The organism is Sphingomonas sp. GW821-FHT03E12 (assembly GCF_059420685.1).
Genome location: NZ_JBWKUF010000006.1, coordinates 1 through 57671, shown reverse-complemented (window position 1 = coordinate 57671; position 57671 = coordinate 1). Strand labels below are relative to the sequence as shown.

Sequence of the window (57671 nt, the reverse complement as noted above, 5' to 3'; positions counted from 1 at the left end):
CAGCACGTGCGTCATGGCAATGTAAACTCCGGTCCGGCTGTAGAGCAGCGGCAGCGGCGCCTGCGCGAGCCCGAACGCCTGGATCAGCCCGTTCACCACGCCGTTGGTCTGGAGCAGCACGACCCAGGCGGTGGTTCGCACCAGCGTCGAGGTCCAGAAGGGCAGCAGGACGATAATCAGCAGCGGATTGGCCAGCCTGGGCGGGGCGCTCGCGACCAGATAGGCGACGGGATAGCCCAGCACGATGCAGAGCAAGGCCACGATCGCGCTGATCTTGAAGGTGCGCAGCAGGATCCCGGTGAATACCGCCTGTTCGTCCGGGACGGAGACGACATTGCCGTCAGGGTCGACGCGGCGATCGAGTGCGGCCCAGAGGTAGAAGCTGCTCGTTGGCCCGCTGGCATGGCGCAGCGCCGACCAGGTCGCCCGATCGCCCCAGCGCGGATCGATCCGGGCGAGATCGGTGACCGAACCGCCGGCTGCGCCTTGATCGAGCCGGGCAGCGGTCGCGAAGATCAGGCTGCGCGAGCCGACAATGTCATAGTTGAGGCGGTTGGCGATGCGGTTGATCGTCCCGGCGTGACGCGCCGCGCGCATCTCTCCTGCTGCGGTTGCTGCGGCGGCGTCGGGAGGCAGGGCAGCGCCATCCCAGGCGCGCAAGGCCTCAGCGGTGCGCGGCATGACCGCAGGCAATTCCTGCTCGCTCACCCCCCGCGTCAGCATCATCGCGACCGGCGCAGCGAAGGCGACCAACAGCGTGATGAGCAGTGGAGCGAGCAGCGCGAATGGCCAGAAGCGTTTCACCGTGCGACCCAGGCATTGAAGCGCTGCGTGAGCTCATCGCCATATTCGACCCAGAAATCGCCATCGAGCTTGAGCGCGCGCTTCATATTCTCGGGCTCGGTCGCGGTATTCTCACGCCAGCGCGGCTCGATCGCTTCCTGGGCCGCGCGGTTGGTGAGGCCGGTGGGCATGATCCGCGCCAGATTCATCTGGTTTTCGGGCCGGGTCGCGAAGCGAATGAATTGCATCGCTTCGGCCTTGCGCGGGCTGTTCTTGAGGATTGCCCAATAATCAACGGCATAGATGTTGCCGTTCCACTGCAGCTTGAAGTTGCGCTTCTCGTCGCGGTTGGCGACGACGAGGCGGCCGGGGCTGGTGACCGACATCACGACTTCGCCCGACCCGAGCAGGTCGGGCACCTGCGCCACCGACGACCACCACACGACGTGGGGTTTGAGCTCGTCGAGCTTGTGGAAGGCGCGGTCGACTCCGGCGCGGGTGCGTAACAGCGGATAGACCTGGGCAGCGGGTACCCCATCGGCCATCAGCGCGATCTCGAGCGCATATTTGGGGGTCTTGCGGATGCCACGCTTGCCGGGGAAGCGGCGCACGTCCCAGAAATCGCCCCAGCTCTGGGGACCGGCACCGGCAATGCGATCGCCGTCATAGCCGATCAGATACGACCAGAGCTGCGATCCGACCCCGCAGGTGCTGATCGCGGCATCGGTGAAGGTCTCTCGCCCGCCGAGCGCTGCCCAGTCGAGCGGCTCGAAGAGGCCTTCCTCGCAGCCAAGGATGATCTCCTCGGTCTCTGCCTGGACGACGTCCCAGCTGGTATCGCCGCCCAGCACCTTGGTGCGGATCACACCGATGCCGCCGTGCCAGCTGTCCTCGCGCACCGCGATGCCGGTGGTCTTGCTGAACGGTGCGACCAGTGCCTGCCGGTCAGCCGCCTGCGAGCTTCCGCCCCAGCCGACTATGGTGAGTGGCCGCGGTTCCTTGGCGGCATCGCATCCGGCCAATGCCAGCAAGGCGGCAAGACCGGCGAACCCTATTCCAAACCCCCTTGGAATCATCCGTTTGCGCCTCCCACAGCGTCTTTTTGAGCGAAGGCGAACGCGCTGTCGACCGTCCAGCCGAGCGCGATCCGATCGTCGCGAACCGCCCCCGGCGAGCGTGCAGTGATCTGCCCGCCGCCGGGCAGCCTGGCGTAGATGCGCATGTGGTCGCCGAGATACAGGCGATCCTCGATCATCGCGTCGAAATGGTTGGCGAGGGTGCCGGCATCCTGACCGGTCTGTACCGCTTCGGGCCGGACGGTAACGACGGCGCGGTCCCCCGCAGCGAGGCCATTGCTGGCGCGGGCGCGAATCCTGGCGCCCCCCGCGATCTCGACCGTGCAGCGATCGCTGCTGCGCTCGACGACGACGCCGTCGAGCCGGTTGTTCTCGCCGATGAAGCCGGCGACGAAGGCGTTCGTCGGCGTGTCGTAGATCGCGCGCGGTGTATCGACCTGCTGCAGCCGCCCGCCGGCGAATACAGCGATGCGATCGCTCATCGCCAGTGCCTCCGCCTGATCGTGGGTGACGTAGATCACCGTGACGCCGGTGCGGCGCTGAATCTGCTTGATCTCGACCTGAAGCTTCTCGCGCAGTTGGCGGTCGAGCGCGCCGAGCGGCTCGTCCATCAGCACGACATCGGGGTTGAAGATCAGCGCGCGCGCCAGGGCGACGCGCTGCTGCTGCCCGCCGGAGATGGTGTTGATGCGGCGGGCGCCCAATCCTTCGAGATTGACCAGGGCGAGCGCGTCGGCGATCCGCGCCCTTGCCGCGCTACCGCGAATACCGCGCACCGCGAGCGGGAAAGCAAGATTCTGCGCGACCGTCATGTGCGGGAACAGCGCGTAGTTCTGGAACACGACGCCCATGTTGCGGCGATGCGGCGGCTTGTCGGCGAGCGACGCGCCGTCGAGGCGGATGTCGCCCTTGCTGATGCGCTCGAACCCGGCAAGCATCATCAGCGTCGTGGTCTTGCCCGATCCCGACGGCCCGAGCAGCGTCAGGAACTCGCCGCGGCGTACCGACAGGTCGAGGTCGGCGACCGCCCAGTGCGCGCCGTCATAGGTCTTGCCGACGCCGCTGATCTCGACCAGTGCGGGATCGTTGGCGCTGCTCACCGCGCGGTCATCGCACGATAGACCTCGGCCAGGCGGACGATGCCGGCTTCGATCGTGTCGGGGGTGGCGAAACTGTAGGACAGCCGGACATGGTTGCGCGGCGGCGCGCAATTGCCAGTCGTGGCGCCCGCGAAGAAGCGGCTCCCTGCGATCAGGTTGATCCCGGCCACTTCGGCATTGGCGGCAAGCCGGTCGCCGTCGACGTGCGCGGGCAGGGTGAGCCACAGATAATAGCCGCCCTCGGGCACCTGCACGCGGACCTCGGGTAACTCGCGGGTGAGCGCCGCCAGCATCCGGTCGCGGCGCAGGTGGTAGGCGTCGCGCACGCGAGTGATATGCGCCTCGAACGCCGGCGAGCGCCCGAACTCGTAGAGAATGCGCTGGATCAGCGCCGAGGATCCGCCCTCCGCCTTGAGCCGGATCAGCCGCGCGATGATCTCGGGATCGGCGGCGATCCACCCCATCCGCAGCCCCGGCGCGACCAGCTTGGAGAAGGTGCCGACATGCAGGACGACGCCATGAGTATCGAGGGCCTTGAGCGAAGGAACGGCCTCGCCCTCGAACCGCACGCGGCGATAGGGTGTATCCTCGATCACCGCGATGCCATGACGTGCGGCGAGGTCAACCAGTGCGCGGCGCCGGTCGAGCGGCATCGTCACCCCGCTGGGGTTATGGAAATCGGCGACGTTGTAGATCAGCTTGGGCGGCGGCAGGCCTTCTGCCGCGCGGCGGGCAAGGGTGGCTTCGAGTTCGTCGATGCGGATGCCGGCCTCATCCTGGCCGATCTCGATGAACTCGACTCCATAGACGCCGAAGATCGGGATCGCGGTGAAGTACATCGGTGCGGTGACGACGATCGCGTCGCCCTCGTCGAGGAGCAGTCGTGAGATGAGATCGAGGCCGTTCTTGGCGCCGTTGATGATCAGCAGGTTCTGCGCGGTCAGCGCGCAGCCGTCGCGGTTCATGAGATCGGCGATCCATTCGCGCAGCAGCGGCTGGCCCTGACCGGCGGAATATTGCAGCGTTTCCGCGCGATATTCATTGAGCGCGGCCTGTGCGAACGGCGTGAGATCCGGGAGCAGATCGGACGCGGCGAACCCTGAATCGAACGCGATCACGCCATCGTCCAGCTCCGACGGAAAATGCGACCCCGGAAACACGGTCGAAAGCCCCGCCGCGCGGCGTGCAAGACGAAGATCAGCCACCCCTTCTCCCATTTCTTTCGCAACCCGCATTCGTCGCGAGCGGCCCCGCTTGGAAGGATGGATGGCGCCCGCAAATCCGCCATCCGATTGATCGGCTGGGGGATTCGCCTGGCCGGTCCATCGTCGCTTGAAAGGGGGAGAAAAATGCCGGTCGAGGTGAGACGAGGTTGGGCGATCGTGATGCTGTCGCCGCTGCTGGCCGCAGTGGCGGAGCTGCCGCGCGGCCTGGATCCGCAGGCGGTGCCGGACCCGTTTCCGAGCACCTATGTCCCGGCACCGTCGGGGCCGCTCGCGATCGTCGGCGCGACCCTGCTGACCGGGACCGGTGCGGAGATCGCCGACGCGACATTGCTGCTGCGCGATGGGAAGGTCGAGGCGGCCGGGCAGGCGCTGGCGGTGCCGGCGGGCTATGCGGTGATCGACGCGCGCGGCAAATGGGTGACGCCGGGGGTGATCGACGCGCATTCCCACCTCGGCGCATCGGGCTCTCCGTCGATCCCCGCGCATGACGATACCAACGAGGCGACCGCGCCCAACGCCGCTGAGGCATGGATCGAGCATTCGGTGTGGCCGCAGGACCCCAAGTTCCGCCTCGCCCGGGCGGCGGGGGTAACGACGCTTCAGCTGCTGCCGGGATCGGCCAATTTGTTCGGCGGGCGATCGGTGACGGTGCGCAACGTGCCGGCGACGAGCGTTCAGGCGATGAAGCTGCCCGGCGCGCCATACGGCCTCAAGATGGCATGCGGCGAGAATCCCAAGGCGACGTTCGGCGGGCGCGGGCGGGCGCCGGCGACGCGGATGGGCAATGTCGCGGGCTATCGCGCCGCCTGGATCGCCGCCGCCGACTATGCCCGGCGCTGGGACGCGTGGCGTGCCAAGGGGGCGGGGGAGCCGCCGCGTCGCGATCTGCAGCTCGATACGTTGGCGGGGGTGCTCAAGGGCGAGATCCGCGTCCAGAACCATTGCTATCGTGCGGACGAGATGACGGTGATGATCGACGTCGCGCGCGAGTTCGGCTTCCGCATTGCCGCCTTCCATCACGCCAGCGAGGCGTACAAGATCGCACCGCTGCTGACACGCGAAGGCATCTGCATCGCTACCTGGGCCGAGGCATGGGGGGCGAAGATGGAATCGTTCGACGGGATCGAGGAGAATGCCGCGATGATCGAGGCGGCGGGCGGCTGTGCGGTGCTACATTCGGACGATGGCCTGCTCGGCCAGCGGCTTAATCAGGAGGCGGGGATCGCGATGGCTGCGGGCCGGGCATCGGGGCTGGCGGTCGATCGCGGGACGGCGATCAAGTGGATCACGCTCAACCCGGCGAGAGCAATGGGCATCGATCGGCTGACCGGATCGCTGGAGCCGGGCAAGGCGGCCGATGTCGTGATCTGGGGTGCCGATCCGCTCAGCGTCTATGCGCTGGCCGAGCGCGTATGGATCGACGGTGTGCTGGTCTGGGATCGCGCCGATCCGGCGATGCAAGCGCGCCAGCGCAGCGACATGATGCTGGGCCAGCCGGAGATGATGCGATGATCGGCCGCACCAGCGCCTTCCTCGCCTGCTTCATGGCGATGCCCGCGGCGGGGCAAGATATAACGATCGTCAATGCGCGCATCCTCAGCATGGGTCCGGCTGGCGAGATTCCGCGCGGCACGGTGGTGATTCGTGCGGGCCGCGTCGTCGCTATCGGCGCTGGCATCGCCCCGCCCCCGGGCGTGCCTGTGGTTGATGCTGCGGGCAGGGTGGCGACGCCCGGTTTCGTCGCGCCCTACACCACGCTCGGGCTGGTCGAGGCCCGCTCGGTCGCGGCGACCGACGATCGCGCCTCGACCAGCCCGGCGGTCAGCGCCGCCCTCGATGCCGGCGACGGACTCAATCCCGAGTCGGTGCTGATCCCGGTCGCGCGGCTCGGCGGGATCACCCGCTCGATCGTCGTGCCGGGCTATGCCCGAAGCGGCGACCGCGAACTCCTGTTCGCCGGACAGGCAGCGGCGGTGCAACTCGGCACCGGCGGCGCGATGCTCACCCGGCGGGGTGTCGCGATGGTGCTGGCGATGGGCGAGGACGGCGCCGAGCGCGGCGGCGGATCGCGCGGTGCGGCGCTCGCGCTGCTGCGCGCATCGCTGGATGAGGTGCGGACCTATGCGCGGCGGCGCGCGGACTATGATCGCGGCGCGATGTCGCCACTGTCGTTGTCGCGCGCCGATCTCGAGGCTCTGGTGCCGCTGGTCGAGGGACGGATGCCGCTGCTGGTCACCATCAACCGCGCGTCGGACATCCGCGAGATGCTCGACTTTGCCCGTGCGCAGGGTCTTCGCCTGATCCTGGAAGGCGCGGCGGAGGGATGGCGGGTCGCGCCGGAGATCGCCGCGGCGAAGGTGCCGGTGCTGCTGACCCCGATCGAGAATGTCCCGGCGAGCTTCGAGATGCTGGGTGCGACGCTGACCAATGCGCGGCGCCTGCACGCGGCGGGGGTGACGATCGCGTTCGAGCCCAACGGCCCGCAGCGTGAGCGCGAGTTGCGCCAGAATGCGGGGAATGCCGTCGCCGAGGGGCTGCCGCACGCGGCGGCGCTCGCCGCGATCACGATCAACCCGGCGCGGATCTTTGGCCTTGCCGATCGAATCGGCTCGCTGGAGCCGGGCAAGGACGGGGACGTGGTGCTGTGGGACGGCGATCCGCTCGAAACCACCACGCGGCCGGTGGCGATCTATATCCGCGGGGTCGCGCAACCGATGACCTCGCGCCAGACCGAATTGCGAGACCGATATCTACCCAATGTGAGGAGGACCCAATGAAGATCGACCCGACCAAGTTGCTGATGGTCTATTCGGCGGTGCTGACGGTGGGGGCCGTTGGCATGATGAACACTGGTGGCGCGGTCGCGCAGTCGGGCGGTGCCGCCGGCGGCAAGGCATCGTTCGACACGATCGACGTCAAGCGCATCAACGTCCGCGAGGACGACGGCACGCTGCGCATGATCGTGTCCAACACCAGCCGTTCGCCCGGCATCATCTTCCACGGGAAGGAGCGGCCCCACCCCAGCGGCAACCGCGGCGCCGGGATCATCTTCTACAACAATGAGGGGACCGAGAATGGCGGCCTGACGTTCAGCGGCCAGCGCGGGAAGGACGGCAAGACATCCGGCGGCGGGCATCTGAGCTTCGACCAGTTCGAGCAGGACCAGGTGATCCAGCTGACGCAGAACGAATATGACGGGCGGCGCTGGGCGGCGATGATCGTCAACGACCGGCCCGAAGCCCCGCTCGACCTCGACCTGCTCGACCAATATCGCAAGATGCCCGAGGGGGCGGCCAAGACGGAGATGGCGAAGAAGCTGGCCGCCGGCGGGTTCGGGGTGAGCCAGCGGCTCTACGCGGGCAAGACGCGCGATCGCGCATCGACCGTCATCCTGGGCGACGAGAAGGGGCGGCCGCGGATTGCGCTGAAGGTCACCGCCGAGGGCGCCGCCTCGATCGATTTCCTCGACGAAGCCGGCAAGGTGGTGAAGTCGCTCTCGCCGACGTCCTGACGATCAGGGCGCGGGCGGTGCTATCGCGATCAGTTCGATCGCGAAGATCAGCGTCGCCCCGCCCGGGATCGGCCCGCGGCCCTTGAAGCCGTAAGCGAGCACCGCCGGGATCGCGAGTTCGATCGTGTCGCCGACCCCGGCGAACTGGACCCCCTCGGTCCACCCCTTCACCACCCGGCCGAGCGGAAAGCTCACCGGCTCGCCGCGCGCGACCGAGCTGTCGAATTCAGCGCCGTCGACGAAACGCCCGACATAATGGACGGTGACGCGATCGGCGGCGGTCGGGCGGGCGCCCGATCCATCCCCCTTGATCCGCCGCCAGCGCAGGCCCGAGGCGGTCGTCCGCCACCCCTGGGCCGCACCGCGTTCGGCGAGCGCAAGCTGCTGGCGGTTGTGCCAGGCGACGTCCTGCGCGACCTCCGCGACAGGGGCCGCCTGCACGGCCAGAAGCGTTGCGAGGATCATTGCGCCATCAGCCCCGCCGCATCGGACATCTCGATTGCAGGATATTTGGCCTTGAGCGCGGGCAGCCAGGTCTTGCTGTCGCCCACAACCAGCACCACGGCGCGCCTGGGATCGAGCCGCTGTGCCGCCGCCGCCAGCGCCGGCCCACTCACCTCCGGTGCCGCCCCGAGCTCGCTGCGCGCAACCGATAGCGGGACGCCGGTCGCCACCAGATCGGCGAGATAATCGCCAAGGCTGGCGGTGCGGTCGGTCCGGGTGACGAGACCGCGCGCGACCGAATCGCCGCGTTCGGCGATCGCCGCTGCATCCGGGGGCGCGGCGGCCAACCGGGTGAACTGCGCGAGGACCAGGTCGACCACCTCGGGCGCGGATTCGGTCTTTGTCTGGGTCGCCGCGATCACATAGCCGGCGCCGCGCCGCATATCGATCTGGCTGCCCGCGCCGTAGCTGAGCCCGCGCTTCTCGCGGATCTCCTTGCTCAACCAGCCGCTCATGCCGCCGCCGAGCACGGCATTGGCGACCTGAAGCGCGCGATGGTCGCCGGCCGAACGCGGTCCGACCGGTAGCATCGCGACCACTGCGGTCTGCGCGACGCCGGGCAGATCGACCGCGACGATCCGCGGTCTGGGGTCGGGAATGGCTGGGAGGGGAGCAACTGCACCCCCCTGCCAGGCTCCGAACGCGCCTTGAGCGAGCGCCGTTGCGGCGCGCCTGTCGAGTGCACCGGTCACGACCAGCGTGGCGCTGCGCGGACCCCATGCAGCGCGCGCCTTTGCGATATCCGCGCCGTCGACCGCGGCCAATGTCGCAGCGGTTGCGACGCCGCCATAGGGTGTGCCGCCTGCGACGGCCGCGGGCAGCAGCCGCATAGCGAGCTGAACCGGCTGACGCTCGCTCACGGCGATGGCATCCGTCAGCCGGCGGCGTTCGCGGCCAAGTTCCGCCGCGTCGTTGGTGGGGCGCATCACGATATCGGCCATCAGCTCCGCTGCTGCCTCGGCATTCGCGGCGGGAACGGTCATGCGCAGGATCGTCGCGTCCGGGGTCGCATTTGCCGCCATGCGAACGCCGAGGCGGTCGAGCGCGGCGCCGAATGCGGCGGCGTCGCGTCCGCCGGCACCGCGCAGCATGAGTGCGGCAGTCAGGTCGGCGCGGCCGGCATGCCCCGCCGGGTCGCTCGAATCCCCGCCGGGCAGCACCAGTTCGAGCGTCACGATCGGAAGGTCGGTTGACTGTGCACTGACGACGGTCAGCCCGTTGACGAGCTTGCCGTCGGCGATCACCGGCGGCTGGCGGCGCTGCGGCCCGGGACCAGGCGGCTGTTCGCGCTCTGCCGCGCTGGCAAAGCTCAGCGGCGGGCGCGTTGCGGGCGGCACGGTGACGCCCATCGTCTCGACCGCGTTGGGGGAGGTGTCGCCGGTATAGCCCGCCGGGCGCAGGCTCTCGTCCTGGTAGCGGATCGTGACGCGGCGGCGGTCGGCGAGCCAGCGCCCGGCGATGCGCTGGACATCGGCCGGAGTCACCGCACGGATCGCCGCGAGCCTCTTGTCCGCCATGCCGGGATCGTCGGCCAGCGTCGCACCGTCGCCGATCAGCAGCGCACGCCCCTGCGTCGTCTCACGCGCGGTCAGCGCATCGCCGAGCAGCGCGCTCTTGACCGCGTCGAGCTCGGCGGCGCTCACCGGCTGGTCGCGGATTGCGGTGAACTCGCCGGCCAGCGCGGCCTCGGCATCCGCGACCTTGGCGCCCTTGGCCAGCGTGGTGACGATGGCATAGGCATGCCCGTCGCGGGTGAGGAAGTTGAAGGTGCTGTTGCTCACCGCCAGCCCCTTGCCGCTGACCAGCGCGCGGTTGAGCCGGCCGGTGGTGTTGCGGGTGAGCAAAGCGTCAACCACGTCGATTCCGGCGGAGTCGGGATCGGCGGCGGGCGGTGCGATCCAGGCGGTGATGATCGCCGGCAGCGGAACATTGGGCGCATAAGCATCGACCAGGCGCGGTGCCGTCCGCTCGGGCTCACGCACGGGCGGCGTCACGATCAGCGGCGTCGATGGCTTTGGGATCGCACCGAGATAGCGGTCGGTCCATCTGTCCAACTGGGCGGGGTCGAAATTGCCCGCGACCACCACGACCATGTTGTCGGGGCGGTAGAAGGCTTCGTGAAATGCGCTCACCTCGGCAAAGGTCGCGCGATCGAGTTCGGCGGCGGTACCGCCGATCGGCCGGCCATAGGGATGGGTGGTGAAGACGAAGCCGGGGATCAGGTGGTGCAGGATCCGGCCATAGGGCTGGGCGAAGATGCGCTGGCGCAGTTCCTCCTTCACCACGTCGCGTTCGGAGGCATATTGCTTCTCGTCGACGATCAGGTTCCTGAGCCGCTCGCCCTCCATCCACAACAGGCTTTCGAGCCGGTTGGCGGCCGCGCTCGTGGTATAGAGCGTGGTGTCGAACAGGGTGGTGGCGTTGGAGCTTTCGGCAAAGCTGGCCTGGAACGCGCTGACCCCCTGCGGCAGGTTGCGCGTCGGCTTGAACATCAGATGCTCGAACAGATGTGCGAAGCCGCCGCGCCCCTTGGGGTCGTCGCGCTGGCCGGTTCGGTACCAGACATAGACGCTGACCGACGCCGCCTTGGGATCGCGATGCGCGTAGACCGTCATGCCGTTGGCCAGCATACGCTTGGTATAGGCAAGCGGCGGTATCGTGATCGGCCGGGCGGTGACCGCGGCGGGGGCTTGCTGTGCGATTGCTGCAGGCGGCACGAATGCCGCCGTGGCGAGAAGTGCGGCGAGCATGATCTTCATGGTTTCCCCCTCAGTTGTCGGGCCACAGCGTTCCATACAGGCGCGCGAAATTGCCGCCCAGAATCTTGTCGATGCGCCGCGCCGGATGGCCGCGTGCCGCGAGGTCGCGGCCGATGTCGAGGAACCGGCGCGGGCTGGTGTAATCGGGAATGAGGTTGAGCACGTCGGGCGCCTCGCCCGGTGCCGCGATCCCGCGCTTCGCGCGGCTTTCGTAGAATTCGCGCTGTGCGGCATAGGCCGCAGCATCGGTGCGCTGCGCGGTGAGCGAACCGTCGGTGCCGATGCCGACATGATCCTCGCCGCAGATGTTCAAGGCGTGCTCGATATGGCGGATCAGGTCCTCCGCCCGCGGCTGGCCGGAGGCGCGCAGGAACGGCATCAGGTAGATGCCGGCGACGCCGCCCTTGTCGGCCATCGCGCGCAGCGTCGCGTCGCCGACATTGCGCGGCACATCGTTGAGCGCGCGGCAGCCGGTGTGGCTGATCGCCATCGGCCGCGTCGCCGCAGCGACCCCCTCGGCGATGGTGCGCGCGCCGCCATGGCTCAGGTCGAGCGCGATCTTCTGCGCCTCGATCTCTGCGATCACGCGGCGGCCATAGTCGGACAGGCCCGCATCGGCGCGCTCGATCGCGCCGTCGCCGGCAAGGTTGCGGGTGTTGTAGGTGAGCTGGATCATCCGCACGCCCATCGCGCGGAACAGCGCGACATGGGCGAGATCGCCTTCGAGCGGGCTGGTATCCTGGAAGTTGCAGATGATCCCCAGCCGCCCGCTGCGCTTCGCCTCGGCAAGGTCGGCGGCGGTACGCACGAGGATCAGCAATTTCGGGTGGTCGAGACACATCTGCGCGACGCGCGCGACCTCGGCTACCGAATCGTGGAACTGGCCGGGGCCGCTGCCGACGCGGCCGACGGTCATGCTGAGCGCGGTCATCCCCGCGGCCTGGATCGCGGCGATCACCTCCGGCGTCATGCGCTGTCCGCCGCCGGTCGAACCCTGGCCGTCGATCACCGTCGCGCGGGCATAGTCGCGCTCACCCCAGCGGGGCGGGGGAGCGGCACCGATCAGCGTACTCGCGGCGAATGCAGCACCGCCGCCCAGCAGCGCGCGCCGCGTCGTCATACGCAGCGCCCGCGGCGCGGGGCGAGGCCGGCGGCGATCGCGAGCGCATCGCCGTCGAAGACCGTACCCTGCTTGATCACCAGGGCGGCGCACCGCACAGCGCCGATCCGGGCGAGCGGGTCGCCGTCGAGCAGCACCAGGTCGGCGCGCTTGCCCTTTGCGATCGACCCGGTAGTGGCATCGAGCTTCATCACCCGCGCGGCGCCGAGCGTGGCGTTATAGAGGACGTCGGCGGGGGCGAGGCCTGCGGCGACATGGAGCTCGAGCTCGCGTGAATAGAGCGCCGCGCCGCCGTCGGTGCCGTTGACCACGGGGACGCCGGCATCGTGCAGCCGTTTGAGCAGCTGCTGCATCCGCGTGAACGAGGCGCGATAGGCCTTGAGCTCCTCCGGGGTCTTCGCCCGACCTCCCGCCCGGGTGCCGCGCAGCGATGTCGCCGGCATGCGCGATGCCCAGGGCACGGTCGCCGCCGCCATCTCCCCCTTCCAGCCGGTGAACATGTTCTCGAAGGTGACGAGTGTGGGGTCGACCACGGTGCCGGCCGCCTTGAGCCGGGCGACGAACTCGCGGGCGGCGGGGCCATCGGGATCGATCTCGTGCCCACGCGTATAGGCGTCGATGAAGCGCGAAGGGGTCTGGCTGCGCGCCAGCACCTCGGGGCCAAGGAAGCTCAGCAGCCACATATTGCCGTGCTGAATCTCGTCGTAGCCGAGCGCGATAGCGTCACTGGCCGTGAGACCGGACGGCAAGTGCCCGCCGACGCGCATTCCCTTGGCGTGGGCACGCGCGATCGCTGCACGCGCCGCGTCAACGGGGATCGAGCTGTAGAGCTTGACCATGGGATAGCCGAGCGCGGCGAAATGGTCGACCTCGGCTTCCGCCTCGGCCGGGGTGGTCACCAGCGACTTGGTCGGGCCGGCAAAGGGGCCGCGTCCGTCGATCAGCCCGGCCTTGAGCACGCGCGGGCCGAGCAGCACGCCGCTGTCGAACTGATCGGTGATCCGCTTCAGAGGCACCGGGTCATTGCCGAGATCGCGTGCCGTGGTTACCCCGGCGGCGAGCGCCATCACCCCCTCCTCTGACCCGAGCACATGGACGTGCATGTCCCACATCCCCGGGATCAGCACGCGCCCGCGCGCGTCAATCACCCTGGCGCCGGCGGGTGCGGCGATGCTCCCGTCCGCGCCGACCGCTGTGATCGTCTCGCCGCGCAAGAGCACGCTGGTGCCGGGACGCAGCGTTCGCGTCTCGGCATCGAACAGCCGCGCGCCTCTGATCAGTACCCCGGCCGGGTTGTTCTGTGTCAGCCGCTTGGCTGTCGCGCGCGCAGCTTGCTGGAACGCATCGGCTTCGGCGGCGAGCAATGCCGACTGCTCGGCCTCATGCCCTTCACGGATCACGCCGATCCAGTTGCTGCCGCTGGCGAAGAGCTGGCGATTGCCGTCCAGCCAGATGCCCGACGGCGACATGCCGAGACCGTCGATCGCGAAAAGCGTCGCCGTGCCGCCACCGGTAATCGGTCGCGTGGCGAGGCTGCGGATCGATGCTTCGCCCGACGGGAGCAGCTTGAGCTTGCGCCCCGGGGCGGCAAGCAGGGCGCGGGCGAGCATCGCGGTCGCTTCGGCATCGCCCTCATTGGCGACATAATAGCCGCCGGCAGCGGCGCTGCCCTGGTCGACCGCGCTGGTCCACGTCGCGCGGATGCCGGAGACGGCGAAATTTTCGGCGGTTGCAATGCGGCGATAGTCGGTGCCGGAGATCGCGAGGCGGATTGGAAAACCCCGGGGATCGAGCTGAATCACCGTCTCGAGATCGGGGCCGCGACCGCGATCGCGAAAGCTGAGGAAGGAGCGCTGCGCGCCATCGGTCGTCTCGATCACGCGCAGGCTGCCCTTGGCATCTCCCGACATGATCACGGTATAGCGTCGCTCGGCAGGTGCGGCGCCGGGCAGCAGAAGTGCGGCCGCTGCAAGAGCGAGACTTCTCGGAAGAATATGTTTCGGCATCCCCATCACGATGGATGGCGCGAGTATTTCCACTATTGCGGACGAGCAGCCAGACGGTCCTGCTGCGGCGACGAACCGGACGCGTGGACAAGCCGACGCGCACACTCGAAGATCGCGGCTGCGCCCGGATCCGGATCCCGCGCCGGAAGATCAGAATTTGAGGCTGATCGTGGCGCGGGCGCCATGCTCGCGTGCCGAGGCTCCGCGTACGCCGGTATAACCCAGACGCAGGCTCAGCGAGTCGCTGACATCGGCGGTCAGGTCGAGGTTCGTGACGACCGCGAGGCTGTCCATCTCGGTCGAGCGCACCGCAAAGGCCTGACCCGGCGCCGCTGCCAGTGCCAGGACCGGCTCGGCGGTGCGGTCGCCCATGGCGTGGCGCAGGCCGACATTGCCGCCCAGGCGCACGCCACGGCCCAAGCCGCCTTCGCCGCGCAGGCCGAACTCGGCAATGCCGAGCACACTCTTCTGCGCACGCGCAGCCAGCGCCGCGCGGCCGCCGGTCTCCCTGAAGGCATCGAACTCTACCCGGGTGACGCTGCCGGCAAGATAGGGCGCGACGAAGCCCTGATCGCCGGCATCGATCCGATAGGCGATCTCGCCAAAGGTCTGGATCATATTGCCCTTGGTCTTGCCGCGCGGGCTGTCGGCGATGCCGGCGACGTTCACCTGGCGCTTCGTGTCGAGGTTGAGCCAAGAATAGCTCGCGCCCGCGTTGATGCGCCAGCCCTTCAGGTCGAGGCCGAAGTAGATTCCGCCGCCGCTGCGATCGATCTCGGCCCGGCTGGCACGGGCGTCCACCGGCACGGTGATGCGGGTATGATGCCCCATCAGACCGGCGCGCCACGAGCCCTCCTCGGTGGCACCGCCCGTGTCCATGCCCATCACGAAACCGGTGCGGTCCACATCATAGCCCGCGGCATTGCCGTCGCCATTGGCGCTGCCCCAGCTGCCGAGCAGCTGGCCCCAGCCGCCCGGGCCCGAAAGCCCGGCATCGGCGGCGGCACCCAGCCGGCCGAGCACGGCTTCACGCACCGGCCGCTCGTCTTCCAGCACCGCACGGGTGGCGGAGGCATAGACTTCGCCCGAAAGCTGATCGACCGCCGCCGGGATCGCGGCGGGCGCCAGATTGTAGAGCCCCTCGATCGGTGTGGGATCATATCCCGCGAGAACCGCCGCATCGATCCGGCTGATCGTGCTGGCCTGATTGTAGCTGAGCGGCAGGCTGCCCACCACGTCCGCCAGCCGGTTGGGCGCCAGCACCAGCTGCACTTCGCTGGCGGTGTAGACGATCTTGGGCCGGAAGATGGTGCCGAAGCTGTTGAGGCCGGTGACGTTGAAGGTGCCGGTCACCCCGGCATCGGCACGGAGCAGCACATAGACACTGTTGAAGGCGTAGGTGCCGCCCAGGTTGAGCAGCGTCAGCGTGCCGCCCAGCTGTGCCGTGCCGGTGGCGGTGATCCGGTCGCTGCCGCTCGGCTGCACCTCGGCCGCGAATAGCGAGCCGGACTGGAACAGGACGTTGCCGGCTACATTGAGCGTACCGACGCTGTTGCCCGGCGCCACGGTGGCGCCGCTCTGTGCGACGATGCCGCCGACCGTGCCGGTTCCGCCCAGCGTCGCGCCATTGCCGATCGTTACGATCGACCGCGAGAGCAGCCCGTTGACCGCCAGCGTGCCGGTCAGGACGCGGGTGGCGCCGGTGAAGCCGGAGCTGTCGCCCGCCAGCGACAGCATGCCGATCCCGCTCTTCTCGAACAGGCCTGCGCCGCTCAGGCGGCCGGCATAGCTGCCATTGACAGCCTGCGCGAATTCGAGCGTCGCGTCGATCCGGATATCGCCCCTGAGCGAGGCCGAATCGCCGCGCAACCGCCCGGCCGATACCAGTGTCCCGCCGGTATAGCTGTTGGCGCCGGTGAGCGTCGTCGTGCCGGTGCCCGCCTGGACGAAACCGCCGGTGCCGGAGATGGCGTTCGCCAGCGTCACCTGGTCGCTGCGGTTCAGCACGAGCAGGCCATTGTTGACGATCGCGCCCGCGATCGAACCGCTGGTGCCGCCATTGCCGATCTGCAGCGTGCCGGCCGAAATGGTGGTGCCGCCGGTCTGGCTCGCCGTTCCAGTGAGCACCAGGGCGCCTGTGCCGGTCTTGACCAGGCTGCCGGCGCCGGAGATCGTGCCGGCGAAGGACGAATTGCCGTTGCCCGCACCGACTGTGAGGGCGCCGCTGCCGAGCGTGATCGTGCCCGACCCGGTCAGCGTGCCGACCGACGCGGCAAAGCCTGCGAGATTGAAGCTGCCGGTTGCCGCCTGTTGCAGCGCTGCGGCCGTCGTCGCGCCGTTCAGCGTGATGCTGCCATTGTTGACGATACCGGTGCCGACCGTGCCAGCAAGCGTGGCGCTGCCATTGTTGAGCAGCCCCCCGCTGATCGTGCCGGAGCTGACCAGCGCGCCGTCGTTCCGCACCATGCCGGTCACGGTACCGGCATTGGTGAAGCTCGCCTGATTGAGCACATTGCCGGCCAGGCTGCCGCTCGTGCCCAGCGTCAGTGTGCCGGCGCTTACGGTGGTGAGACCGGTATAGCTGTTGGCGCCTGTCAGCGTGAACGTGCCGGTGCCGGTCTTGATCAGCGCGCCGCTGCCCGAGATCACCCCTCCGAAGCTGGTCGAGCCGTTGTTGCCGCCCAGCGTCAGTGTCGCGCCGCCATTGCTGATCGCGCCCGTGCCGGCCAGACTGCCGAAGCTGGTGTCGAAGCCGCTCAGCGCGATGCTGCCGCCCGCAGCCTGAGTCACCGCATCGATACCGGCGGTGGTGCCGGCGAGGGTGATCGTACCGCTGTTCGAGACTGTACCGGTCAGCGTACCCGAAAGCGTCGCCGTGCCGCTATTGGCCAGCCCGCCGGAGAGCGTACCGGTGCTGTTGAGCGTGGCGTTGTTGGTCACGAGTCCGGCGACCGTGCCGGCATTGTTGAAGGTCGCGTTGTTCAGCACCGCACCGGCGATCGTACCGCTGCCGCTCAGCTGGAGCGTGCCCGCACTCACCGTGGTGGTGCCGGTATAGTTGTTGGCGCCGGTCAGGGTGAAAATGCCCGTGCCCGTCTTGGTCAGCCCGCCGCTGCCCGAGATGACGCCGCTGAAGCCAGTGCTGCTGTTGTCGCCGCCCAGCGTCAGCGTGGCGCTGCCCAGGTTCACTGCGCCGGCGCCGGCCAGGCTGCCGAAGCTGGTGTTGAAGCCATTCAGCGCGATGCTGCCGCTCGCACCCTGCGTCACCACGCCGATGCCGGTGGTGGTGCCGGTCAGCGCGATCGCGCCGCTGTTTGCGATCGCGCCTGTCACCGCGCCGGCGAGCGACGCCGTGCCGCTGTTGTTCAGCCCGCCCGCAAGCGTGCCGGTGCTCGCCAGCGTGCCGGTGTTGGTGACCAGCCCGGCGACGATGCCGGCATTGTTGAAGGTCGCATCGTTCTGGACCGCGCCCGCGAGCGAACCGCCCGCGGCCAGTGCCAGCGTGCCGCCGGAAACCGTGGTGACGCCGGCATAGCTGTTCGTGCCGCCAAGGGTCAGCGTGCCGCTGCCGGTCTTGGTCAGCCCGCCGGCACCGGAGATGGTCGCGTCGATCCGGCTGTCCGCACCGCTGCTGACGTCGATTACCGAGAAGCCGCCGGTGGTCGCCAGCCCATCCGCCGCCGTCGCGCCTGCGATGACATAGCCGCCGGTCTGGAAGCGCAGTTCCTGGAAGGCCTGGACGCCCGCCACGGTCACATTGCCTCCGGCCGCACCGGCGAACACCGCAACCTGACCGCGCCAGCTGTCGTTGACCGCATAGCCGGTCGGCGCGGTCCAGTTGGTGGCGGCGCTGCTCCAGGTGCCAGCGCCTCCCCCGGCGCCCACCGCACCCCCGGTCAGGTCGGTGCCATCCCAATACTGGATCGCCTGGGGGCTGCTCGAGAACAGGATGTTGACCTGACCGCCGATGTTGGTGAGCAGGCTGGTCGTGTAGCCGGCTGGCATCGTGCCAAAGAGCAGGCCGTTGTCGGTCAGCGTGCCGCCATAGTTGAACAGCCGGTAATAGCCTTCGCCAAAGCCGGGCAGGGCGGCGACGTTGAGCGTGCCGTCGAGCGTGAGGTTGCCGCCGACATTGACCAGATCGTTGTTCGCGCCGCCCGGCGTGCCGGACTCGCCAAGCTCGAAGTTCAGGATGGTCCCGGCGCCGAGGCTCAGGTTCCCGGCGATGTTGAGCGTACCCGGGCTGTTGCCCGGCGAGAGCGTGCCGCTCGTCACGGTGACATCGCCATGGAAGGTACCGCTGCCGCCGAGCGAACCGCCGTTCAGCGTCAGGCTGGCGGTGTTGCCCGTCACGTCGCCAAAGGCTCCGTTCAGCGTCAACTGGCCGCTGTCCACTGTCACGGTCCCGGTGAAGTTCTGCGTGGCGTCGTTCGAAGCGGTCAGGGTGACGCTGGTGCCTGCGGCAGCATTCACGCCGATCTGGCCGTTGCCCGAGATCACGCCGCCATAGCTGTAATTGCCGGTGGTGGCGAAGTTGAGGGATGCGCTCGCATCGGTCAGCGCGACATTGTCCGTGCCCAGCGTGCCGCCCGCTACGTTGACCGTCGTACCGGCGCCGATCTGCGTGTTACGATAGCTGTTGGCGCCATCCAGCGTGAAGCTGGCGGTACCCGCGCCCGACACTGCGAAGCGGACATCGCCGCCGCTGATCGGTCCGGTCAGCGTGGTGCTGGATCCGTTCACGCCCGCCAGCGTCGCTGCGCTGGAGCTGACATGGACGCCGTTCGCCAGTGTCACAGCGCCTGCCTGCACGTTGCGTAGTCCGGTGCCGTCGGCCAGTTCGATATCGCCGGTGCCCAGCGCCTGGCCATTGTCGAAGCCGATCACGCCGCCAAGAACCTGGGTGCCGCCGTTGTAGCCGTTGGCGCCGGTGAGGGTCAGCAGGCCGGTGCCGTTCTTGGTCAGGCTGCCGCTGCCGTTGATCGTGTTGCCGAAGCTCCGGTCGGTCGACCCGTCGAAGGCGAGCGTCCCGTTGTTCGCAACCAGCCCGCTGCCGATTGTGCCGCCCTCGCCAAGGCTCAGCGTACCCTGGTTGATGAAGGTCGTGCCGCCATAGCTGTTGACGCCGGTCAGCGTCATCGTGCCGTCGCCGGTCTTGGTGATGCCGCCGGTGCCGGTGATCGTGCCGGCGAAGCTCGTATTCGTGTCGTCGCTGCCGATGGTGAGCCGGCCGCTGCGCAGATCGACGGTGCCGTCACCGCTCAGCGATCCGAAGCTGGCGTTCCTGAGCGCAAGATCGAACAGCGCGCCGCTCGACTGCTCGAACCGCCCGTTGCCGGTCACGTCGCCGGTCAGCGAAATGGTGCCCGACTGGTTCTTGACCAGCCCGTTCACGACGTTGGCCAGCGAGGCATTGCCGTTGTTGGTCAGCCCGCCGTTCAGCGTACCCGCCGAGACCAGCGCCGCGTTGTTGACCACTTCCCCGGCGATCGTGCCGGTGCTGGCCAGTTGCAGCGTGCCGCCGTCAATGGTCGTCGCGCCGGTATGGCTGTTGGTACCGGTCAGCGTGAACAGGCCGGCACCGGTCTTGGTCAGTCCGCCATTGCCCGTCATCGCACCGTCGAAACTGGTGCTGGCGCCGCTCGCGCCGACCGTCAGCGTGTAGATGTCGAGATTGACGCCGCCCGTGCCGCTCAGCGAACCCAGCGCGAGATCGGCGACCAGGTTGAGCTGGCCGCCCGCCGCCTGGCTGAAGCTGGTGATGCCGGTGACGCCGCTGGCGTTGAAGGTGCCGCTGTTCTGGACCGCGCCATTGGCCTGCCCGGCAAGTGTGGCGGTGGCGCCGCTCAAATTGACCAGCGCCAGCGCGCCGTTGAAGATGCCGGAGCCGGTCAGCGTCCCGCTGTTGGTGGTGATGCCGGTGACGGTGCCGCTATTGATGAAGGTGGCGCCGTTGGCGACCGTCACATCGCTGGTCAGCGCGCCGCTGAGGTCGAGGTTGAGGGTGCCCGCATTGACTGCGGTGGCACCGGTATAGTTGTTCAGCCCGCTCAGCAGCTGCTCGCCCGCGCCGGTCTTGATCAGGCCGCCGCTGCCCGAGATCGTGCCGCCGAAGGAGGAGAAGGGGCGGCTGCTGTCCACCGTCAGCGTAGCCACGCCGAGCTGGATCGCGCCGCTGCCGTTGAGCGCCCCGACCGTCGTGTCGAAACCGGCGAGGTCGAGCAGCGTATTGTCCACGCCCTGGTAATTGGTGATGCCGGTCACCGTGCCGGTGAGCGTCACGCTCGCGCCGACCTGGAAGCTGCCGATCTCGCCATTGACCTGGTTCTCGATCAGCGCCGCGGCGAAGTTGCTGAGCGAGCCGTTGATGATGCCGGTGCTGGTGAAGCTGGTGAAGGTCTGGACGGTCCCGTTGATCACGCCGGTGCCGTGGTTGACCGAACTGCCGCCGAGCGACTGCAGCCCCTGCATCGTCCCGTAGTTGTCGAACGTGCCGAAATTCTGGGTCTGACCGGTAATCGTGCCGGTCGCGGCGTTGGTCACCGTGCCGAAGGTCTGCAGGATGACATGGGCATTGATCGTGCCGCTGTTCTGGATCGTCGAGAAATTCTGGAGCAGGTCGCCGCTGAGGCTGCCGGTGCCGGCGATCTGGAGCGTGCCGGAATTGACCTGGCCGAAGGACTTCAGATCGCCCCCGCCGTTGCCGAGTGCGATGCTGCCGCTCAGCGTCAGCGTGCCGTTGCCGTTCTTGGTGAAGACGGACTCGCCGCCATCGGGACCGGTGATCGTGCCGCTGAAGATGGTCGAGGCACTGTTGTAGCCGGTGTCGAGCCGGCCGCCGTTCAAGGTGACGCTACCCGCGCCCTCCAGCGACCCGACCTGAACCTGGAAGCCGGCGAGATCGAAGGTGGCGCCCGCCTGGATGTTGAGCGCCGACTGGTTCGAGATCGCGTTGTTGATCCCCAGTCGCAGCGTGCCCGCGGCGATGTCGGTCGCGCCGCCATAGGTGTTGACCGCTGAGAGGATCAACGTGCCGGCACCGGTCTTGTCGAGGCCCGCGCCGCCCTGGATGATCACGCCGATGTCGGCGGTGACGCCGCTCGACACGTCGATGATCGAGAAGCCGCCCGTGGTGTTCAGCCGCGCATTGCCGTCGGCCGGGCGCAGCACATAGCCGTTGGTCTCGAAGCGCAGTTCCTCGAACGCCTGGGTGCCGTCGACGGAGACGGTGCCGCCTGCTGCGCCGGCGAACACGCCGACCTGGCTCTGCCAGGCATCGTTGATCGCGAATCCGGCCGGGCCGGTCCAGTTGGTGTTGGTGCCGTTCCAGGTGCCTGCGCCCCCGGCGGCGCCGGCGGTCGTGCCCATGTCGGCGCCGTCCCAGTACTGGATGGCCTGGGAGCCGCCGAGGCGCAGGTTCACCTGACCGGTGATGTTGGTGAGAAGCTGTGCGCCGAGCCCGCCGGCGATCGAACCGATGGCAAGACCATTGTCGGTCAGCGACCCACCATAGTTGATCAGGCGATAATAGCCCGGACCATAGCCCGCGCCCCAGGCGATGGTGTTGAGCGTGCCGTCGAGTACCAGATTGCCGCCGACGGTGACGAGGTCGTTGAGCGGGCCGCCCACCACGCCCGGCGCGCCCAGCTCGAAATTCAGAATGGTGCCGGCGCCGAGGCTCAGGTTCCCGGCGACGACGAGCGTGCCCGGGCTGTTGCCGGGGTTGAGCTCTGCGCTGCCGAGATTCAGGCTGCCGTGGAAAATGCCGCTGCCGCCCAGCGAACCGCCGTTCAGCGTCATGCTGGCGGTGTTGCCCACCACGTCGCCGAAGCTACCGTTCAACACCAGCTTTCCGCTGATAACGTCCACCGATCCGGTGAAATTGTCGGTCGCGGTGTTCGATCCGTTCAGGGTCACCGAAGTGCCGGGGCCGGATTCGATGCTGACGATGCCCGCGCCGATGATCCTGCCGGCAAAGCTGTAATCGGTGGCGTTCTGGAAGACGAGCGCGGCAGGCGTCGTCGGGTCCGATGCCGCGGCGTCGAAGGTGACGTCGCCCGTGCCGAGCGTGCCGTCATAGACGATCAGCGCGACATTGGGGCCGATCCGGGTGGCGCCATAGCTGTTCGCGCCATTGAGCCGGAAGATGCTCCCCGCGAACGGCGCGGAGAGACTGGTGGTGAAATTCACGTCGCCGCCGCTGATCGCGCCGTTCAGGTCGGTATTGTTGCCGCCGCCGTCGAAGGTCGCCGCGCCGCCGATCGCGACCTGGATGTCGTTGTCGATGTCGAGGCGGAAGCAGCCGCAGGCGGCGTTGAGCAGGGTGGTGTCATTGGCCAGCTTGATCAGCCCGGTGCCGGCCGCAAAGTCGCTGCCCAGGCCAAGCGTGCCCGCGGTGACGTGGATCCCGCCCGCGCCCCGGCCTTCCTCGTTGACGTCACCGAGCAGCAGCGTGCCCGTGCCGGTCTTGGTGAGTTCGCCCTGGAGGTCGAGCGCACCGATCATCTCGAAGGTGTAGCTGCCGGTATCGATCGTGCCGCCGCCCGACAGGATTGCGACGTCGCCGGCATAGCTGTCTTCGAACGCGCTCAGCGTGGCGCCATTGTCGATCTCGACCAGTTGGCTGGCGCCGAGGCCGAATTGGCCGACCGCCAGCGTTCCGACCTGGACCGAGAAGGTCCCGACATAGGGGCCGGAGGCGCCGTTGAGATTGTCGCCGCTCAGCGTCAGCGTGCCCGCGCCCAGCTTGGTAACCCTGCCGTCGCCCGCGATGCTGCCGGCGAAGCTGATATTGTCCGAACGGTTGAAGATCACCGTGCCGCCGGCCATGAAGACCGGGCCGCTGCCCAGCGAACCGGTAGTGCCGCCGTCGCCCACCTGAATCGTGCCGGCCGGATCGAGGAGTACGGTGCCGCCGGTATAGCTGTTGTCGGCGGTGAGGATCAGCGTGCCGGTGCCGAACTGGCCGAGGAAGCCGTCGCCGGTCACCGCGCTGGACAGCGTCACCACGTCCGAACGGTTGAAGGCGAGCATGGCGAGGGCGTCGAGGGTGATCGCGCCCGTGCCGAGGCTGCCGGTGGTGCCGCCATCGCCGACCATCAGCGTCGCGCCGGTGCCGACCCGCGTATCGCCATAGCTGTTGGTGCCGGTGAGGTAGGTGGTCCCGCCGCCATAGGTGTCGGCGAAGACCAGATTGCCGCCGGTGATGTTGCCAGCGAGCACGGTTTCATAGCCGTCGCTGTCGATCGTCGCGGTGCCGCCAAGCGCGATCTCGATCGCGTTGGTGAGTGTCAGCGCAGCGCAGCCGCACGAGACGTTGAGCAGGGTCGTGTTGTCCGCCAGCTTGATCGTACCGGTGCCCGCGGCGCTGTCGTTGCCCAGCCCCAGCGTGCCGGCGGAAACCGTCGTGGTGCCCGTATAGCTGTTGTCGGTCGAGGTCAGGATCAGCGTGCCCGTGCCGGTCTTTTCGAAGCCGCGGCTCTGCAGCTGCTCGTGGATCGTGCCGCTCTGGGTGGCGACATCGGTGCCCAGTACTTCGAGTTGGGTCGTATCCGACCCGAGCGCGATCGCGGTGCTGTTGTCGACACCATCGGCATAGCTGATCACGGATCCGACCGTGAAGATCGTGTTGTCCGCGCCGCCTGCCGCGCCGCTCTCGCCGATCACCATCCGGCCGGCGAGCATGATCCCGCCGGTCAGTCCGTTGTTGCCGAGCAGTGTCAGGGTGCCGGTGGGATCGATCATCAGCGTGACATCGGAGCCGATCGAATTGCCCGTGCTGCCGAACGTCACCGTCTCGCCTGCGCCGACGTTCAGGCTGCCGGTGCCGGAAGCGGCGATCGTGCCGTTGCCACCGCCCAGATGGGCGAGGCGGAAGGCGAGATCGCCCACGTCCAGCGTGCCGCCGTCGAGCACGATATTGCCCGTTCCGAACGCCGTGGCGCTGCCCAGCTTCAGCGTGCCGGCGCTGATCGTCGTGCCGCCGTCATAGCTGTTGTTGCCGGAAAGGGTCAGCATGCCGGCGCCCAGCTTGGTCAGGCTGCCGTTGCCGGAAATGGCGTTCGCGACCGCGATGTCATCCGATCGGTTGAAGACCAATGCGCCGTCATTGGTGACCGCGCCGCTCCCAAGCGAGCCGGTGGTGCCGCCATTGCCGACCCGCAATGTGCCGGCACTGATCGTGGTGCCGCCGCCATAGCTGTTGCTGCCGGTCAGCGTCAGCATGCCGGCGCCCTGTTGGGTCAGGCGACCGGTGCTGCCGCTGATATTGTTGGCGACGGTGATGTCATCGCCCCGGTTGAAGATCAGGGTGCCACCATTGGTGACATCGCCGGTGCCGAGCGTGCCGGTGGTGCCGCCATCGCCCACCTGGATGGTGCCGCCGACGTTGATGGTGGTGATCCCGGTATAGTCATTGTCGCCGGTCAGGATCACCACCCCGCCGGTCCGCTTCCTCACGTCTCCGGTGCCGCTGATCACGTTCGACACGGTCACCGTGTCCGTCCGCCCGAAGGTCAGCAGGCCATAGTTGGTGACATTGCCGGTTCCGAGCGTTCCCCTCGTCTGGTAGCCGGCCAGCAGCTCCGAATTGCTGTTGATCGTAGTGGTGCCGTAGCCGCTGGTGCCGGTCAGCGCGACGAGGCCGGTGAAGATGAGGTCGCCGCCGCCGGTGATCGCACCGTTCAACGCAGTGCCGCCAACGGTGTTGCCGTTGATCGTCGCGCTCTCGCCGGTGTCGATCTGGATCGCATTGTCGAAGAAGACAGTGGAGCCCGTCGTGGTGTTGCGGAGGGTGGTGCCGTCGCGGAGCCAGATCGTTCCGGTGCCGGCGGCCGTGACGTGGCCGAGCCCCAGCGTTCCCGCCTCGACGATCGTCCCGCCCGTGTAGCTGTTGGCACCGTTCAGCGTCAGCTGGCCAGCGCCGAGCTTGCGCAGCTGGCCATCGCCGGTGATTTGGCTGGCGGCGATGATCGTGTCCGAGCGATTGAAGACCAGCTCGGTGCCGGCGGCGAGGCTGGTCTGCCCGCTGCCCAGCGTGCCGCTGGTGCCGCCATTGCCGATCTGCAGCTTGCCGGCGGTGAGCGTGGTCGTGCCGGTATAGCTGCTGGTGCCGGTGAGGATCAGCCTGCCCGTGCCGATCTTCTCGAAGCCGCGGCCGGGTTGGTCTTCGGAGATCGCGCCGCTCTGCGTCGCGACATTGGCGGCCAGCACCTCGAGCTGCGTGGTGTTCGATGCGATCTGGATCGCCGCGCCATTGTCGACACCATTGGCATAGCTGATCACCGATCCGGTGGTGGTGATGGTGTTGTTGGTACCTGCGCCGCCGCTCGCGCCGATCCGAAGCGTGCCGGACACGGTGATGCCGCCGGTAAGGTCATTGTTGCCGAGCAGCGTCAGCGTGGCGCCGGCACCGACCACGATGCCGGCGCTGCTGGTGATCGTACCCGTATCGCTCCCGAAAATGCTCGACCCGCTGGTCTGGGTCAGCTTGCCGCCGGCGCTGCTGGTGATGCTGCCGGTGCCTGAGATACGGTTCAGCGCCAGATCATAGGCAAACAGGTTCAGCGTGCCGCCATTGAGGGTGATGTTGCCGGTGCCGAGCGCGTTCGCGCTGCCCTGGATGAGCGTGCCGCCGCGGATCTCGGTGCCGCCCGAATAGCTGTTGGCGCCGGTCAGCGTCAGCGTGCCGATGCTGCTCTTGATCAGCTTGCCGGTGCCGAGAATCTCGTTGGACAGGCTCTGGTTGTTGCCCTGGACGAACTCCAGGCTGCCCCCGGCCATCTCGATGCCGCCGACCAGACCCCAGCCGCTGGCGAGCGCGATCTGGTTGGTGCCGCCCAGCCGCATCGCCAGCGCGCGCGTGACGCCATTGCCGGATACGCCGCCGCGGATCGTGGCGTGGAGGACGATGTTGACGTCGCTGGCGACCAGGCCGATGCCGCCGGCGCCGTTGTCGCCATGGCTGAAGCCGGGGCCGACGAAAGTACCAGCCAGGCCGCCACTCCCCCCGGTGACCGCTCCGTTGATCGAGACCGTGGTGCCGGTGCCGGTGAGCAGCAGGCCGATGCCGCCATCGCCGCCGCTGCCGCCGTAGAAATAGCCGCTGCCGCCATTGCCCCCATTGCCGGCGGTGATGGCGTAGTTGAAGAAGATCGTCCCGGTGCCGGTCGTCACTGCGCCATAGCCGCCGCCGCCGCCGCCGCCGCCATCGCCGTCAGAGGAGCTGCCGCCATTGCCGCCATTACCGCCGGTCACCGCAACGCCCGGCGCGCCGGAGAGAACGGCGCCATGGGCGCCGCCGCCGCCGCCGCTTGCCCGGCTGCCAACGCCACCGCCCGCGCCGTTGTCGCCCGAAGCGCCCGCCGTCGCGCCACCGGCGCCGCCCAGGGTTCCGTTCCATGCGGCGCCACCGGCCCCGCCGGTCGCGCCTGCGCCGCCGCCGCCCGCACCCTCATAGTTTTCGCCGGCCGTGCCGCCCGTGCCGCCCGCGCCGGTGCCGTTGCTGGTGCCGCCTGCCGGGGATCCCGGAGCATTGCCCTGTCCGCCCCGGCCGCCATAGGTCGTTTGCGCGGCTGCCGGTAGGGCGAGCAGGATAGTCGCAGCCAAGCCGCCGGCCAGCGCGGTTCGGGTCCGATAAGGGCCGCTCCGCTTCGCTTTGCGCCGGCCAGCGCCCAGGATTGCGAGCGAATCGGTATTTCGGACCATGTGACTTCCCCCCTTCTGGGGACCGACAACACACACCGAAACCAAGTCAATATGCCATATGGGGGGTGCGGTGCCGTCTCAAATGGCTGAAATTCGCAATCCTTGCCGGATGTCACTGAATAGATTGGAATATGTTTCGGAGCCGAAACCAGGATCCGCGTACCGGTTCGCAAAATAATTCCGGGTGGCCAGGGCCGCCGCATGCACTCGGCGGCGGATTGGGGCGTGAAAGCCGCCGCTCATTTTCAGGCTCATGAAGATTGAACAATCTCGCGGATCCGAACGCCACCCAGCCCAAGCCATGCAGCGAGTTGATCGAGTTCGGTATTCAGCCGCTCAATTGTCTCGGGGGGTGCGGCAGGCTCAAGGGTCACGCGATGCGCGAGGAGTATCCCTGCCTGGCGGTCAGCCTTGAGATCAACGCGCGCGACGAGCGCGTCGTTCATGAGAAAGGGCAGGACATAATAGCCATGGGTGCGCTTGTCCGGCGGCACATAGATTTCGATGCGGTAGCGAAATCCGAACAGGCGTTCGGTGCGACTGCGCTCCCAGATCAAGGGATCGAATGGGGCAAGCAACGACGCAGAACGCACGCGGCGCGGTAGCCGGGCTTCGCGATGCATCCACGCCTTCTGGCTCCAGCCCTGAACGCGGACCGGGACGAGCGTGCCCGCCTCCGCTTCGGCCGCGATGGCGTGATCTGCCTCTTCGGGCTTCAGCCGGTAATAATCGCGCAGGTCCGCAGCGGTAGCGACGCCGAGCGCACGCGCACTGCGTTCGATCAATATGCGTTGCGCGCTTGCCGCATCGGGGGTCGGCAGATCGAGAGTTGCCCTTGGCAGCACACGCTCGGGCAGGTCATAGACCCGCGCGAAGCTTCCGCGCCGTGTGGCGGTGGTGATCTTGCCCGCCCAGAACAGCCATTCCAGTGCGTGCTTGGTGTGGCTCCATTCCCACCATCCGCTTTTGCTCGATCCGTCTTCGAAGTCCGCGGCGGTCATAGGACCCTCCGCGGTGATGCGATCGAGCACTGCCTGCGCCTCGGCTCGTCGCTCGGTCGCGAAGCGCCTCAGGCCCTGGTAACCGATCTCGCCGCGTTCCGCCCGGGCCATCCGCCAGCGCAGTGCGGGGTGCAGGTCGAGCGGAAGCAGGGAGGCTTCATGCGCCCAATATTCAAACATGCGCCGCTGGCGCTTCGGGCCCCAGGCGTCTCGCTCGATTATTGTTTGATCGTAGTGCCCAAGCCGCGAGAAGGCGGGCAGATAGTGCGCCCTGGCCAGCACGTTTACGCTGTCGATCTGAAAGAGCCCCAGGCGATCGAGCGTCCCTCGCAACCGGTTCGCGATCGCTCGCTCGGGACGGGGCGTACCGAATCCCTGCGCCGCAAGTGCGATCCGCCGCGCTTCCTTGAGTGAAAGATCTGTTGTCACGCGCCACTGCTTGACCGTTCGGTGCGAGGCGCGTCAACCCGCGATCCTGAGGCATGCGCCGGCAGGCGACGCCCTCCATGCAAGCCAGTCGAATTGGACCGGACGAACACAGGAACCGGCCAGTTCCGGGGAGGATCGGAACTGGCCGGGCGAGTGCTGGAATGAACGTCGGTGGGTTCAGCTCTTGCAGGCCTGCTTGGTCTTGTTGCCGGCCAGGCTGCAATTGTAGGTGACCTGCTTGCCGTTGCGCAGCGTCGCCTTGGCGAGGTGCGTGTTCCGCCGCACCGGCGTCGCGGTCTTCGCCTTTGCCGGCGTCGCTGCGGTCGGCTTTGCCGCCATGCGGGCAGCCGGCTTGGCTGCGACGGACGCGGTCGCGGGATGCTGCTGCGTGGCTGCGATGGCGGGCGCGCCGATCATCATCGTGGATGCGAGGCCGAACGCGATAAGAGTGCGAATGCGTGCCATGTTCCTTACTCCATTGATCCGCCCGGCGGGCGGATGATGCGGACCGAGGTCCAGGGCGGGGGCTGAAAGGGGACGCAATCCCCGCCGTGGATGCCCCTTGTTACGTGGCGCGATCCGACCGGGGCATGGCCGCGACATGACAATATGGTAATGCGGGGGCCAGCTTCCGGACGGACGGAAAGGGCCAGGATCGACGGGTCGCAACGGGACAGCGCCGCCAGGGCGTGTCCGTCCCCGTTGCGGCGACAGGTACCCGCCAAGGGGGTCGCATGAAGAAGCTGCTGTCCGCCCTGTTCCTTGCAGCCGCCCTCGCCGCGGCCTTCTACCTCTATGCCGGTTATTATAACGGGGCCCTGTACCGGGATCTGTCCGCCGCACACCCGAACCTCGCCAGGCCAGCCATCGTCGTCCTGTCCGGTGACATGGGCAACCGGGTCGGCATGGCGCCCAAGGTCGCCGCCCGGCTCAACGCGCGCGGTTATGCCGTGGTCACGGTCAATTCGCTGACCTATTTCTCGCCGCGGCGCACCCCCGGGGAAGCGGCGGCGCTGATCGACGATGCAATGACGCGGGCGATGCGCCTGGGCCGGACGGACCGCGTCGTGCTGATCGGCCAGTCCTTCGGGGCCGACATGCTCCATGCCGGACTCGCCGAGCTGCCGACCGCACGCCGCCAGCCGGTCAAATCGGTGGTGCTGGTCGTTCCCGGCGAGGATATCATCTTCCGCGCCTCTCCGATCGAGCTCGCCGGGCTCGAGATCCCCGACCAGCACGCGCTGCAGACCGCCTCAAGACTGACCTGGGTGCCGGTGACCTGCATCCGCGGCGCGAACGAGGACAACAGCCTGTGCCCCGAACTCACCATGCCCAATGTCTGGCGGATCGTCCTGCCGGGCGGCCACAAGCTCAAATCCGACGACGGTGCGCTGGAAGCGGCGATCCTGCCCGCGATCGAACGCGCCGCCGTCACAGCCGGGAGCAAATGAGATGCGTCTTCTCGCCGCGATAGCGCTGCTGGGGCTGTCCGCCGCCGCACAGGCCGAAGCGCCGCCCACGCCGATCGGCCTCTGGCAGAATCCCAGAGGGACGATCCTGGTCCGGACCCGTGCCTGCGGCCAGCTGCTCTGCGGCAACATCGTCTGGGCGGCACGGGCGGCAATTGCCGACGCACGCGAGGCGGGCGTGACCTCGCTGATCGGTACCGAGTTGCTCGTCGATTATCGTCCCAAGAGCGCCGGGCACTGGACGGGACAGGTCTATGTCCCCGATCAGGGCCGCCGCTTCTATTCGACGATCGATCAGACCAGCGCGAACAGCCTGCGCATTTCGGGATGCATCCTGGGCGGCCTGATCTGCAAGCATCAGGACTGGACGCGCCGATGATCGTAGGCACGGCTCTGTCGCAGTGGATCGCCGCCCGGCGGCGCGGCCTGTCGATCCTGGCGGCGCTGCTGGTGGCGGCGCTCGGCCTGACGGCGCTGTTCAAGCTGCTCCACACGGTTCGCCCGCATGAAATCCGCCACGCCTTCGATGCCCTGTCGGCCGGCCAGATCGGCGCGGCGCTGCTGCTCACCGCGGCAAGCTATCTGTTGCTCACGCTCTATGACCGGTTCGCGCTCCAGGTCATCCGGCGCCCGCTACCCTGGCGGACCTACGCGCTGGCATCCTTCACCAGCTATACGCTCAGCCATAATCTCGGCCTCGCACTGCTGACCGGCGGCTCTGCCCGGTATCGCATCTACCGTTCGGCGGGGCTCGACGCGGGCGAGATCGGCAGCGTCATCGCGCTCGCCAGCTTCAGCTTCTGGAACGGCGTCATTCTGCTGGCAGGGCTCGCGGCGATGACGAGCACGCACGCCCTGCCGGTGTTCGATGTCGCGCTGCCGCTCTCGTGGCTGCATGCCGCGGGGCTGACCGTGGTGGCGTTCTGCCTGGTTCCGCTGCTGCTGCGCCGTTTCGGCTTGCGGACGGTCGATATCGGCGGGTGGCGCACGCCGCTTCCCGGCCTGCAGCATGGTGCGACGATGACCGGGGTCGCGGCGCTCGACCTTGCCGCCGCAAGCGCGGCGCTGTTCGTGCTGCTGCCCACGCACGACCCCGCGCTCTATCCCGCCTTCTTCCTCGGCTATGCGCTCGCGATCATCGCATCGCTGATCAGCCATGTGCCCGGCGGGCTCGGCGTGTTCGAGGCGGTTGTGATCGCCACCGTCCCGGGCGACAAGGCGCAGCTGCTGGCGGCTTTGCTGGCCTATCGCGTCATCTACTATCTGCTGCCGCTGCTGCTCGCCGCGCTGCTTCTCGCCTGGCATGAGAGCAAGGCCTGGCGCGGCCCCGCGCAGGAACTGGCGCAGGCCGGCCAGTTGCTGCTCCGCGAACTCGCCCCGCCATTGCTCGCGGCGCTCGCCTTCGCAGGCGGCCTCATCCTGCTGCTGTCGGGATCGACACCGGCCGAGACGAGCCGGATGCACGTGCTCCGCCACATCGTGCCGCTGCCGTTCGTCGAGGCCTCGCACATCGCCGCCAGCCTGTCCGGCACGCTGCTCCTGTTCCTTGCACCGGGCCTGCTGCGGCGCCTCGACGGAGCGTTCTTCACCACGCGTGCGCTCCTCTTCGCCGGTGCGCTCTTCTCGCTCGCCAAGGGGGCGGACTATGAGGAGGCGGTGATCCTCCTTGCAATCGGCATCGCACTGCAATGGAGCCGCCCCGCTTTCTACCGCAGGACGTCGCTGCTCGACGCGCCGCTTTCCACGGGCTGGACGGTCGCGGCGCTGACGGCGATCCTCACATCGGCCTTTGCCGGATTCTTCGCCTACAAGCACGTTGCCTATACCAGCAGCCTGTGGTGGCAGTTCAGCCTGACTGGCGATGCGCCGCGTTTCCTCCGTGCGCTGTTCGGTACGGCGGTGATGGTCGCGGGGCTGGCGCTGTGGCGGCTGTTCGCGCCGTCGCCGCGAGTCGCGCGGACCGATCCGGTCGCGCACGACCGGCTGGAACCGGCGCTTGCCCTTGCCCGGCACAGCGATGCCTTTCTCGCCCTGACCGGCGACAAGAGCTTCATCCTCGCCGACGAAGGCGACGCGTTCCTGATGTACCGGGTGCAGGGGCCGAACTGGATCGTCATGGGCGATCCGGTCGGCCACGAGGCGCGCTGGGCAGATCTGCTGTGGAAGCTGCGCGAGCGGGCCGACGCGGCGCAAGGCCGCATCCTGCTCTACCAGATCAGCGCGGCCTGCCTGCCGCATGCGATCGACCTTGGCCTCGCGATCGTCAAATATGGCGAGGAGGCCCGGGTCGATCTGGCGGCGTTCACCCGGGCCGGAGCGCAAGCGAAGTCGCTTCGGCACGCCGAGCGCAAGGCGGTGCAGGAAGGGGCCGAATTCGCGGTTCTGACCGCCGTTGAGGCATCGCGCCATATCGGCGAGCTCCGCGCGGTGTCGGACGAGTGGCTGGACAGCAAGAAGCAGCGCGAGAAGGCGTTCAGCCTCGGCCGCTTCGATCCCGCCTATCTCAGCCATTTCCCCTGCGCGGCGGTTCGCATCGGCGGGCGGATCGTCGCATTCGCGAATATCCTGGCGACCCCCAACCGCGAGGAGATGTCGGTGGATCTGATGCGCCATCGCCGTGACATACCCTACGGCACCATGGACTTCCTGTTCCTGCGCCTGATCGAGCATGCTCAGGCGGAGCGATATCGCTGGTTCACGCTGGGGATCGCACCGCTGGCAGGGATCGAAGGAGGCAGGCTGGCCTCCGCCTGGGCGCGCGGTGCCGCCTTCCTGTTTCGCCATGGCGAGCCGCTCTATGGCTTCGAAGGTCTGCGCAACTACAAGGCCAAGTTCGCGACGCATTGGGAGCCGCGCTACATCGCCGGATCGCGCGGGATGGCCTTCGCCAGCAGCATGGCGGCGGTTCATCATCTCGTCTCGCGGCCGGCCGGCGGAAACCGCCGGCGTGCGGGCGTTGCGGCGCCACAGGCGATCGCGTGAAGCCGCCCGCGCGCCTCTTGCCCTCAACGGGCGTGTCGCTTCTCCTTCTCGTGGCGGTCATTCTGCTCGCCGCGCACTGGGGGAGGGGAGCGCGCCTGCCACATTCCGGGCTTATCCCCGGCCTGACCTATGAGGTTGAACGGCCGGCTCATGGCGCATCCAGACTGGTCGTCACGAGCGTCGAGGATGAGGGGCCGGCCGCTTCGGCCGGCATTGCCGTGGGCGATGTAATCGAGCGGATTGATGACCGGCCGGTCACGGCGCTGGCGGACGTGGTTGCGACGTCAAGGCAGGGTGGGATGCGCGACATCCGGATGGTTGTTCGTCACCAGGGAACGGATCGCTATATGCAGTTGCCGGCCACCGGGGGTTAGCGAGGAACGCCGCATGTCGCAGAAGATACTCGTGATTGAGGATGACCGCGCCACGGCTGACCATATCGTCAAGAGCCTGACCGATGAGGGGTTCGTCGTCGATCAGGCCGCCGATGGGCGCGACGGACTGTTCCACGCGACCGACGGCAGCTACGACGCGATCGTTCTCGACCGCATGCTGCCCGGTATGGACGGCATGGCGGTGCTCGCCGCGTTGCGCGCGGCGCGGGTCGCCACTCCGGTGATCATCCTCTCGAACCTCGGCGCGGTCGATGCCCGCGTCGAAGGACTGACTTCGGGCGCCAACGACTATCTGGTCAAACCCTTCGCCTTTTCCGAGCTGCTGGCGCGGCTGAAATTGCTCATCGCAAAGCCGTCGGGAACGACGCAGGCCGAGACCCTGCTTGCCTGCGAGGATCTCGAGATGAACCTGCTCAGTCGCCGGGTCACGCGCGGCGGGCGGCGCATCGAACTGCAACCGCGCGAGTTCCGCCTGCTCGAATATCTGCTCCGGCACAAGAACCAGGTCGTCACGCGCACCATGATGCTGGAGGGCGTGTGGGAATATCATTTCGATCCGGGAACGAATGTCGTCGATGTTCATGTCAGTCGCTTGCGCCGCAAGATCGATGACGGGTTCGACCGGCCGCTCCTCCACACCATCCGCGGCGCGGGCTATATGCTCGGTTTCTCGGACTAGCCGGCCGATGCGCGGTGTTGCCCTTCGGTCGACCACGGTCCGGCTGGCGCTGCTTCTGCTGCTGGCGCAGGTTGCGACACTCGCCTTCGGCCTGACCGTGATCCACCGTTCCACGGAAGCGATGATCCTGTCCGATGCCCGTACGGCGGCGGAGGTCGCGCGCGACGACTTCATCCAGGAATATCGGCAGGAGGGAGAAGCGGGTCTGGCGCGCGCGATCCGCGACCGTCTCGCTGTGCGCGATGATCGCAATTTTGTCGTGCTGCTGAAAAGGCCGGACGAGGTACCGGTCGTCGGCAATCTCAAACAATGGCCCGCAACCGTCGGTGACGCAGAACGCTGGCGGCGGATCAGCCTGTTCCGCGAAGGCGGCACGGCAGCCGAGGAAATGGGTCTCGTCACGACGCGGCTGCCCGGCGGGCATGTGCTGCTGACCGGCGAGGTGCTTGAGGCGCAGGTTCAGCTCGCCCGCGCGAGCCGGGCGGCGTTCCTCTATGCCTTCATTGCCGGCATCTTCGCTGCGGCGCTGGTGGCTGCATTCGCCGCCTGGATCCTGTCGCGCCGCGTGGACGCCTTTGCGCGTGCGGCTTCGAGCATTGCCGCCGGGCAGCTCGATGCACGGGTCGAGCGCGACGAATCGGGCGACGCATTCGATCGGCTGGGCAACTCGATCAATGCGATGCTGGACCGGATCGAAACGCTGGTGCGCGAACTGCGCATGGTCACCGACTCGATGGCGCACGATCTGCGCTCGCCCGTTTCGCGGTTGAAGGCGGTGCTCGAGCAAGCGCTTCGCCGCAGCCGGGACGCGGACACGACCGCCGCGTTAGCCGGGGCGATCGACGAAGCGGACAGCCTTCACCGCCTGCTCGACACGGCGCTGGATATCAGCCGGACCGAAGCGGGAATCGGCCGCGATCAGTTCACGCGCTTCGGTTTGCGCCCGATGCTCGAGGATATCGCGGAAGTCTACGGGCCGCTTGCCGAGGAGCGGGGGTTCATGATCCGGGTCGATGCCCCGGCCGAACTGGATATCGTGGCGCATCGCGAGCTGTTGCAGCGGGCGCTGTCGAACCTCGTCGACAATGCGCTCAACTATGCGGAGGGCGGTTCGGTGATCGATATCGGCGCGTCGATCGCAACCGCCGGTGCGATTGATCTGACGGTTTCCGACGACGGGCCCGGCCTGTCGGAAGCGGAAAGAGCGAGCGCAGTCCGGCGCTTTGTGCGCCTCGATCCGGCGCGCGGCGGTGCGGGTGCGGGCCTTGGTCTTTCGCTCGTCCAGACGATTGCGCACCTGCACGGCGGCGCGTTTCGGCTCGAACCGAACCGTCCGCAAGGACTGTCAGCGCGTCTGATCCTGCCTGTCGCAGGGCAAGCCAGTATTCCGGGGAACGCCGGGTAGACCGGAGCCAATGGTTCAGAGGGGCGGCATCTACCGGACGGCTGCCCGGGACAGCGGCTAGAAGACCAGCCTTGCACCCAGCGAAAAATGCCGGCCGACCACGTCGTAGAAGGGGGAGTAGAGCGACCCGTTCGGGGCTTGCCGGTCGAGAAGATTGGTCACGTTGCCATAGATCTCCATCTTCGTTCGCGGGCCGGCTGCGACCCGTGCGCGCGCAGAGATGTCGAGATAGGCATAAGCGGGGATATGGTTGTTGAGCAGCTTGATCGTGGAATTATAATTGCCGGGCGAAATGTAGCGCGCGCGCAGTTGCGCACCGAAACCCTCACCGTCGTAGCCGATGCTGGCATTCACCCGCCATTTGGGAACGCCGAGGCTGAACGAGTTGCCCTGGGACCGGACATATTCGATCGTCGTGACGCCGTCGTTGGTCTTGAGGCTGTTGACCCAATTGGCCTGCAGCCGGAATGTCAGCTCGCCGGGCAAGCCGGCAAGGCGGCTGAACGGCAGCGTCTGGGAGAGTTCGGCGTCGATGCCGTCGGTCCTGTACTCGGACAGGTTGAGGTAGGAGGTGAGCGTGCGGGTGATGTTGCCCCCGGCATCCCGCTCGACATTCGCGCACAATGCCTGATTGCCGTTGAAACAGCGGATGACGAGATCCTGAGCCGAGACGGTGGTGATCACGTCATCGATGCGGACCCGGTAATAGTCGGCCCAGAGGCGCAGACCCGGAATGCCTGGTGGCGCAAAGAGAAATCCCGCGGTGAAGGTCGTCGCGGTTTCGGGCCGCAGATAGGGATTGCCGCCCGTGTGGTTGAGGACATAGACGCTGACATTCTTCAGCGGGTCGTTGAGCGTGTTGTAGCCCACCGTGAGCTGCGTGAAGAGTTCCGCAAGATTGGCCGACCGGATATCGCGCGAGCGGGTGAGCCGGCCGCGAAAGCCGGGGAAGAACTCGTTCGTGGCGCCCAGCTTCCAGGACCAGATCGATCCTGTGGTGTCGTAGTCGGACAGGCGCACCGCCGCGTTCAGCTCCAGCTTGCGCAGCAGCGGCCGATCGCGCGCCAGCGGGACGAGGACCTCGCCGAACAGCTCGTTGACGGTGAAGCCGCCGGCGATGGGCGCGAAGTTGAACGACCGGAATGCGCGGGCCAGATCGAGATCGCTTACCGTCTGCCGGATCGCCTCGCGCCGCGCCTCGATCCCGGCAGCGATGGAGACAGGCCCGGCGGCGAGCATCACCGGCTCGCCGCGCAGGCTGATGCCGCCGACATCCAATTTGGTCGTGGCGCGCTGGCGCGGCGTCCCGGTGACATAGGCGAGCGCTTCCGGCGACGGTGCGCCTTCGCCGAACAGGTTGATCGGCACGCACATGCTCGACGGGTCGGTCAGCTTGACGCGGCAGACCGGCTGGCCCGTCACCGGATCCCGCACCGCATCCACGGCCTGGTTGAAGTTGGCGGCGATCACGAAGCCCGGCGTGTCGATATCGTTGCGATACTCGCCATGGCTGTAATAGCCGCTCAGGCGCCAGCTTGCCCCCAGCGTCGCGTCGAGCGCGATCGTCCCCTGCGTCGTCACCCGCTCGAAATCGATGCGGGGGAAGGGGAAGTCGGAATTGAACCGGCCCATCGTGAAGCCGGCCTCTCCCGCAGCCAGCAACCGTGCGCTGATCTCGGGCGAGAGGAAGGCATTGTCCCGCGCAATGGAGATGTTGCCGCGATTATGGTCGCCGAACCAGATATAGTCGTTCCACATGCGCGAGTGGCGCAATTCCGCCGTGACCTTGACGGAGGCGTTCGGCTTGAAGGTGACGCGGCCCAGCGCACTGTAGCGCCGTTGCGGCGTGACAAGCGCGCTGAGATCGTCATTCGACGGTCCCTCGCCGCCGATCATGTCGGTGCCCACCACCGTGCCGTAGCGGAAGTCGCGAAGCGATCCGTCAGCGTTGAAGACCTGGCCGGCCAGGATGCCGCTCAGGATCAGCCCCCCGCGCGCGGCATTGGCAAAGCCGACATCGGGCGTGAGCAGGAAGTTGCCGTTCCCCGCGGCCACGCTGGACCAGCGCCCGACGCTTGGACGCGATACCTTCGGAATGACCCCCTCATTGTCGAGATATTCGACGCCCAGGATCACCTTGCCGCGCCCGCCCGCGAATGCCGTGCCGAACGCGCCGTCGAACCTGCGCTCGGCCGCATCGCCTCGTGCCGAGATTCCCGCCTGTGCCCCGAGCCGGATTCCGCGCAGATCGCCGTCGAGGACAACGTTCACCACGCCGGCAACTGCGCCCGACCCCCAGGCTGCCGACGCGCCGCCGGTCACGATATCGACCGATTTGATCAGCACCATGGGGATGGTGTTGAGATCGTTGTCGCTCGAGAAGCGGCGCCCGTCGAGCAGCACGAGCGTGCGGTTGATCCCCAGGCCGCGAAGGTCGACCGGTGCCATGCCCGCGCTGGTGTTGGTGCCGCTGGTTTGTGGCGAGATCGTCCCCCGGAATTGCGGCAGGTCGTTGAGCGCCGCGGCGACGTTGGCCCGCCCGCCCATTTCGAGGTCCGGGCGCGTCACATGGGATGTCGGGGTCGGCGCTTCGAAGCCAAGCAGGTCGATGCGCGAGCCGGTAACGACGACATCCTGTACCTCCTCCGGCCGTTCCCGGGGAGGGGAGGGCGGCGCAGGAGGCGGCTTGGCGGCGGCCGGCGCGCGGCGCACGCTTCGTTCGGCCGCGCGCGCGGTGACGACGTAGGAGCCGCCGGCGGTGACGGTGAAATCGAGCCCCGACCCGCTGAGCAGGCGGCGCAAGGCCTCGGCCGCGGTGTAGGTGCCGTTGAGCGCCGGCGCGACGCGTCCCCTGGCGGCGCTCGGCAGGAAGGCGATGTTCGTGCGCGTGATCGTCGCCACGGCTTCGAGTGACAGCGAAAGGTCCTGACGCGGCAGCGCGAACCGGAACCGGGCGGCGGATTGCGCTTCGGCGGCAGGCGCGGCGACGCACATGAGCGCGCACATCGCTGCCAGCTTGCCACCCTGAATCACGTCCCGCCTCTACGCCACTCCACCGGATCGTTCCGGCCGACGGAACGACGATAGGGGAAGACGCGCTGTCGGTGGCACGAAGATGTGATCAAGGCGTCAAAAGCACCGCTTCGCCCTCGCGCCGCAACCGCAGGCCGTGAAGCTCGGCCACCGCGGCCGCGAACTCTGCCGGATTGTCGGTCGCGAAGACCCCCGAAATGGGAAGCGCGGCCAGGCGCGCATCGTTCACGATCACGCGCTGCCTGCCGTACCGGTTCACCTCCGCGACGGCGTCGGACAAGGGGGTGTCGCGGAAGCGCAGCTCGCCGCGCCGCCAGGCGGTGATCGCGTCGAGCTCCGGCCTGTCGAGCACCGGCACCGCGTCCGGCGCCGCGGATACGCGCTCGCCCGGGGCGAGTATGGCAAGCACGCGAGACCGTTCGCCCGCGCGTGTAACCTCGACCTTGCCGTTGAGCAGCGTGACGCGGACCCGATCCCCGTCCCGCCGCACGACGAAACTGGTGCCGAGCGCCTTGATCCGCTCCTCGCCGGCCTTGACGACGAAGGGGCGCGCGGCATCGTGCGCCACGTCGAACATCGCCTCGCCGCGTTCGAGCGAAACCTCACGTTCGTCGCTGTCGAACTTCACCGTGACGTGGCTGTCGGTGTTGAGGGATATCCGGCTGCCATCGTCCAATGCCGCGGTGCGCTGCTCCCCGATACGGGTATCGAAGGTCAGCGGCTGATTGAGCAGGACGGTCATCGCCCCGGCGCCGGCGAGGACGGCCAGTGAAGCGGCGATTGCCAGCGGTACGAACCGGCGCGAGGCTGGACGGTGCGGCGCCTCGTTGAGCTCGGCCGCGCCGGGCAGGAGTTCCCATAGTTCGGTGGCGCGTTCAAACGCTTCCTGATGCGCGGAATCGGCCTTGAGCCAATCCTGCAACGCTCCCCGGGCTTCTTCGCTCCGCGGGCCATGCAGCCGGGCGAGCCACGCCGACGCTTCCGCGTTCAGGCGCGTTCGCTCCTCCTTGGACCGTATCACCATTGCTCCATCCAGTTCATCATCTCCAGGGTCGCTCGGGCGACCTGTTTTTCTACGGCGGGGATCGACATCCCTTCTTCTTTGGCAATCGTCGCGTAATTGGCGCCGTCCAGACGCCGGCGAAGCAGGATGCGTCGCGTGCGCTCGGGCAGCCGGTCGAGGCCGGCGGCCGCATGGTTCAGGCGCGCCTGGGACTGAAGCACTTGTTCGGGGTCGGGCGCGGCATCGGCGATGCGGAAGACATTTCCGGCGGAGAAGGGCGCCCGGCGCTCGCGGCGCTCCTCGTCGATCATCAGGTTGACGGCAGTCCTGACCAGCAGTGCCTCCTGCGAACGCACCGCATGGCGCTGTTCGTAGCGTTCCACCTTCAGAAAGGCTTCGTGCACCAGGTCTTCGGCATCCTGTTCGGCCACACCGCGCCGCCGCAAGACGGATCGGACGTGCCGCAACATGTCATTCAGCTGCCTCATCGCGCTCCCTGATGCCCCCCTACATGATTCCGCCACCGGAATTCGAGGCGATTCTGTGCCGCGGCCGGTTCAGCGCCATCGGGTCTTCAAGGGCCGACATTGCGCGCGATCGCCTCCCATTCGGATCGGGTCAGCGGGAGGGCCGCCATCTCCGAATAATAGGCGCGCAGATCGCGCGCGAACGGCCAGTCCGAAGCAGGCAGGAAATGGTCGAGCCCGATCCTGCGCATGAGCTTCACGAGCGCTGTTCTGTCCTGCTCGGACGCTGCGCCGGGTTTGATCGCGGCAAGATCGAAATGGAGGTTGGCGCAACGCATCGGGCGCTGCTCGCACGCATCGGCGAAGACGCCGAGCGCATCGAGCGTGGCGGAATCGATGCCGCCCCAGCCGGCGGCATGCGCGATCTGCACCGTCGTGCCGCGCGCGGCCGGCAGCACGTCGTTCAGGAAGATGCGTGCCTCTTCCGCGCCATAGCCGTCCGCCCGGTGACGCATGTGGATCATGATGCGCAGACGCGCAGACGCCGCGGCGCGCGCGGTCGCCGCCAGCATCTTCACCTGATCCGGCTGGTGATAGTCGAACCGCGAATTCGCGAGGTGGATCTTGACGCCGGCAACGTTGCGATCGCCGCGCCAGCGGTTGATCTCCGGCACCGCCGTCGCCGTGAGCGGATTGACGCCGATATAGGCCTGGAACCGTTCGGGATGATCGCGTGCCAGGGCAACGGTGAAGTCGTTCGCCTGACGCACGATCTCCGCATGATCCGGAGCCGGGGGCACCATCATCGGGCTTTCCGCCAGATAGGCGGTCGACATCAGCCGCGCGCGGCGGATGCCGGCCTTGTCCATCGCCTGCAGCAGGTCGTCCACGCTCAGCGGGTTCAGGAACTCGGGATCGCATTTGCTGGTCCTGCCCGGGCTCGCGCAATAGCCGGGCAGGAAGGCGAGGATCGCGGGCGAATGGACATGGACATGGTGATCCACGGCCACCGCCGGCGGCTCCGGTTCCGCCGCGCGCGAGGGCGCGACGAACAGGAGCAAAGCTGCGGCGACCGTGAGCACCAGCACCAGGATCACCGCGGCACGTTGCCGAGCAGCGTCTGCTGCCAGAACACTACGCTCGACCAGAAATAATAGTCCTCATTCTCCTTCTTGCGGAAGACATGGCCGTCATTCTCCGCAAGCAGGTGCCACACCGTGCCGCCCTTGCCGCGGACTGCCTTGATGATCTGATCGGCCTCGCTTGCCGGCACGCGCGGGTCATTGCCGCCGGTCGCGATCAGCAGCGGCAGGTCGATCTTATCGACGCTGGTCAGCGGCGAGATCTCGATCAGCTTGGCGCGCTGCTTGGGATCGCGCTCGTCGCCATATTCGACGCGGCGCAGGTCGCGGCGATAGGATTGGGTGTTCTCGAGGAAGGTGACGAAGTTGGAGATCGCGACGTAGCAGTTCGCGCCCTTGAGCCGTGCCGAATAATGGGTCGCGGTGGCGTAGCACATATAGCCGCCATAGGAGACGCCGGTCACCGCGAAGCGAGCGGAATCGAGCGTCGTATCGCCGGCCAGCGCATCGAGAAACGCGCCGATGTCCTTGACCGAATCCTCGCGCTTGAACGGCCCGTTGTCGAGATTGACGAAGCGCTTGCCGAAGCCGCTCGACCCGCGGACATTGGGGAAGAACAGCGCAATGCCGAGCTCGTTGAGATAGTAATTGTCGGCGCCGAGGAAATCGGGCCGCGTCTGCCCCTCCGGACCGCCATGGATGTTGATGACCAGCGGGCGCTTGCCCGGGAAGCGCGCCGGATCGGGGCGATAGAGGAAGCCGGTGACCGTCTCGCCGTCGAAGCTCTTCACCTCGACAAGCTGCGGCTCGACATTCTTCGCCGGATCGAGTCCGCCGGTTTCGCTCGCGGTCCAGCGGGTCACCGCCAGCGTCTTCGGATCGACCGCAAAGGCATCGCCGGCAACGCGCGCCGACGACATGCTGAGCCCGATCGTTCCCCAGGGCGCGATCTCGATCGCCGATCCGATCGAATAGGGGATCACGCCCGCCGGAAGCCCCGTGACGTCACGCGTCGCACCGGTGGCGGCGTCGAGCACATGCAGGCGGCTGACCCCGGCCTCATTGGTCGCATAGGCGAGGAAGCTGCCGTCCGGGGCGAGCGCATAGTCGGTCACGTCCCATTTGGGATTGCGCGAGACTGCGGTGAACTTGCCGGTGCGCCGATCGAGCCTGCCCAGCCGGACGAAATCGGAATCGACGTCCGACAGCACCCAGATGCCGCCATCGGGCGCATAGCGCGGGGCGATGTGCGAGACCTCGCGCTTGAGGTCGTTGAGCGCGCGCATCTTGCCGGTCTTGAGATCGAGTTCATAGACGTCGGCGCGGTTGATCGACATGCGGTTGATCACCAGCGCGGTCGCACCGTCGGCGGAGAAGTCGGCGATGTTCCAGCCGCCGCCCTTGACCGTCGCGACGAGGCGGTCGGACTTGGGGTCGCGCGGATCGATCACATAGAGGTCGGCATCGGCGCCGTTGCGCCGCGTCGAGGAATAGCCGAGCAGCTTGCCGTCGGGGCTCCAGCCGCCGAACCAGTTGCGGCTCTTGCCGTCGGTGAGCAGCTGCAGCCGCCCGTCGGCCAGCGTGTAGAGCTGGTAGAATTCGCCGCCGCCGACATCCTTCTGCACCACGGTGACGTCGCCGGCACCGGGCGAGACCGAGGCCATCAGGATCGGCTCGTCCTCGAAACTCAATTGCGTGCGATCGGCGTTCGGCGCGCGCACCTTGTGCACCTGATCGGTGTTGGCGAACCGCGTCTTGACCAGCATCGAGCGGTCAGCGGGGTTCCAGCCGAGGAAGTTCGCCTTGCGCGCCTGGAGATAGGGCTGGGTATCGGCGGCAAGCTGTTCTGGAATGGCCGGGATGCCGTCGGCGACGATCGCGGCGGGTTTCGCGACCTGGGCAAGCGCGGTGGCAGGAAGCAGCGCGAGCGCCGCGGCGAAGGCAGGACGAAGGAACATCAGGCTCTCTCCAATGGGAAAACCCGCCCGGCGGGTACCGGGCGGGCTTGCCGTTACAGCGATCAGAAGCGGACGCGGGCACCAAGGGTGAAATAGCGGCCCAGAACGTCGTAATAGGGCGAGTAGAGCGACCCCGGGGGCGGCGCCTTGTTGAACAGGTTGGAGACGTTGGCGTACAGCTCCATCTGTCGTCCGTCGGACACCGGAACCTTCATCTGCGCCTGCAGGTCGAAATAGGTATAGGCGCCGATGTGGTTGTTGGTGAGCGGCACCTGGTTGTTGTACTCGCCCGGCGAAATATAGCGGGCGCGCACCAGGCCGGAGAAGGTCTGGTCCTCATAGCCGATCGAGCCGTTGACGCGCCATGCCGGTACGCCGAGGCCGAACGAATAGCCCTGCGAGCGGACATATTCGAGCTTCACCACGCCATCGTCGGTGGTGAGGCTGTCGACCCAGGTGCCGAGCACCCGGAACTTCAACCGGCCATCCGCGGAATCGAACAGGCGGTTGAGCGGCAGGATGTACGAGACCTCGGCGTCGATGCCCTTGGTCTTGTAGTTGGCCAGGTTCACGAAGGTCGAGACGGTGCGCGAGATGTTCCCGTTGCCGTCGCGCTCGACGCGCGCGCACAATGCGGTGTTGCCGTTGTAGCAGCGCGTCACCAGGTCCTGGGCGGCGATGGTGGTGATGACGTCATCGACATCGATGTCGAAATAGTCGACCGACATGTTGAGGCCTGCCACCGCGGGCGGCGAATAGGTGAAGCCGAAGGTCCAGGTATCGGCCTTTTCCGGCTCGAGGTTGGGATTGCCGCCGCCGTTGCTCAGCACATAGACATTCTGCTTGGTGACCGGGTCGTAGATCGTGTTGTAGCCGGTCGTCGTCTGCGTATAGAGTTCGCTCAGATTGGCCGAGCGGATATCGCGCGAGCGCGTCGCCCGGCCGCGGAAGCCGGGGAAGAACTCGTTGGTGACGCCGAGCTTCCACGACCAGATCGACCCCGTCGTGCTGTAGTCGCTGACGCGCACTGCGCCGTTGAACTCCAGCTTGCGCAGCAGCGGGGTGTTGTGGATCAGCGGGACCAGCACCTCGCCGAACGCTTCCTTGACGTCGAAGCTGCCCGACATCGCCGAGAAGCTGAAGGTGCGGAACGCCTTGGCGGCGTCCAGTGCGCCGATGGTCTGGTTGATGCTTTCCTTGCGCGCCTCGATGCCGACAGCGAACGAGAAATCACCAGCAGGAAGCGCAAACGGTTCGCCACGCAGGCTGACGCCGCCCACATCCAGCTTGGTCGTTCCGCGCTGGCTCGGCGTGCCGGTGACATAGTCGATAGCCGCCTGCGACGGCGCGCCCTGGCCGAACAGGTTGATCGGCACGCAATTCGTCGACGGGTTGGTCAGCGCGATCCGGCAGATCGGCGTTCCGCCCGGACCCTTCACCGAATCCACCGCATTGGCGAATTCGCGGGTCAGCAGGAAGCCCGGGGTATCGATATTGTTCTGATACTCGCCATGGCTGTAATAGGCGCTCCAGCGCAGGTTGGATCCGATCTTGCCGTCGAACGCCAGCGTGCCCTGCGTCACCTTCCGCTCGAAATCGATCTCCGGATAGGACAGGTCGCTGTTGAAGCGGCCCATGTAGAAGCTGGTCTGACCGGCGTTCGCCAGTGCAGTACGGACCTGATCCGACAGGTACGCATTGTCGGACTGGATCAGGATCCCGGACGTCGCCGTGCCCTGCACGTGATCGCCGAACCAGATATAGTTGTTGTACATGCGCGAATGGCGCAGCTCGGCGGTGACCTTGATCGACGGAGTGATCTCATAGGTCAGGCGGCCGAGCACGCTATAGCGGCGCTGCGGGGTCATCAGCGGGCTCAGATCGTCGTTCGACGGGCCTTCGCCGCCGGTCATGAAGCCGCCGACCACCCGGCCAAAGTCGAAATCACGCAGCGAACCGTCGGGGTTGAACGCCTTGCCCTTGAGCACGCCCGAGGTGATCAGGCCGCCATAGGCGGAGGTCGAGAAGCCGACGTCCGGCGTCATCGCCCCGCCGAACGAGGCCCAGCGGCCGATCTTCTCGCGGGCGACCTTGGGCACGATGCCGTCGCTGTTGAAATATTCGCCGCCGATCACGAAGTGGCCACGGCCTTCGGCGAACCCGAACCCGGCCTTGCCTTCAAAGCGGTGCTGCGCGGCATCGCCAAAGGTCGAGAGGCCCGCTTCGGCGCCCAGCTGGAGACCGCTGAACTTCTCGTCGATGCCGATGTTGACGACGCCCGCCACGGCGCCCGAACCCCATGCGGCGGAGGCGCCGCCGGTCACCACCTGCGCGCTGCGGATCATCACATTGGGAATGGTGTTGAGGTCGTTGTCGCTGGAGACGCGGCGGCCGTCGACCAGCACCAGCGTGCGGTTGATACCCAGGCCACGCAGGTCGACGGGGGCATTGCCTGCGCCGGTGTTGGTGCCGGTCGTCTGTGCGGAAGTGGTCGCGCGGAATTGCGGCAGGTCATTCAGCGCGGCCGCGACGTTGGGGCGTGCGCCGACCGAGAGGTCCTCGGCAGTGACCATGATCGTCGGGGTCGGCGTGTCGAAGTTGCGATCGATGCGCGAACCCGTGACGACGACCTCTGCGCTCTCATCGGCGGCCTGGGCCTCGACCGGAGCGGCCTGATCGGCCGTAGCGGCTTGCGCCCATGCGGTTGCCGGGATGAAGAATGCGGCGCACGCGCCAACTACACTGCCGAATCGCGTCATATGACCCTCTGTTTCAGCCGGCGGTCCATCGCCGCGGGCTTTCACGGGGAAGACGAACGGATTTCACAAAACCGACATATTCCTGCAAATTTACATCGGATGGCGGGCGCGCCGCGTAAGTTTCCAACGTCCGGAGGGTTTGAATTACGCCCGGGCGCGGCCGGAATCATCCCGGCTGCGCGGGCAAAACCGACCATGTTCGCACGCCGGGAACGGCAGTTCAGCGCCATGCCGAGCGTTAAGCACAAGCGAGCGATCTGCCGAAAGCGGCAGCACTGCATCTGTGGATGGCCCCGTGCGGCTAATCACCGCGCCGCGCCGGCAAAGCCCCGACTGCCGGCTGCGCTAGGCCGCGGCGATTGAACGCGTTGCGGAGCAGGAATCTTGAAGCTGGACGTACGGATCGAATCCTGGCCGATGCGGTCGCCGTTCCGCATCTCGGGTAGAGAATTCACCAGTGCGGAGATCGTCGTCGTCGAAGCGCGCGATGGCGCATATTGCGGCCGGGGAGAAGCCTGCGGCGTCTACTATACAGGGGATCTCCCCGATCGGATGGTCGCCCAGATCGAAGCGCTGATGCCGGTGGCGGGTACGCTCAATCGGGACAGCTTACAGCAGCTGCTTCCGGCAGGCGGCGCACGCAATGCGGTCGATTGCGCGCTCTGGGAGCTGGACGCGGCCCGGGCAGGCAAGCCGGTCTGGCAACTGACCGGTCTCGACGCCGTCCGTCCGCTGCCGACGGTGTTTACGATCGGAATCGACAGCGTCGGCGAGATGGCCCGGCAGGCGCTGGACATGACGCATGCACGCGCGATCAAGATCAAACTCGCCGGTGACGAGCTGGACGCCGCGCGCGTCCGCGTCATCCGCGCGGCACGGCCGGATGTGTGGCTGGGCATCGACGCCAATCGCGGCTTCGATCGTGCCGGTTTCCTGGCGCTGCTGCCGGTCCTCCACGAAGCGGGGGTCTCGTTGATCGAGCAGCCCTTCGCGATCGGGCGCGAGGGCGACATGACGGGTATCGACCGCAGCATTCCCGTGGCCGCCGACGAGAGCGTTCAGCAGATCAGCGATCTGCCTGGGCTGGTTGGCCTGTTCGACATCATCAATATCAAGCTCGACAAATGCGGCGGGCTGACTCACGCGCTGGCGATGGAGCAGGCAGCACGGCAGCTCGGGTTCCGCGTGATGGTCGGCAACATGACGGGCACATCCTGGTCGCAGGCATCGGGTTTCGTCCTTGGCCAGCGTTGCGATTTTGTCGATCTGGATGGCCCGACCTTCCTCGCCAACGATCGCGATCCGTCCGTGCGTTACGCGGATGGCATGATCCATTGCCCCGACACGGTCTGGGGGCTGGGAACCGGCCTCTGACGCGCCGCAGCGCCAAGCCTGCGCGCCAATCGGTCAAGCACCGCCGGAGCGCGGCTGCCATGAGGCCCGCTCAAACAACGGAAAGCCCGGATATGGCAGCAGGATCAAGCGGACGGATAACATGTGAGGATGCCTTCGCGATCGGGCGGCTCGACGCGACCGGGCAGGCGGCGCTGGTTGCACGCGGCGAGCTCGCGCCGGTCGATCTGGTCGAAGCCGCGATCATCCGCATCGATGCGCTCGACCCCTCGCTCAACGCGCTGACCTTTCGGGACGACGACGCTGCGCGTGGAAGCGCGGAGCGGGTCGAGGGGGCGATGGCGGGGGTTCCGTGGCTGGTCAAGGACGGGCTCGACTATCCCGGCATGCCGACGCGCAGCGGATCACGATCCCGCCGCGATGCCGCCGCCGGACTGATCGCCTTTCCCTATACGGAGCGGCTGGACGCCGCCGGGCTGATCGCGATCGGCAAGACCAACGCACCTGAATTCGGCCTGCTGCCGACCACCGAACCTTTGCTCTACGGCGCCGCGCGCAACCCCTGGGCGCTTGATCGCTCGCCGGGCGGATCGAGTGGCGGCGCGGCGGTCGCCGTTGCCTCGGGCATGGTCCCGCTCGCGCATGCCGCGGACGGCGGCGGATCGATCCGGATCCCCGCCTCGAACTGCGGACTGGTCGGGCTGAAGCCGGGGCGTGGCGGGAATGTCCGCGCGCGCGATCCGCATGTCATCGAAGACCTGCTCGTCGGGGATACGTTGCTCTCGCGGTCCGTACGCGACGTTGCCTGGGCGACTGCTGCAACCGCGTTGCACCTCCCCGCGATCGCTGCGCCGGACCGCCGCCGGTTGCGTATCGCGGTGATTCCGGAAAGCCTTGATCGGGGAGGCCCGGCGTCCGAAGTGCAGGAAGCACTCGATTTCGCGGCGACGCTTTGCGCGGGCCTCGGCCACGATGTCGATCTGGTCGCGTCGCCGGTCGATGGCCCTGCCGTCGCCGCCGCGTTCCGGACGATCTGGGGGTATCTCGCCCGGGATTCGATCCGCGACGCGGTCTCCCGGCTCGGGGCGTCCTCGGCGGCCGTGCTCGAACCCTGGACACTCGACTTGGCCGCATGGGGTAGTGGGATCGAGGCGATCGATGCAGACCGGCTCTTCGGGCACGTCGCGGCGGCTGGCGCTGCGCTTGACGCGTTCTTCACGGACTATGATGCGATCCTGTCGCCGGTGTTGCGCCTGCCTGCGCTGCCGATCGGTGCGCTTGCGCCCGACCGTCCGTTCGACGAGATCATGGCGCTGATGTTCGACTATGTCTCTTACACACCGCTCCACAATCTGACCGGGCTGCCCGCGATCTCGCTTCCGCTCTATCCGGGCGATGCCGGTGGCGTTCCGATCGGGAGCATGTTCGCGGCGGCGCGTGGGCAGGAGCCGATGCTGCTTGCGCTCGCCTATGAGCTGGAAGCGGCAGCGCCCTGGGGCGGGCGCTGGCCGGCGCATTCGATCGGCGCGGCATCGGCGCTGACGACCGCATGAGCGGAGGCGTCGATCCGCTTCGCGCGCAGCAGGAACGGAACGGGACTGCGTTCGACCCGGCGATGATGCTGGAGGCCCGTCAGCGGACCCGCGCGGCGATCGCGCGGATCGCGGCGGGAATCTCGCCGGGTATGGCCGAAGAAGCCGGGCAGGCCTTTGCGCGCCAGGTATTGAAGGAAGCGGGCATGCTTCGCGGCTGGCATGGCATCCATGTCCGCTTCGGTGCCAACACGCTCAAGAATTTCGGCGAGCCGTCCGCTCCCGGCGTCGTGCTGGGTGCGGACGATATCTTCTTCATCGACATCGGCCCGGTCTGGCAGGGGCATGAAGGCGATGGCGGCGACAGCTTCGTCACCGGCGGCGATCCCGAAATGGCGCGCGCCGCGCGTGACGTCCGGTCGCTGTTCGGCATGGCCCGGGATGCGTGGCAGGCTGACGGTTTGAGCGGGCAGGGCCTCTACGCCTTCCTCGACCGTCGGGCCGAAGAACTGGGGTGGCGGCTCAACCTCGACATGTCCGGCCATCGGTTGTCGGACTTTCCCCATGCCGTGAAGCATGACGGTGCGCTGGCCGACATCGCCTATCCGCCGTCTGCAGGCCTATGGGTGCTCGAGGTGCAGATCCGCCATTCCGAAAGGCCGTTCGGCGCATTCTATGAGGATCTGCTGCTCGACGAGGGCATAGGTCCATTGTCTCCGACCTGATCGGTTAAGAGGGTGACCCTTTCGGTTAAGTCGTGATCGTGCTTTCCGTCACTATCGCGTAATATCGCGCCCGCTGCCGTGTGGAGCCGGCGGATCGCGACGCGGATCGGAACCGCGTGGTGGGAGACATGAGCATGGCCAACTCCGAATTTCGCGCACGGATGCCGGCGGAACGCAGCATCCAGGACATCAAGCAGATGAACCACTGCCTGCACGATTCAGCGCCCGTGCTGGCCCCGGTGCATGACGGTTGGCCGAAGCCGGTCGGGGAGGCTGGTTTCCGCTACGACTATGACATCAACATCGCGCGTGGCGGCTGGGAGTTCCACGAGCTGGGTGCGGGGCTCAGCGTGATCATCACCGACATGGTCGCGTCGATGCCCACGCCGCGGCGGCACCACATGACCGACCATCTCGTCATGTCGATCGTGATCGACGGGGTCATCCCGTTCGCCGATCCGCGCGGGTCCGGGTCCGCCGATCCCATGAGTCGCGGCTTCTGCACCGTCTATGGCCTGTATGAAGGCAGCGCGGTCGAGACGCTGTACGAGACCGGAAAGCACCTGCGCTGGCTGACCATCGCGATCGAGTGCGAACGGTTCCGCGAAGCGACCGGCATCGACCCGGCGGAGCTTCCGCGCGATCTCGGTGATTTCCTGGCGGGCATCGCAGAGCTCCCGGCGCGCCGGGTGCCGGTGACGCATCCGACCGTATCGCTCGCCGCGCTCAACCTGCTGGAATGCCCCTATGGGGGAAGCTTCCGCGGCGCCTATATGCGTTCCAAGGTGATGGAACTCATCTGCCACGTGCTGGCGGCGATGACCGATCCCGCGCAGGTCCATGCCGGTGAGCGGCTGTCATCGGTCGATGTCGGCAAGCTGGAACAGGCGATGCACCGGGTGCGGGCCGACATGCAGGCGCCGATCCGGGTCGATGACCTCGCGGCCGAAGTCGGGCTGTCGCGCCGTCGCCTGCAGCACGGCTTTCGCCAGCTCTATGGCGATACGGTCTGCAATGTGCGCGACCGGCTGCGGATGGAGCTGGCGCTCGATCTGGTCGTCGATTCGACCATGTCGATGATCGAGATCGCGATGGAGACCGGCTACGAGCATCCGGCCAGCTTCACCCGTGCCTTCAAGGCGACCTTTGCGGCGTCGCCGGTCGCAACCCGCAACGCCGCGCAAGCCGGTCGGCTTGCGCGGCGGCGGCGCGACGGGGCGGGGCACCGCGCCGCCCGATAGGCCTAGCTCAGCAGGTGGTCGACGATCTTGGCCGGGCCGTGCAGCAACGGATCGCAGCAGGGCAGGCCGGTTTCGGCCTCGATCTCCGCGACCACCGCGTCGACGCGATCGGCGGGCAAGGTGCTGCTGTTGATGCTGATGCCGACGACGCGGACCGCCCGGTTGGTCAGCCGCGCCGCGGCAAGCGCCATGTCGGTCAGTTCGGCGAGGCTCGGCACCGGATAGTCGAGCCCGAGCAGCTTCTCGCGCATCGGCTCATGGCAGACGACCAGCGCGTCGGGCTGGCTGCCATGGATCAGGCCGAGCGTGACTGCGGCATAGGCGGGATGCGCGAGTGAGCCCTGACCTTCGATCACGTCCCAATGATCGGGGTCGGCATCGGGCGACAGCCATTCGGCGGCGCCCGAGATGAAATCGGCGATGACGGCGTCGATCACGACGCCGCGGCCCGCGATCAGCAGGCCGGTCTGTCCGGTCGCCCGGAAATCGGCGTCGATCCCGCGCGAGCGCATTTCCCGCTCGATCGCCAGCGCCGTGTATTTCTTGCCGACGGCACAGTCGGTGCCGACCGTCAGCAACCGCTGGCCCGATCGCTTGACGCCGGTGCCGGGAAGGAAGCGGCGCGTGGGCGCACGCACGTCATAGATGGTCCTGCCATGGCGTGCGGCGGCGTCGGCGATCACCGGAATGTCCGCCAGTCGCTGATGCATGCCCGATGCGACATCCAGCCCCGCCTCGAACGCAGCGTTGATACTGGCGATCCATTTGTCGGGAATCACGCCGCCGACATTGACGACGCCGACGATCATCGTCCGCGCGCCCTGTTGCCGCGCCTCTGCGGGCGTCATCTCGGGCAATCCCAGGTCGGCGGTGCATCCGGGCAGGCGGAACTGGCCCAGGCACAATTCCCCGCGCCATTGCCGGATGCCGGCACCCATCTTGTCCATTCCGACCAGATTGGCGTCGCCAAGAAACAGGAGATAGGGGCTTTCCATTCTGAACCATCCTCGACTGCATGTGATGCAGCCTTGGGTGGCGCAGCTTGGCAGCGGCCGCTTTGCACCGCGGACCGCTCGCTAAGCGTTTCAGGCATTCCGATCTGTCCCTGCCTGGCAAAGACAATCCGGCGCCCGTTTCTGTAAGGTCGGCGCCGCGAGCACCGCTATGCTCGGCGGCTCGAAGGGTCGAGCGAGAGGGGCGGAATGGACACGATTGCAGACGGCACGGCACGACGGCAGCGCATGGTGCTGCTCCTGCTGTTGAGCGCGACCTATGCCGTCAATTATATCGACCGCCAGATCCTCGCGATCCTGCTCGAGCCGATCAAGCGCGACTTCAATCTCAGCGATTCGATGCTCGGTCTGCTGGCAGGGCCGGCGTTCGCGCTGTTCTACGCGACGATGGGCGTGCCGATCGCGATCCTCGCCGATCGCCGGTCGCGGACGCGCATCATCGGCTTCGCGCTGGTCTGCTTCAGCGTCGCGACCGCTGCGTGCGGCCTCGTCACCCAATTCTGGCAGCTGGTGGCCGCGCGCGTGATGACCGGCGTGGGCGAGGCCGGGACCGGCCCGGCGTCGCAGTCGATCATCACCGACCTCTTTCCGCCCGAGTCCCGAGGGCGTGCCCAGGCCACCTATGCGGTTGGCGTCAACCTGGGGATCATGATTGCCTTCCTGGCCGGCGGGTGGCTGGCCCACCGGTTCGGCTGGCGCGTGGCCTTCATTGCGGTGGGGCTGCCCGGCCTGCTGCTCGCGCCTTTCTTCTTCACGCGCGGGCGCGAGCCGGCAAGGCGCGATCGTGAGGCAGCCGAGGCTGCCCCCTCGATGGCAGAGTGCCTCCGCTTCCTGCGCGGGCAGCGTTCCTATTGCTGGCTGGTTGTCGGCAGCGGGCTCAGCGCCTTTGCGGGCTATGGCGTGGCCACCTTCGTGCCCGCCTTTCTGATGCGTTCCCACGGCCTGGACACACAGCAGGTGGGGATGATCTTCGCGATCATCCTCGGCGTCGGCGGCGGCCTCTGCACCTATGGGTCGGGGGTGATGGTCGACTGGCTCGGGCGGCGCGACGTGCGCTGGTACATGCGCGTGCCGATCGTCGGCATCTTGCTCGCGCTGCCGTTCTGGCCGCTGTTCCTGCTGGCCCCGAACATCGCCGTCGCCGTCCTCGCCGCGATCGTGCCGCTGTCGGTCAGCGCGGTCTATATCGGGCCGGTGATCACCACGATCCAGATGCTGGCACCCGCCCGGATGCGCGCGCGGGCGGCGGCGATCCAGCTGTTCATCGGCAACCTGATCGGGCTGGGGCTGGGGCCGCAGGTCATCGGCATCGTCAGCGACGCGCTGGCGCCGGTCTATGGCAATGATTCGCTCCGCTACGCCCTGCTCGCCGGGGTCGCGGCGAGCTTCTGCGCGATGTTCGCCTATTGGCGCGCGTCGCGGACGTTGGCGGCGGATGTCGCGCGGGTAGCCGGCGCCTAGAGAGGGCCGGCGGCCCGCCGCTGCAACAGCCGTCCCGCTGCGACGGTGACGGTACCCGCCTCGGGCGTGTAGGCGCTCTGGCCGTTGACCCAGACTTCGATGATCCCACCCGCGGCCTGAACGGGATCGGCGAAGGTCGCCCGGTCGATGATCGTCGCGGGATCGAACAGCACAAGGTCGGCATAGGCGCCGGGTTGCAGGACCCCGCGGCCCTCGAGGCCAAAGACGCGGGCCGGCAGGCCGGTCATCTTGTGGATTGCCGTCTCGACCGGAAACAGTCCGACGTCGCGCGCATAATGGCCGACGACGCGCGGGAAGCTGCCCCATAGCCGCGGATGCGGCATCCGGTCATGAGGCAGTCCGTCGCTGCCGATCATCGTGCGCGGATGCGCAAGGATGCGGCGGACATCGGCCTCATCCATCGAGAAATAGACCGCGCCCGCCGGTTGCAGGCGCCGGGCTGCCTCGCGCTGATCGACGCCCCAGTCGGCGGCGATGTCGGCGAGCATGCGGCCCGCCGCATCCGGGGATGCGAGCGACCAGGTAATCTGCACCGGCAGGTCATCGCGCAGCAGTTCGACCAGCAGCGCGGTCGACGAGGCGGCATAGGGATAGGCGTCGAGATCGACGCGCTGATCCGCATTGGATCGCTCGATCAGCGCGAGCGTATGGCGCGACCTGCCGAAATTCTCACGCAGCGCGCATTTATGGTGGCTGAGCACGACCGCGCAGCCGACGGTCCGTCCGATCTCCAGCGCTTCCTCGATCGCCTCGACCACGCGCGTCCCCTCGTCGCGCAGATGCGTGACATAGAGACCGTCGCGCGCGGCGAGCGGCGCGGCGATGCCGATGACCTCGGCTGTCGTCGCGGCGGTGGACGGCGGATAGGCGAGTCCGGTCGAGAACCCCGCGGCTCCTTCGTCCAGCGATTGCGCCAGCAGCTGGCGCATCGCCGCGACCTCGTCAGGCCGCGCCTCGCGGTCCAATGTCTCGCCCATCACGGCGGCGCGCAGGCTCATATGGCCGACCAGCGCCAGCGCGTTGACCGCAGGCGGCTGCTCGGCGAGGCGATCGGCATAGGCCGCAAAGCTGCCATAGACCCACCAGCTTTCGTCCCCGAGCAGGTCGAGCGGCGCGACCGGCCGCGTGGCGGAGCGGAGCGGGGCCAGGCTCACGCCGCAATTGCCGGTGATCACGGTGGTGACGCCCTGCGACACCTTGCAGGTCATGTCAGCGGGATCGCCCAGGATCGCGCGATCGTCATGCGTGTGCGAGTCGATGAAGCCGGGACTGAGCGCCAGGCCGTCTCCGGCGATCGTGCGTGCCGCGGTCCAGCCCGCCAGATCGCCCATGGCCGCGATGCGGTCGCCGGTCACGGCGAGATCGGCCCTGGCGGGGGGCGTACCGGTGCCGTCGATCAGCTGGACGTTCCGGAACAGGATGTCGGTGTGTGTCATGCGGGGTTCCGGATCCTTGCTGGCCGGGCGTCTTGCCCGCCATTCCTACCCTGAAATCCTCCGGAACAGAGCGCACGGCGTCTTAACCGATCCGGAAACCGGCTTTGCCGGCGCGGACGGACGACCGGCCCAAAGCGCACCTTACAGTGAAGCGCCGGATCGCATAGGCAAAGAATGGCACCTCGTATGACGGTCAGATGACGGCCGTGTCCCGACACAGCCCGGCAAAGGCTGGCGGGCGTTCGTTGATCGGGGAGACCAGGAATGACTATCGGCAAGACCATGTTGCGCAGCACCTCAGCCCTTTTCCTCCTTGCCGTACCGGCCACGGCGGCGATGGCGCAGGAGGCGCCGGAGGACAGCCGCTCCGAGGATATCATCATTACGGGCGTGCAGTCCCAGCGCGCGGGGAAGACCGCGGTGCCGCTGATCGAGACGCCGCAGAACATTCAGGTCCTGTCCACCGCCCTGCTCAAGGATCAAGGCGTGAATCTGCTCGACGACGCGCTGCGCAACGTCGCGGGCGTTTCAGCGGGCGGCGTGGCACGTGCCTATGACCTGTTCCGCATCCGCGGGTTCGATGCCAGCAGCTTCACCTATGTCGATGCGCTGCCGCGCGGCCTTGCCATCAATGTCGAGCTGGCCGGGACCGAGCAGGTCGAGGTGATCAAGGGGCCGTCCTCGGGCCTCTATGGCAGCGGCTCGGCCGGGGGCATGGTCAATCTGGTCAGCAAGAAGCCCGTGCGCGACGCCTTCGTCGATATCGAGGGCAGCTTCGGCAGCTTCAACTCCACCAATGCGATGATCGATGGCGGCGGGACGCTCAACGACGCCGGCACGCTCTATGGTCGCCTCGTCGTGAACTATCGCGACGACAAGAGCTTCATCAATTTCCGCCCGGGTACCGAACGGCTCTACGTCGCGCCCTCGCTGACCTTCGAGCCGAGCGACCGGACCAAGATCACCTTGCTCGCCTCGCTGTCCAAGGACTGGAGCGAACTGATCCCCGGCCAGCCCGCCGCGGGTCTGGTCTATGCCGGGCCGCGCGGCTTCTACGATCGCCACGTCTATATCGGCGATCCCAAGGCGATGGGGAGTATCCTCCAGACCGTGGTCACCGCGGGCTATGAGCTCAGTCATGAATTCAGCGACGCCGTGTCGCTCTACCAGCGGGCACGGATTACCGACCTGGACCTGTCCTGGCTGAACCTGCAGCAGCCGCTGGTCTACGATCCGGCGACCGGCGTTCAGACCGAATTCTCGCAGGATTATTTCGAGGACCGGCGGGTCTATGGCGTCGACACCGGCCTCAACATCGCGGTGTCGACCGGCCCGGTGGAGCACCGATTGTCGGTGGGTGTCGAATATGATGGCCGCCGCACCAATGCGGAGAGCCGGCTGGGCTTCGCACCGGGGGTCAATCTCGACCTCTATAACCCCGACTACAGCGTCTTCGTGTATCAGCCCCGAACGGCGATTTCGACGCTCGCCTCCAAGTCGGACTCTTTTGGCTTCTATCTGCAGGAAAACGCCAAGATCGGGCGCCTCAACCTCCAGCTCGGCGGCCGATACGACACGATCGACTATGGCAATGGCGGTGAGAGCCAGAGCGCCTTCTCGCCCACTGTCGGCGCCACTTACGAGATCGGGGAGGGGCTGGCTTTCTACGCCAATTATGCGCGGTCCTTTGCGCCGCAGGCGGGGCTGTTCGACGCCAATGGCGACCAGATCGACCCCGAGCGCGGCGAACAATTTGAGGCAGGCCTCAAATTCGCTCCCACGGGCAAGCGGCTGAGCGCGACGCTGGGTATCTACCAGCTCACCCGCAGCAACGTCGCGACCGGCATCCCGACCATGCCGGGCCGTTATGCGGTGACGGGCAAGCAGCGCAGCAAGGGTATCGAGTTCGACGGCCAGTTTGCGGTGACGCCGGCCTGGCAGATCATCGCCAACTATGCCTATACCGACGCGAAGATCCTGCAGGACAATGTGCTGCCGGTCGGCGACCGGGTGCTCGGCGTGCCGCGTCATCAGGCCGGCCTCTGGACGCGCTACGAGATGAAAGAGGGCAGTCTGCAGGGCTTGGCCTTCAGCATCGGCGGCCGCTATCTCTCGAAGCAGGCGGGCGGGGTGCCCAACACCTATTTCCTGCCGGCCTATACGGTGGTGAACGCCAACATCGCCTACCGCACCGGGCCGCTGTCGTTCCGGCTCAACGTCAACAACCTGTTCGACAAGAAGTATTTCATCAGCTCGGTGGGTGAGTATTTCGTGGTCACCGGTAACCCGCGGACTGCGATGCTGACCATCGGCCTCTCCTATTGACAGGGATGGGCAGGCAGGAAGGATCCGGCGGTATGTCCATCTATCTGCGTCTGGCCCTGCCGCTGCTGCCGATCCTGCTGGGTGCGGGATCGGCAGCAGCACGCGATCCCGCCAGGGCAGAAGCATCCGCGCCGCCCTGCGCGGCGCGGGACGTCGCGGTCGGCGGGAAGCGGCTCCACTTTGTGATCTGCGCCGGCCGCCGTGGCGGCCCGGTGGTCCTGCTCGAATCGGGCGCGACGCTCGACTCGACCGAATGGACGCAGGTCACGGCCCAGCTCGCCGGCCGGACCGGCGCGACGATCATCGCCTATGACCGTGCCGGAATGGGGAAGAGCCAGGCACTCGATACGCCGTACGACATCGTCCAGGAGGTCGACCGGCTGCACGCTGCGCTTCGCAAGCTCCGGCGGAACCGGCCGTTGCTGATGGTCGGCCACAGCTATGGCGGCTATCTGATCCAGCTCTACGCCCATCGCCGTCGCGCGGACGTTGCGGGGCTGGTCTATGTCGATGCCAACACGGTGCACGGTATCGGCGGCGTCGAGGGCGCGAAAGCGCTGATCGATCCGGTCATTCAGGCCGACCGCGACGGCAAGGGCAAGTTCAACGACATGCGGCTCGCGCATGGCTATGTCGCAGCAACCGGGGTGATGACCCGCATTTCACCACCGGCCGGTCTTCCGGTGACCGTCATCACGCAGGGTGCCGCCGATCTGCCGATGCCGGATCCGGGCCCAAGGCGTTGGCGCGATGGCCATCTCGCGCTCGCCGCGGCCACCGGTGGGCGAATCATCTATGCGGACGGCGCGGGCCATATGATACCGACCGAGAAGCCCGAGGTCGTTGCAGACGCGATACTGGCAATGTTGCGTTTGATGCAGGCCCCCACGCGCCAGCAGGATCGAGACGGCCGATCGTTCGCCGATCACAGATAATGACATGACCGCGAGAAAAGTTCGCGTTTCCGCTTGACGTCGAGTGATTCGCTACATAGATGGCCCCTCACCGCAGCGGTGGTCCACACGGAACGGCGCAACGGTCAGCAAAAGCAAGGCGCACAGGTCGCCCCGGTAAAAAGGGGTTGGATGGTGCGTCGGTTTTTGTCGCTCTTT

At 67.4% G+C, this 57671-nt stretch carries 35 protein-coding genes (1 of these 35 running past the window's edge); 16 read left to right on the top strand and 19 right to left on the bottom strand.

Annotation, left to right across the window (positions count from 1 at the left end; all coding sequences use genetic code 11):
• The 4 genes in view from AC07TU_RS18330 to AC07TU_RS18315 are tightly spaced (each overlapping or abutting the next) and all read right to left on the bottom strand, a layout consistent with a single transcriptional unit that may run on beyond the window.
• Window positions 1-804, bottom strand: partial view of an ABC transporter permease gene (locus AC07TU_RS18330; RefSeq protein WP_495189370.1) — the 5' portion only. It extends 360 nt beyond the left edge of the window; only the first 804 of its 1164 coding nucleotides appear in the window; it begins with the start codon at window positions 802-804; its stop codon lies off the left edge, out of view.
• Window positions 801-1859: an ABC transporter substrate-binding protein gene (locus AC07TU_RS18325; protein WP_495189369.1), complete on the bottom strand. Its 1059-nt coding sequence runs from the start codon at window positions 1857-1859 to the stop codon at window positions 801-803. Before AC07TU_RS18325 ends, AC07TU_RS18330 begins: the two co-directional genes overlap by 4 nt.
• Window positions 1856-2959, bottom strand: a complete 1104-nt coding sequence (locus tag AC07TU_RS18320) for an ABC transporter ATP-binding protein (protein ID WP_495189368.1) — start codon at window positions 2957-2959, stop codon at window positions 1856-1858. The genes AC07TU_RS18325 and AC07TU_RS18320 overlap by 4 nt, the downstream gene beginning before the upstream one ends.
• Window positions 2956-4164 (bottom strand): aminotransferase-like domain-containing protein, encoded by a 1209-nt coding sequence (locus tag AC07TU_RS18315; RefSeq protein ID WP_495189367.1) that lies wholly within the window; start codon window positions 4162-4164, stop codon window positions 2956-2958. Before AC07TU_RS18315 ends, AC07TU_RS18320 begins: the two co-directional genes overlap by 4 nt.
• Before the next feature lie 144 nt (window positions 4165-4308).
• Between AC07TU_RS18315 and AC07TU_RS18310 the strand changes: the two genes are divergently transcribed.
• From AC07TU_RS18310 to AC07TU_RS18300, 3 genes are read left to right on the top strand one after another with little or no spacing between them, the layout of a single operon-like run.
• Window positions 4309-5697, top strand: a complete 1389-nt coding sequence (locus tag AC07TU_RS18310) for an amidohydrolase (RefSeq protein ID WP_495189366.1) — start codon at window positions 4309-4311, stop codon at window positions 5695-5697.
• Window positions 5694-6962 (top strand): amidohydrolase family protein, encoded by a 1269-nt coding sequence (locus AC07TU_RS18305; protein ID WP_495189365.1) that lies wholly within the window; start codon window positions 5694-5696, stop codon window positions 6960-6962. Before AC07TU_RS18310 ends, AC07TU_RS18305 begins: the two co-directional genes overlap by 4 nt.
• The gene (locus tag AC07TU_RS18300; protein ID WP_495189364.1) at window positions 6959-7696 is read left to right on the top strand and encodes a hypothetical protein; all 738 of its coding nucleotides are present in this window, start codon (window positions 6959-6961) and stop codon (window positions 7694-7696) included. Before AC07TU_RS18305 ends, AC07TU_RS18300 begins: the two co-directional genes overlap by 4 nt.
• 3 nt (window positions 7697-7699) lie before the next feature.
• Here the strand turns inward: AC07TU_RS18300 and AC07TU_RS18295 are convergent, their stop codons facing one another.
• The 7 genes from AC07TU_RS18295 to AC07TU_RS18265 form a co-directional block, all read right to left on the bottom strand.
• The gene (locus tag AC07TU_RS18295) at window positions 7700-8161 is read right to left on the bottom strand and encodes an FKBP-type peptidyl-prolyl cis-trans isomerase (protein WP_495189363.1); all 462 of its coding nucleotides are present in this window, start codon (window positions 8159-8161) and stop codon (window positions 7700-7702) included.
• On the bottom strand, window positions 8158-10959 hold the full coding sequence (locus tag AC07TU_RS18290) for a M16 family metallopeptidase (protein WP_495189362.1): 2802 nt from the start codon (window positions 10957-10959) through the stop codon (window positions 8158-8160). The genes AC07TU_RS18295 and AC07TU_RS18290 overlap by 4 nt, the downstream gene beginning before the upstream one ends.
• Before the next feature lie 10 nt (window positions 10960-10969).
• On the bottom strand, window positions 10970-12079 hold the full coding sequence (locus AC07TU_RS18285) for a dipeptidase (RefSeq protein WP_495189361.1): 1110 nt from the start codon (window positions 12077-12079) through the stop codon (window positions 10970-10972).
• Complete coding sequence (locus AC07TU_RS18280; protein ID WP_495189360.1) at window positions 12076-13989, bottom strand: amidohydrolase family protein; 1914 nt, start codon at window positions 13987-13989, stop codon at window positions 12076-12078. The genes AC07TU_RS18285 and AC07TU_RS18280 overlap by 4 nt, the downstream gene beginning before the upstream one ends.
• Window positions 13990-14235: 246 nt before the next feature.
• The gene (locus tag AC07TU_RS18275) at window positions 14236-26691 is read right to left on the bottom strand and encodes an autotransporter-associated beta strand repeat-containing protein (protein ID WP_495189359.1); all 12456 of its coding nucleotides are present in this window, start codon (window positions 26689-26691) and stop codon (window positions 14236-14238) included.
• 350 nt (window positions 26692-27041) lie between these two features.
• Window positions 27042-28220, bottom strand: coding sequence for a winged helix-turn-helix domain-containing protein (locus tag AC07TU_RS18270; RefSeq protein ID WP_495189358.1), 1179 nt, complete (start codon window positions 28218-28220; stop codon window positions 27042-27044).
• A gap of 177 nt (window positions 28221-28397) precedes the next feature.
• Complete coding sequence (locus AC07TU_RS18265; protein ID WP_495189357.1) at window positions 28398-28685, bottom strand: hypothetical protein; 288 nt, start codon at window positions 28683-28685, stop codon at window positions 28398-28400.
• A gap of 269 nt (window positions 28686-28954) precedes the next feature.
• Between AC07TU_RS18265 and AC07TU_RS18260 the strand changes: the two genes are divergently transcribed.
• The 6 genes from AC07TU_RS18260 to AC07TU_RS18235 are packed head-to-tail and all read left to right on the top strand — an operon-like array spanning window position 28955 to window position 35150.
• Complete coding sequence (locus AC07TU_RS18260) at window positions 28955-29671, top strand: AcvB/VirJ family lysyl-phosphatidylglycerol hydrolase (RefSeq protein WP_495189356.1); 717 nt, start codon at window positions 28955-28957, stop codon at window positions 29669-29671.
• Between the two features lies 1 nt (window position 29672).
• Window positions 29673-30068 (top strand): DUF2147 domain-containing protein, encoded by a 396-nt coding sequence (locus AC07TU_RS18255; protein ID WP_495189355.1) that lies wholly within the window; start codon window positions 29673-29675, stop codon window positions 30066-30068.
• Window positions 30065-32671, top strand: coding sequence for a bifunctional lysylphosphatidylglycerol flippase/synthetase MprF (mprF, locus tag AC07TU_RS18250; RefSeq protein WP_495189354.1), 2607 nt, complete (start codon window positions 30065-30067; stop codon window positions 32669-32671). The genes AC07TU_RS18255 and mprF overlap by 4 nt, the downstream gene beginning before the upstream one ends.
• Complete coding sequence (locus tag AC07TU_RS18245; RefSeq protein WP_495189353.1) at window positions 32668-33045, top strand: PDZ domain-containing protein; 378 nt, start codon at window positions 32668-32670, stop codon at window positions 33043-33045. Before mprF ends, AC07TU_RS18245 begins: the two co-directional genes overlap by 4 nt.
• 13 nt (window positions 33046-33058) lie before the next feature.
• On the top strand, window positions 33059-33745 hold the full coding sequence (locus AC07TU_RS18240; RefSeq protein ID WP_495189352.1) for a winged helix-turn-helix domain-containing protein: 687 nt from the start codon (window positions 33059-33061) through the stop codon (window positions 33743-33745).
• Between the two features lie 7 nt (window positions 33746-33752).
• Complete coding sequence (locus tag AC07TU_RS18235; protein ID WP_495189351.1) at window positions 33753-35150, top strand: sensor histidine kinase; 1398 nt, start codon at window positions 33753-33755, stop codon at window positions 35148-35150.
• Window positions 35151-35207: 57 nt separating this feature from the next.
• On the opposite strand, the gene AC07TU_RS18230 is transcribed toward AC07TU_RS18235, so the two are convergent.
• The 6 genes from AC07TU_RS18230 to AC07TU_RS18205 all read right to left on the bottom strand — a co-directional run bounded on the left by AC07TU_RS18230 (window position 35208) and on the right by AC07TU_RS18205 (window position 45452).
• Window positions 35208-38183, bottom strand: coding sequence for a TonB-dependent receptor (locus tag AC07TU_RS18230; RefSeq protein ID WP_495189350.1), 2976 nt, complete (start codon window positions 38181-38183; stop codon window positions 35208-35210).
• An 88-nt stretch (window positions 38184-38271) separates the two neighbouring features.
• On the bottom strand, window positions 38272-39204 hold the full coding sequence (locus tag AC07TU_RS18225; RefSeq protein ID WP_495189349.1) for a FecR family protein: 933 nt from the start codon (window positions 39202-39204) through the stop codon (window positions 38272-38274).
• Window positions 39201-39674, bottom strand: a complete 474-nt coding sequence (locus tag AC07TU_RS18220; RefSeq protein ID WP_495189348.1) for an RNA polymerase sigma factor — start codon at window positions 39672-39674, stop codon at window positions 39201-39203. Before AC07TU_RS18220 ends, AC07TU_RS18225 begins: the two co-directional genes overlap by 4 nt.
• An 86-nt stretch (window positions 39675-39760) precedes the next feature.
• Window positions 39761-40750: an amidohydrolase family protein gene (locus tag AC07TU_RS18215; protein WP_495189347.1), complete on the bottom strand. Its 990-nt coding sequence runs from the start codon at window positions 40748-40750 to the stop codon at window positions 39761-39763.
• A complete protein-coding gene (locus AC07TU_RS18210; protein ID WP_495189346.1) occupies window positions 40747-42693 on the bottom strand; it encodes a S9 family peptidase in 1947 nt (648 codons plus the stop codon). The genes AC07TU_RS18215 and AC07TU_RS18210 overlap by 4 nt, the downstream gene beginning before the upstream one ends.
• Before the next feature lie 62 nt (window positions 42694-42755).
• On the bottom strand, window positions 42756-45452 hold the full coding sequence (locus tag AC07TU_RS18205) for a TonB-dependent receptor domain-containing protein (protein WP_495189345.1): 2697 nt from the start codon (window positions 45450-45452) through the stop codon (window positions 42756-42758).
• A 384-nt stretch (window positions 45453-45836) separates the two neighbouring features.
• Between AC07TU_RS18205 and AC07TU_RS18200 the strand changes: the two genes are divergently transcribed.
• The 4 genes from AC07TU_RS18200 to AC07TU_RS18185 all read left to right on the top strand — a co-directional run bounded on the left by AC07TU_RS18200 (window position 45837) and on the right by AC07TU_RS18185 (window position 50303).
• Entirely contained in the window at window positions 45837-46826 is a 990-nt protein-coding gene (locus AC07TU_RS18200; protein ID WP_495189344.1) for a dipeptide epimerase, read from the top strand.
• Between the two features lie 92 nt (window positions 46827-46918).
• A complete protein-coding gene (locus tag AC07TU_RS18195; RefSeq protein WP_495189343.1) occupies window positions 46919-48358 on the top strand; it encodes an amidase family protein in 1440 nt (479 codons plus the stop codon).
• Window positions 48355-49062: a M24 family metallopeptidase gene (locus AC07TU_RS18190; protein WP_495189342.1), complete on the top strand. Its 708-nt coding sequence runs from the start codon at window positions 48355-48357 to the stop codon at window positions 49060-49062. The genes AC07TU_RS18195 and AC07TU_RS18190 overlap by 4 nt, the downstream gene beginning before the upstream one ends.
• A gap of 134 nt (window positions 49063-49196) precedes the next feature.
• Window positions 49197-50303, top strand: a complete 1107-nt coding sequence (locus tag AC07TU_RS18185; protein ID WP_495189341.1) for a helix-turn-helix transcriptional regulator — start codon at window positions 49197-49199, stop codon at window positions 50301-50303.
• A gap of 2 nt (window positions 50304-50305) precedes the next feature.
• On the opposite strand, the gene dgcN is transcribed toward AC07TU_RS18185, so the two are convergent.
• Window positions 50306-51298 (bottom strand): N-acetyltransferase DgcN, encoded by a 993-nt coding sequence (gene dgcN, locus AC07TU_RS18180; RefSeq protein WP_495189340.1) that lies wholly within the window; start codon window positions 51296-51298, stop codon window positions 50306-50308.
• Between the two features lie 207 nt (window positions 51299-51505).
• Between dgcN and AC07TU_RS18175 the strand changes: the two genes are divergently transcribed.
• A complete protein-coding gene (locus AC07TU_RS18175; RefSeq protein ID WP_495189339.1) occupies window positions 51506-52777 on the top strand; it encodes a spinster family MFS transporter in 1272 nt (423 codons plus the stop codon).
• On the opposite strand, the gene AC07TU_RS18170 is transcribed toward AC07TU_RS18175, so the two are convergent.
• The gene (locus AC07TU_RS18170; protein ID WP_495189338.1) at window positions 52774-54234 is read right to left on the bottom strand and encodes an N-acyl-D-amino-acid deacylase family protein; all 1461 of its coding nucleotides are present in this window, start codon (window positions 54232-54234) and stop codon (window positions 52774-52776) included. The two genes, AC07TU_RS18175 and AC07TU_RS18170, sit on opposite strands and share 4 nt — an antisense overlap.
• 264 nt (window positions 54235-54498) lie before the next feature.
• Here AC07TU_RS18170 and AC07TU_RS18165 point away from each other — a divergent pair, with 264 nt between their 5' ends.
• Together AC07TU_RS18165 and AC07TU_RS18160 are read left to right on the top strand one after the other, a co-directional pair.
• Window positions 54499-56559 (top strand): TonB-dependent siderophore receptor, encoded by a 2061-nt coding sequence (locus AC07TU_RS18165; protein WP_495189337.1) that lies wholly within the window; start codon window positions 54499-54501, stop codon window positions 56557-56559.
• A gap of 32 nt (window positions 56560-56591) precedes the next feature.
• Window positions 56592-57494 (top strand): alpha/beta fold hydrolase, encoded by a 903-nt coding sequence (locus tag AC07TU_RS18160; protein ID WP_495189336.1) that lies wholly within the window; start codon window positions 56592-56594, stop codon window positions 57492-57494.
• Window positions 57495-57671 lie beyond the last annotated feature (177 nt).

Bases quoted from the DNA above. Each gene is read 5' to 3' on its own strand.
- AC07TU_RS18325 (WP_495189369.1), bottom strand. From the start codon at position 1,859: ATGATTCCAAGGGGGTTTGGAATAGGGTTCGCCGGTCTTGCCGCCTTG.
- AC07TU_RS18310 (WP_495189366.1), top strand. From the start codon at position 4,309: ATGCCGGTCGAGGTGAGACGAGGTTGGGCGATCGTGATGCTGTCGCCG.
- AC07TU_RS18305 (WP_495189365.1), top strand. From the start codon at position 5,694: ATGATCGGCCGCACCAGCGCCTTCCTCGCCTGCTTCATGGCGATGCCC.
- AC07TU_RS18300 (WP_495189364.1), top strand. From the start codon at position 6,959: ATGAAGATCGACCCGACCAAGTTGCTGATGGTCTATTCGGCGGTGCTG.
- AC07TU_RS18295 (WP_495189363.1), bottom strand. From the start codon at position 8,161: ATGATCCTCGCAACGCTTCTGGCCGTGCAGGCGGCCCCTGTCGCGGAG.
- AC07TU_RS18290 (WP_495189362.1), bottom strand. From the start codon at position 10,959: ATGAAGATCATGCTCGCCGCACTTCTCGCCACGGCGGCATTCGTGCCG.
- AC07TU_RS18285 (WP_495189361.1), bottom strand. From the start codon at position 12,079: ATGACGACGCGGCGCGCGCTGCTGGGCGGCGGTGCTGCATTCGCCGCG.
- AC07TU_RS18280 (WP_495189360.1), bottom strand. From the start codon at position 13,989: ATGTCGGGAGATGCCAAGGGCAGCCTGCGCGTGATCGAGACGACCGAT.
- AC07TU_RS18265 (WP_495189357.1), bottom strand. From the start codon at position 28,685: ATGGCACGCATTCGCACTCTTATCGCGTTCGGCCTCGCATCCACGATG.
- AC07TU_RS18260 (WP_495189356.1), top strand. From the start codon at position 28,955: ATGAAGAAGCTGCTGTCCGCCCTGTTCCTTGCAGCCGCCCTCGCCGCG.
- AC07TU_RS18255 (WP_495189355.1), top strand. From the start codon at position 29,673: ATGCGTCTTCTCGCCGCGATAGCGCTGCTGGGGCTGTCCGCCGCCGCA.
- mprF (WP_495189354.1), top strand. From the start codon at position 30,065: ATGATCGTAGGCACGGCTCTGTCGCAGTGGATCGCCGCCCGGCGGCGC.
- AC07TU_RS18240 (WP_495189352.1), top strand. From the start codon at position 33,059: ATGTCGCAGAAGATACTCGTGATTGAGGATGACCGCGCCACGGCTGAC.
- AC07TU_RS18235 (WP_495189351.1), top strand. From the start codon at position 33,753: ATGCGCGGTGTTGCCCTTCGGTCGACCACGGTCCGGCTGGCGCTGCTT.
- AC07TU_RS18220 (WP_495189348.1), bottom strand. From the start codon at position 39,674: ATGAGGCAGCTGAATGACATGTTGCGGCACGTCCGATCCGTCTTGCGG.
- AC07TU_RS18210 (WP_495189346.1), bottom strand. From the start codon at position 42,693: ATGTTCCTTCGTCCTGCCTTCGCCGCGGCGCTCGCGCTGCTTCCTGCC.
- AC07TU_RS18205 (WP_495189345.1), bottom strand. From the start codon at position 45,452: ATGACGCGATTCGGCAGTGTAGTTGGCGCGTGCGCCGCATTCTTCATC.
- AC07TU_RS18195 (WP_495189343.1), top strand. From the start codon at position 46,919: ATGGCAGCAGGATCAAGCGGACGGATAACATGTGAGGATGCCTTCGCG.
- AC07TU_RS18190 (WP_495189342.1), top strand. From the start codon at position 48,355: ATGAGCGGAGGCGTCGATCCGCTTCGCGCGCAGCAGGAACGGAACGGG.
- AC07TU_RS18185 (WP_495189341.1), top strand. From the start codon at position 49,197: ATGGCCAACTCCGAATTTCGCGCACGGATGCCGGCGGAACGCAGCATC.
- dgcN (WP_495189340.1), bottom strand. From the start codon at position 51,298: ATGGAAAGCCCCTATCTCCTGTTTCTTGGCGACGCCAATCTGGTCGGA.
- AC07TU_RS18175 (WP_495189339.1), top strand. From the start codon at position 51,506: ATGGACACGATTGCAGACGGCACGGCACGACGGCAGCGCATGGTGCTG.
- AC07TU_RS18170 (WP_495189338.1), bottom strand. From the start codon at position 54,234: ATGACACACACCGACATCCTGTTCCGGAACGTCCAGCTGATCGACGGC.
- AC07TU_RS18165 (WP_495189337.1), top strand. From the start codon at position 54,499: ATGACTATCGGCAAGACCATGTTGCGCAGCACCTCAGCCCTTTTCCTC.
- AC07TU_RS18160 (WP_495189336.1), top strand. From the start codon at position 56,592: ATGTCCATCTATCTGCGTCTGGCCCTGCCGCTGCTGCCGATCCTGCTG.